At 70.3% G+C, this 54,843-nt stretch carries 63 protein-coding genes and 1 riboswitch (2 of these 64 running past the window's edge); of the genes, 29 read left to right on the plus strand and 34 right to left on the minus strand.

From position 1 onward, the window contains the following. The 6 genes from QIS96_RS19720 to QIS96_RS19745 form a co-directional block, all read right to left on the minus strand. Positions 1-409, minus strand: partial view of an ABC transporter permease gene (locus QIS96_RS19720; protein ID WP_408907220.1) — the start only. Its footprint begins 1,223 nt before the window's first position; the window shows 409 of its 1,632 coding nt (coding positions 1-409); the start codon lies at positions 407-409; the stop codon falls past the left edge of the window. Between the two features lie 41 nt (positions 410-450). Next, complete coding sequence (locus QIS96_RS19725; RefSeq protein ID WP_282543970.1) at positions 451-1,539, minus strand: thiamine ABC transporter substrate-binding protein; 1,089 nt, start codon at positions 1,537-1,539, stop codon at positions 451-453. Then, positions 1,536-1,643, minus strand: a riboswitch (TPP riboswitch). Its footprint overlaps the gene before it by 4 nt. A 75-nt stretch (positions 1,644-1,718) precedes the next feature. Continuing rightward, positions 1,719-2,825 carry a 23S rRNA (adenine(2503)-C(2))-methyltransferase RlmN gene (rlmN, locus tag QIS96_RS19730; RefSeq protein ID WP_282543971.1) on the minus strand — a complete coding sequence of 369 codons (1,107 nt, stop codon included), beginning with the start codon at positions 2,823-2,825 and terminating at the stop codon, positions 1,719-1,721. 201 nt (positions 2,826-3,026) lie between these two features. Then, entirely contained in the window at positions 3,027-3,734 is a 708-nt protein-coding gene (locus QIS96_RS19735; protein WP_282543972.1) for a creatininase family protein, read from the minus strand. A 20-nt stretch (positions 3,735-3,754) separates the two neighbouring features. Then, entirely contained in the window at positions 3,755-4,939 is a 1,185-nt protein-coding gene (locus QIS96_RS19740; RefSeq protein WP_282543973.1) for a helix-turn-helix domain-containing protein, read from the minus strand. Positions 4,940-5,066: 127 nt separating this feature from the next. Beyond that, positions 5,067-5,444, minus strand: coding sequence for a GntR family transcriptional regulator (locus QIS96_RS19745; protein WP_282543974.1), 378 nt, complete (start codon positions 5,442-5,444; stop codon positions 5,067-5,069). 464 nt (positions 5,445-5,908) lie between these two features. On the opposite strand from QIS96_RS19745, the gene QIS96_RS19750 reads away from it, so the two are divergent. From QIS96_RS19750 to QIS96_RS19855, 22 genes are all read left to right on the plus strand, one after another. Next, a complete protein-coding gene (locus tag QIS96_RS19750) occupies positions 5,909-6,106 on the plus strand; it encodes a hypothetical protein (protein WP_282543975.1) in 198 nt (65 codons plus the stop codon). 41 nt (positions 6,107-6,147) lie between these two features. Beyond that, entirely contained in the window at positions 6,148-6,546 is a 399-nt protein-coding gene (locus tag QIS96_RS19755; RefSeq protein ID WP_282543976.1) for a DUF3307 domain-containing protein, read from the plus strand. 125 nt (positions 6,547-6,671) lie between these two features. Next, positions 6,672-6,824, plus strand: a complete 153-nt coding sequence (locus QIS96_RS19760) for a hypothetical protein (protein ID WP_282543977.1) — start codon at positions 6,672-6,674, stop codon at positions 6,822-6,824. Positions 6,825-6,917: 93 nt separating this feature from the next. Continuing rightward, complete coding sequence (locus QIS96_RS19765) at positions 6,918-7,277, plus strand: HIT family protein (RefSeq protein ID WP_282543978.1); 360 nt, start codon at positions 6,918-6,920, stop codon at positions 7,275-7,277. A 74-nt stretch (positions 7,278-7,351) separates the two neighbouring features. After that, the gene (locus QIS96_RS19770; RefSeq protein ID WP_282543979.1) at positions 7,352-7,660 is read left to right on the plus strand and encodes a hypothetical protein; all 309 of its coding nucleotides are present in this window, start codon (positions 7,352-7,354) and stop codon (positions 7,658-7,660) included. A gap of 193 nt (positions 7,661-7,853) precedes the next feature. Further along, a complete protein-coding gene (locus QIS96_RS19775) occupies positions 7,854-8,153 on the plus strand; it encodes a hypothetical protein (protein WP_282543980.1) in 300 nt (99 codons plus the stop codon). Further along, entirely contained in the window at positions 8,153-8,749 is a 597-nt protein-coding gene (locus QIS96_RS19780; RefSeq protein ID WP_282543981.1) for a hypothetical protein, read from the plus strand. Before QIS96_RS19775 ends, QIS96_RS19780 begins: the two co-directional genes overlap by 1 nt. Continuing rightward, positions 8,746-9,282 carry a hypothetical protein gene (locus tag QIS96_RS19785; RefSeq protein WP_282543982.1) on the plus strand — a complete coding sequence of 179 codons (537 nt, stop codon included), beginning with the start codon at positions 8,746-8,748 and terminating at the stop codon, positions 9,280-9,282. Before QIS96_RS19780 ends, QIS96_RS19785 begins: the two co-directional genes overlap by 4 nt. Then, positions 9,279-10,322 (plus strand): DUF2637 domain-containing protein, encoded by a 1,044-nt coding sequence (locus QIS96_RS19790; RefSeq protein WP_282543983.1) that lies wholly within the window; start codon positions 9,279-9,281, stop codon positions 10,320-10,322. Before QIS96_RS19785 ends, QIS96_RS19790 begins: the two co-directional genes overlap by 4 nt. Beyond that, a complete protein-coding gene (locus QIS96_RS19795) occupies positions 10,322-10,711 on the plus strand; it encodes an RRQRL motif-containing zinc-binding protein (RefSeq protein ID WP_282543984.1) in 390 nt (129 codons plus the stop codon). The genes QIS96_RS19790 and QIS96_RS19795 overlap by 1 nt, the downstream gene beginning before the upstream one ends. A gap of 83 nt (positions 10,712-10,794) precedes the next feature. After that, complete coding sequence (locus tag QIS96_RS19800) at positions 10,795-13,029, plus strand: cell division protein FtsK (protein WP_282543985.1); 2,235 nt, start codon at positions 10,795-10,797, stop codon at positions 13,027-13,029. A gap of 141 nt (positions 13,030-13,170) precedes the next feature. After that, positions 13,171-13,422 (plus strand): hypothetical protein, encoded by a 252-nt coding sequence (locus QIS96_RS19805; protein ID WP_282543986.1) that lies wholly within the window; start codon positions 13,171-13,173, stop codon positions 13,420-13,422. Further along, on the plus strand, positions 13,422-13,559 hold the full coding sequence (locus QIS96_RS19810) for a hypothetical protein (RefSeq protein WP_282543987.1): 138 nt from the start codon (positions 13,422-13,424) through the stop codon (positions 13,557-13,559). The genes QIS96_RS19805 and QIS96_RS19810 overlap by 1 nt, the downstream gene beginning before the upstream one ends. Further along, the gene (locus QIS96_RS19815; protein WP_282543988.1) at positions 13,550-13,735 is read left to right on the plus strand and encodes a hypothetical protein; all 186 of its coding nucleotides are present in this window, start codon (positions 13,550-13,552) and stop codon (positions 13,733-13,735) included. The genes QIS96_RS19810 and QIS96_RS19815 overlap by 10 nt, the downstream gene beginning before the upstream one ends. Positions 13,736-13,751: 16 nt before the next feature. Beyond that, a complete protein-coding gene (locus tag QIS96_RS19820) occupies positions 13,752-13,946 on the plus strand; it encodes a hypothetical protein (RefSeq protein WP_282543989.1) in 195 nt (64 codons plus the stop codon). A 13-nt stretch (positions 13,947-13,959) separates the two neighbouring features. Next, positions 13,960-14,565, plus strand: a complete 606-nt coding sequence (locus tag QIS96_RS19825; protein WP_282543990.1) for a hypothetical protein — start codon at positions 13,960-13,962, stop codon at positions 14,563-14,565. A 3-nt stretch (positions 14,566-14,568) separates the two neighbouring features. Next, a complete protein-coding gene (locus QIS96_RS19830) occupies positions 14,569-14,706 on the plus strand; it encodes a hypothetical protein (protein ID WP_282543991.1) in 138 nt (45 codons plus the stop codon). 26 nt (positions 14,707-14,732) lie between these two features. Further along, positions 14,733-15,113 carry a hypothetical protein gene (locus QIS96_RS19835; protein ID WP_282543992.1) on the plus strand — a complete coding sequence of 127 codons (381 nt, stop codon included), beginning with the start codon at positions 14,733-14,735 and terminating at the stop codon, positions 15,111-15,113. An 86-nt stretch (positions 15,114-15,199) separates the two neighbouring features. Next, entirely contained in the window at positions 15,200-16,078 is an 879-nt protein-coding gene (locus QIS96_RS19840; RefSeq protein WP_282543993.1) for a bifunctional DNA primase/polymerase, read from the plus strand. A gap of 2 nt (positions 16,079-16,080) precedes the next feature. After that, entirely contained in the window at positions 16,081-17,556 is a 1,476-nt protein-coding gene (locus tag QIS96_RS19845) for an ATP-binding protein (protein ID WP_282543994.1), read from the plus strand. Between the two features lie 438 nt (positions 17,557-17,994). Next, complete coding sequence (locus QIS96_RS19850; RefSeq protein ID WP_282543995.1) at positions 17,995-18,240, plus strand: helix-turn-helix transcriptional regulator; 246 nt, start codon at positions 17,995-17,997, stop codon at positions 18,238-18,240. Between the two features lie 87 nt (positions 18,241-18,327). Beyond that, complete coding sequence (locus QIS96_RS19855) at positions 18,328-19,587, plus strand: tyrosine-type recombinase/integrase (protein WP_282543996.1); 1,260 nt, start codon at positions 18,328-18,330, stop codon at positions 19,585-19,587. Positions 19,588-19,768: 181 nt separating this feature from the next. Here QIS96_RS19855 and QIS96_RS19860 read toward each other — a convergent pair whose 3' ends face one another. The 5 genes from QIS96_RS19860 to rpsB form a co-directional block, all read right to left on the minus strand. Next, complete coding sequence (locus QIS96_RS19860) at positions 19,769-20,875, minus strand: phosphatidate cytidylyltransferase (protein ID WP_282543997.1); 1,107 nt, start codon at positions 20,873-20,875, stop codon at positions 19,769-19,771. Further along, positions 20,875-21,432, minus strand: coding sequence for a ribosome recycling factor (gene frr / locus QIS96_RS19865; protein ID WP_161702561.1), 558 nt, complete (start codon positions 21,430-21,432; stop codon positions 20,875-20,877). The genes QIS96_RS19860 and frr overlap by 1 nt, the downstream gene beginning before the upstream one ends. Positions 21,433-21,586: 154 nt before the next feature. Further along, the gene (gene pyrH, locus QIS96_RS19870) at positions 21,587-22,342 is read right to left on the minus strand and encodes a UMP kinase (RefSeq protein ID WP_282543998.1); all 756 of its coding nucleotides are present in this window, start codon (positions 22,340-22,342) and stop codon (positions 21,587-21,589) included. Positions 22,343-22,533: 191 nt separating this feature from the next. After that, positions 22,534-23,370: a translation elongation factor Ts gene (gene tsf, locus QIS96_RS19875; RefSeq protein ID WP_282543999.1), complete on the minus strand. Its 837-nt coding sequence runs from the start codon at positions 23,368-23,370 to the stop codon at positions 22,534-22,536. Positions 23,371-23,522: 152 nt separating this feature from the next. Further along, positions 23,523-24,389 (minus strand): 30S ribosomal protein S2, encoded by an 867-nt coding sequence (gene rpsB, locus QIS96_RS19880; RefSeq protein WP_282544000.1) that lies wholly within the window; start codon positions 24,387-24,389, stop codon positions 23,523-23,525. Positions 24,390-24,660: 271 nt separating this feature from the next. On the opposite strand from rpsB, the gene QIS96_RS19885 reads away from it, so the two are divergent. Next, positions 24,661-25,389, plus strand: a complete 729-nt coding sequence (locus QIS96_RS19885) for a murein hydrolase activator EnvC family protein (RefSeq protein ID WP_282544001.1) — start codon at positions 24,661-24,663, stop codon at positions 25,387-25,389. Between the two features lie 66 nt (positions 25,390-25,455). On the opposite strand, the gene QIS96_RS19890 is transcribed toward QIS96_RS19885, so the two are convergent. The 18 genes from QIS96_RS19890 to ftsH form a co-directional block, all read right to left on the minus strand. Continuing rightward, positions 25,456-26,013, minus strand: a complete 558-nt coding sequence (locus QIS96_RS19890; RefSeq protein WP_282544063.1) for a TetR/AcrR family transcriptional regulator — start codon at positions 26,011-26,013, stop codon at positions 25,456-25,458. 224 nt (positions 26,014-26,237) lie between these two features. Next, positions 26,238-27,077: an RNA polymerase sigma factor WhiG gene (gene whiG, locus QIS96_RS19895; RefSeq protein WP_282544002.1), complete on the minus strand. Its 840-nt coding sequence runs from the start codon at positions 27,075-27,077 to the stop codon at positions 26,238-26,240. Positions 27,078-27,319: 242 nt separating this feature from the next. Then, entirely contained in the window at positions 27,320-28,519 is a 1,200-nt protein-coding gene (dprA, locus tag QIS96_RS19900) for a DNA-processing protein DprA (protein ID WP_282544003.1), read from the minus strand. Between the two features lie 73 nt (positions 28,520-28,592). Further along, a complete protein-coding gene (locus QIS96_RS19905) occupies positions 28,593-30,197 on the minus strand; it encodes a YifB family Mg chelatase-like AAA ATPase (protein ID WP_282544004.1) in 1,605 nt (534 codons plus the stop codon). Further along, entirely contained in the window at positions 30,197-30,583 is a 387-nt protein-coding gene (locus tag QIS96_RS19910; protein ID WP_282544005.1) for a YraN family protein, read from the minus strand. The genes QIS96_RS19905 and QIS96_RS19910 overlap by 1 nt, the downstream gene beginning before the upstream one ends. Before the next feature lie 117 nt (positions 30,584-30,700). Further along, positions 30,701-31,009 carry a DUF2469 domain-containing protein gene (locus QIS96_RS19915; protein WP_005311352.1) on the minus strand — a complete coding sequence of 103 codons (309 nt, stop codon included), beginning with the start codon at positions 31,007-31,009 and terminating at the stop codon, positions 30,701-30,703. 55 nt (positions 31,010-31,064) lie between these two features. After that, positions 31,065-31,604, minus strand: coding sequence for an NUDIX hydrolase (locus QIS96_RS19920; RefSeq protein WP_282544006.1), 540 nt, complete (start codon positions 31,602-31,604; stop codon positions 31,065-31,067). Further along, complete coding sequence (gene lepB, locus QIS96_RS19925) at positions 31,594-32,343, minus strand: signal peptidase I (RefSeq protein WP_282544007.1); 750 nt, start codon at positions 32,341-32,343, stop codon at positions 31,594-31,596. Before lepB (QIS96_RS19925) ends, QIS96_RS19920 begins: the two co-directional genes overlap by 11 nt. Positions 32,344-32,437: 94 nt before the next feature. After that, positions 32,438-33,475, minus strand: coding sequence for a signal peptidase I (gene lepB, locus QIS96_RS19930; protein WP_282544008.1), 1,038 nt, complete (start codon positions 33,473-33,475; stop codon positions 32,438-32,440). Continuing rightward, entirely contained in the window at positions 33,423-34,526 is a 1,104-nt protein-coding gene (gene lepB / locus QIS96_RS19935) for a signal peptidase I (RefSeq protein WP_282544009.1), read from the minus strand. Before lepB (QIS96_RS19935) ends, lepB (QIS96_RS19930) begins: the two co-directional genes overlap by 53 nt. Then, positions 34,519-35,217 carry a signal peptidase I gene (gene lepB / locus QIS96_RS19940; protein ID WP_282544010.1) on the minus strand — a complete coding sequence of 233 codons (699 nt, stop codon included), beginning with the start codon at positions 35,215-35,217 and terminating at the stop codon, positions 34,519-34,521. The genes lepB (QIS96_RS19935) and lepB (QIS96_RS19940) overlap by 8 nt, the downstream gene beginning before the upstream one ends. Positions 35,218-35,282: 65 nt before the next feature. Further along, complete coding sequence (gene rplS / locus QIS96_RS19945) at positions 35,283-35,633, minus strand: 50S ribosomal protein L19 (RefSeq protein WP_282544011.1); 351 nt, start codon at positions 35,631-35,633, stop codon at positions 35,283-35,285. Positions 35,634-35,764: 131 nt separating this feature from the next. Further along, entirely contained in the window at positions 35,765-36,586 is an 822-nt protein-coding gene (gene trmD / locus QIS96_RS19950; protein WP_282544012.1) for a tRNA (guanosine(37)-N1)-methyltransferase TrmD, read from the minus strand. After that, positions 36,586-37,176 (minus strand): ribosome maturation factor RimM, encoded by a 591-nt coding sequence (gene rimM / locus QIS96_RS19955; protein ID WP_282544013.1) that lies wholly within the window; start codon positions 37,174-37,176, stop codon positions 36,586-36,588. Before rimM ends, trmD begins: the two co-directional genes overlap by 1 nt. 79 nt (positions 37,177-37,255) lie before the next feature. After that, positions 37,256-37,495, minus strand: coding sequence for an RNA-binding protein (locus QIS96_RS19960; RefSeq protein WP_282544014.1), 240 nt, complete (start codon positions 37,493-37,495; stop codon positions 37,256-37,258). Positions 37,496-37,497: 2 nt separating this feature from the next. Beyond that, positions 37,498-37,923: a 30S ribosomal protein S16 gene (rpsP, locus tag QIS96_RS19965; RefSeq protein WP_282536720.1), complete on the minus strand. Its 426-nt coding sequence runs from the start codon at positions 37,921-37,923 to the stop codon at positions 37,498-37,500. Between the two features lie 330 nt (positions 37,924-38,253). Beyond that, positions 38,254-38,844: a hypothetical protein gene (locus tag QIS96_RS19970; RefSeq protein ID WP_282544015.1), complete on the minus strand. Its 591-nt coding sequence runs from the start codon at positions 38,842-38,844 to the stop codon at positions 38,254-38,256. Between the two features lie 237 nt (positions 38,845-39,081). Then, a complete protein-coding gene (gene ftsH, locus QIS96_RS19975; protein WP_282544016.1) occupies positions 39,082-41,004 on the minus strand; it encodes an ATP-dependent zinc metalloprotease FtsH in 1,923 nt (640 codons plus the stop codon). A gap of 139 nt (positions 41,005-41,143) precedes the next feature. Here ftsH and QIS96_RS19980 point away from each other — a divergent pair, with 139 nt between their 5' ends. The 6 genes from QIS96_RS19980 (at position 41,144) to QIS96_RS20005 (ending at position 46,733) form a co-directional block, all read left to right on the plus strand. Next, positions 41,144-41,518, plus strand: coding sequence for a PRD domain-containing protein (locus QIS96_RS19980; RefSeq protein WP_282544017.1), 375 nt, complete (start codon positions 41,144-41,146; stop codon positions 41,516-41,518). Positions 41,519-41,553: 35 nt separating this feature from the next. Continuing rightward, entirely contained in the window at positions 41,554-41,913 is a 360-nt protein-coding gene (locus QIS96_RS19985; protein WP_282544018.1) for a DUF2620 domain-containing protein, read from the plus strand. 114 nt (positions 41,914-42,027) lie between these two features. Beyond that, a complete protein-coding gene (locus QIS96_RS19990; protein ID WP_282544064.1) occupies positions 42,028-43,392 on the plus strand; it encodes a YhfT family protein in 1,365 nt (454 codons plus the stop codon). Positions 43,393-43,402: 10 nt separating this feature from the next. Then, positions 43,403-44,377: a phosphotriesterase family protein gene (locus tag QIS96_RS19995; RefSeq protein ID WP_282544019.1), complete on the plus strand. Its 975-nt coding sequence runs from the start codon at positions 43,403-43,405 to the stop codon at positions 44,375-44,377. Further along, positions 44,374-45,516: an aminotransferase class V-fold PLP-dependent enzyme gene (locus tag QIS96_RS20000; RefSeq protein ID WP_282544020.1), complete on the plus strand. Its 1,143-nt coding sequence runs from the start codon at positions 44,374-44,376 to the stop codon at positions 45,514-45,516. The genes QIS96_RS19995 and QIS96_RS20000 overlap by 4 nt, the downstream gene beginning before the upstream one ends. Continuing rightward, positions 45,507-46,733 (plus strand): alanine racemase, encoded by a 1,227-nt coding sequence (locus QIS96_RS20005; RefSeq protein WP_282544021.1) that lies wholly within the window; start codon positions 45,507-45,509, stop codon positions 46,731-46,733. Before QIS96_RS20000 ends, QIS96_RS20005 begins: the two co-directional genes overlap by 10 nt. A 37-nt stretch (positions 46,734-46,770) precedes the next feature. Here the strand turns inward: QIS96_RS20005 and ffh are convergent, their stop codons facing one another. The 5 genes from ffh to nsdA all read right to left on the minus strand — a co-directional run. Further along, complete coding sequence (gene ffh / locus QIS96_RS20010) at positions 46,771-48,321, minus strand: signal recognition particle protein (protein WP_282544022.1); 1,551 nt, start codon at positions 48,319-48,321, stop codon at positions 46,771-46,773. 597 nt (positions 48,322-48,918) lie between these two features. Beyond that, positions 48,919-51,396, minus strand: a complete 2,478-nt coding sequence (locus QIS96_RS20015; RefSeq protein ID WP_282544023.1) for a [protein-PII] uridylyltransferase — start codon at positions 51,394-51,396, stop codon at positions 48,919-48,921. 26 nt (positions 51,397-51,422) lie between these two features. Then, positions 51,423-51,761 carry a P-II family nitrogen regulator gene (locus tag QIS96_RS20020; protein WP_282544024.1) on the minus strand — a complete coding sequence of 113 codons (339 nt, stop codon included), beginning with the start codon at positions 51,759-51,761 and terminating at the stop codon, positions 51,423-51,425. Then, complete coding sequence (locus tag QIS96_RS20025) at positions 51,758-53,125, minus strand: ammonium transporter (RefSeq protein WP_282544025.1); 1,368 nt, start codon at positions 53,123-53,125, stop codon at positions 51,758-51,760. Before QIS96_RS20025 ends, QIS96_RS20020 begins: the two co-directional genes overlap by 4 nt. Before the next feature lie 304 nt (positions 53,126-53,429). Beyond that, on the minus strand, positions 53,430-54,843 hold the 3' portion of the coding sequence (nsdA, locus tag QIS96_RS20030; protein WP_408907221.1) for a transcriptional repressor NsdA. It continues 80 nt past the right edge of the window; 1,414 of the gene's 1,494 nt are visible here — the last part of the coding sequence; its start codon lies off the right edge, out of view; it ends in the stop codon at positions 53,430-53,432.

The following is a 54,843-nucleotide window of genomic DNA, read 5'->3' on the forward strand; positions in this document are numbered from 1 at the left end:
GGATCGCCCACACGCTGGTGTCGAGCCGCAGCCCCCACAGCTCGTCGAGGACGCCGCCGCGCCCGAGCAGCGCCAGGAACGCGGTGCCGACGACGACGGTGGGCAGCACGAACGGCACGGTGACGACCGCCCGCAGCAGCTGCTTGCCGGGGAAGTCGAAGCGCGCGAAGACATACGCGCCGGGCAGCGCGATCAGCAGGGTGAGCCCGGTGGAGGCGAGGGCCTGCCAGCTGGTGAACCACAGGACGTGCTGGATGTCGGGGTCGGTGAGGACGTCCCTGAGCCGCCCGATCTGCCAACTGCCGCCCGCCCGGCGGTCCTTCAGGCCGCGCGCGACGATCGCGGCGACCGGGTAGGCGAAGAACACCGCGAAGAACGCGACGGGCAGGGCCATCAGGCCGAGCCGCACCGCGCTCCCGCGGACGTCCCTTTGGGGGCGGGCCCCGGTGGTTACTTCAGGACCAGCGACTGCCACGACTTGACCCAGTCCTCACGGTTCTCCGTGATCTTCTTCGGGTCCATGGTCTTCGGGTTCTCGACCTCGACGCCGAACTCCGTGAACAGCTCGGGCAGTTGGGTGCCCTCACGGACCGGGTTCACGAACATCTGCAGCGGCATGTCCGCCTGGAACTCCTTGGAGATCAGGAAGTCCAGGAGCGCCTTGCCGCCCTTCTCGTTCTTCGCCCCGTCGAGCAGCCCGGCGAACTCGGTCTGCCGGAAGCACGTCTCGGTGGCGACGCCGGTCGGCGCCTCCTTCGGCTGCGGCTTCGCGTACAGCACCTCGGCGGGCGGGCTGGAGGCGTACGACACGACGAGCGGCCGGTCCGCCTTGGCCTTCTTGCCGCCGGCGGAGCCGGAGAACTCCTCGTTGTACGCCTGCTCCCAGCCGTCGACGACCTTGACGCCGTTGGCCTTCAGCTTCTTCCAGTAGTCCTGCCAGCCCTTGTCGCCGTACTCGGCGGCGGTGCCGAGGAGGAAGCCGAGGCCGGGCGAGGAGGTCGCGGCGTCCTCGGTGACGAGGAGGTTCTTGTACGCGGGCTTGACCAGGTCGTCGAGGGTCTTCGGCGGGGCCAGCTTCTTGTCCGCGAAGTACTTCTTGTCGTAGTTGACGCAGATGTCGCCGCTGTCGACGGGCGTGACGTGGTGCTTCTCGTCCACCCGGTACTCGGGCATGACCTGGTCCAGGCCCTTCGCCTCGTACGGCGTGAACAGGTCGTTGTCGACGGCGCGGGACAGCAGGGTGTTGTCGACGCCGAAGAGGACGTCGCCCTGCGGGTTGCCCTTGGAGAGGACGGCCTTGTTGACGACCTCGCCGGCGTCGCCGCCCTTGAGGACCTTGACCTTGTACCCGGACTTCTTCTCGAACTCCTTCAGCACGTCGGGCGAGACGTTGAAGGACGAGTGCGTGACGAGCGTGACGGTCTTGCCGCCGTCGCCGGAGGCCTCGGAGCCGTCCGAGCCGCCGCAGGCGGCGAGGGCGCCGACGCCGAGCGCCCCACAGAGAACTGCCGTGCAGGCACGCCGAACATTGATCTTCATGACTGGTGCTGACTCCCTACGCCGGTATGACCCGGATCAGGTCCGAGGGTCTGCGGCGGTGCCGCACTCTCAGCGCCCTTGGTGGCGCTCCCCTGTCGGAATTCATTTTTCGAAATTCATTCGTACGAACGCACGATACTGCACGGCACCCGTGCCGGTCTCCCGGCACGGGTGCTCGCTCAACGCTCGGCGGCGGCGAGCTGCCCGCAGGCCCCGTCGATCTCCTGGCCGCGGGTGTCCCGGATGGTGACGGGCACGCCGTGCGCCGCGATGGCCTCGACGAACGCCTTCTCGTCCTCGGGCCGCGAGGCCGTCCACTTCGAGCCGGGCGTCGGGTTCAGCGGGATCAGGTTGACGTGCACCCGCTTGCCCTTGAGGAGCCGCCCGAGCCGGTCACCGCGCCACGCCTGGTCGTTGATGTCCCGGATCAGCGCGTACTCGATGGAGATGCGGCGGCCCGACTTGTCCGCGTACTCCCAGGCGGCGTCGAGGACTTCGCGGACCTTCCAGCGGGTGTTGACGGGCACGAGGGTGTCGCGCAGCTCGTCGTCCGGCGCGTGCAGCGAGACCGCGAGGCGGCACTTGAAGCCCTCGTCGGCGAACCGCAGCATCGCGGGCACCAGGCCGACCGTGGACACGGTGATGCCGCGCTGCGAGATGCCGAGGCCGTCCGGCTCCGGGTCGGTCAACCGGCGGATGGCGCCGACCACGCGGTTGTAGTTGGCGAGCGGCTCGCCCATGCCCATGAACACGATGTTCGACAGGCGCGCGGGACCGCCCGGAACCTCACCGTCCCTGAGCGCCCGCATGCCGTCCACGATCTGGTGCACGATCTCCGCGGTCGACAGGTTCCGGTCGAGCCCGGCCTGCCCCGTCGCGCAGAACGGGCAGTTCATACCGCAGCCGGCCTGCGAGGAGATGCACATGGTGACCCGGTCCGGGTACCGCATCAGGACGGACTCGACGAGCGTCCCGTCATGCAGCTTCCACAGCGTCTTACGGGTCGTGTCGTCGTCACAGCTGATGTGCCGCACGACCGACATCAGGTCGGGCAGCAGCGCTTCCTGCAGCTTGCCGCGGGCGGCGGCCGGAATGTCCGTCCACTGCTCGGGGTCGTGCGCGTACCGCGCGAAGTAGTGCTGCGACAGCTGTTTGGCGCGGAACGGCTTCTCGCCGATCGCGGCCACCGCTTCCTTGCGCTCGGCGGGCGTGAGGTCGGCGAGATGCCGCGGCGGCTTCTTGGCTCCGCGGGGCGCGACGAAAGTGAGTTCTCCAGGCTTAGGCATGACCTATCCAGTGTGGCAGATCCACTTCCGCTGACCTGCTGCTCCACCTACGAACGGTGGTCGTAGCCGGTCGTCGTTGGTCGTCTTGGGCCGCCCCTTGACGGCCCACAGACGGCCCCGCGCTGAGCCGCCGAACACCCGAAAGTGCTGGTAGCTACCCGTCGAGGCCGCGGTGCTTCGCTCCTGGAGTTCCCCACGCCGTCACTCCCCCAGGGCCCGTAGATGGGCCGCGAAGTCCTCAGTGAGGCTCTCCAGGACAGCCTTCCCTTTGTCCGCCGTGGCGTACGACGGGAAGCCGATGACTCCGGACTCGGTGTAGGCCTTCATCCCCTCCACGAGAAGGAACGGGCGGTCTCCGCCGTCGTGGTCGGCGGTCTCGTACCCAGGGCGCACAAGGTCCGGCTCCGCGTGAAGCAGGATGGAGGTCTCGATCTCTCCGGCGTGCATGTCTGCGTGCCTGCTGCTGACCATCCCTGCATGATCGCGAGCCCGGTCCCACTCAGGGCCCTGGGGGAAGAGGCTCATCCGGGGCTCGGTCAGGTTGGCCTCCTGGACGATGTTCGACAGCACGTAGTTGCCGCCGTGCGCGTTCACCAGGACCAGCTTCCGGATGCCGGACGCCTCCAGGGACTCCGCGATGTCGGTGATCACGGCATGCAGCGTCCGGGCGCTGATGCTGACCGTCCCCGGCCACGTGCCGTGCTCATGGCTGCACGCAATGGAGACGGGCGGCAGAGAGAGAACCGGGTACGCCGCCGCCAGCTCTCGGGTGATGATGCAGGCGATAGCCGTGTCAGTGACCAGCGGCAGGTACGCCCCGTGCTGCTCGAACGAGCCGACTGGCAGTACAGCAACCTGCGGTGACTGAGCCTGGACGTCGGTCGTGGTGATGGTGGGCAGCAGGTTCACGTCTCTCCTTCGATTCCGGGTCAGCTCCCCTTCATAGTGCCCAATTGGCGGTTGAACTCTGCGATCTCGACCAGCTTGCTCCAGCGCGAAAGCAGGTCCTGTACTCGTCCCAGTTCGGCCAGGATGCGCGCCGAACCTGTGCTCTGGGCGATGGCGATCGCCTGCGCGCCCGCGTTGTAGGCGGCCTCCACGTCCTCAAGCTGCGCGTAGGCCGTAGCCAGCCTGGCGAGGCAGAGGCCGCGGTCACGCTCCTGTTCCGCCGGCCATTGGGTCAGGCTCGCCTCCAGCGTGCGCACGGCCTCCTCGGGCCGCTGGAAGCGCAGCGCGGAGTTCGCCGCCTCCATGTCGATGTACGACGCCGAGCAGTACGGCGCGAGGCTACCCGGTTCAACGGAAGCCGCCTCCGCGAGCGACCGGGCTTCGTCGAAGGTCCGGGCCGCGTCGTCGGCTTGCCCAAGCAGTGCCTCGGAGTTGGCGCGGGCTCGCAGGGCCACAGCGCGCACTTCGCCGGGGAGCTTGCGGTCGTCTCGCAGAGCCGCCTTCGCCAGACCGATGGCATATCCGGCCTGCCCGGCCTCGGCCGCGATGTTGCTTCGCCTCTGGAAGATGTACGAGCTGAGTGCCGGGTCCCCCAGCTCGAAGGCGTAGTCGAGCGCGCGGTTCGTCCACAGCATCGCCTCCCGGGAGTCCCCCGTGTCCTGGTGAAGCCACCCCAGGAATTCGGCGTACCGCGCTCCCACGCGGAGGACGTCTTCCCGTACGTCGCCCCGCGCTTCCTTGCACAGCTCCTCAATGAGGGGGACCTGACTCTGCACGGGAGGCACCAGGAATCGCGGTCCCACAAGGGGCTCGGCCTGAGTGTGCTGGACGAACACCGACTTGAGGTACCCAAGGATCTCGGGGTTGGCCTTCGGTGTGGGAAGGCGAGGGCTGGGCAGTGAGGGCAGGCTGTCGAGCTGCGATGGAGCCGTTTCAAGTTCCAGACCGAGTTCGACCCGAGTCGCCTGGTAGACCTCGGAGAAGAGGGCCTGGTAGTCCGCTCCAGGAGCGCGCCGGCCGTTCTCGAACATGGAGATCTGCGTCTTGAGGCTTGACCGTGACGGCAGTTCGATCCCGAGCCGTTCGGCCGCGTCCTCCAGGGCATCCATCAACTCGACCTGTGACCACCCGCGAGCGATCCGGGCCGCCTGCAACTTCGTCTTCATCGCGCCCCCGCACGTCAGGCGATGCTTGGTCTCTCATCATGGCAATACATCGCCTGACGTGGGGAGTTAACAGGTAACAGCAGTTGACTGTTAACCCTGTCCACTGTGGATCGGCGCGAAATCCGGCCTACTGGTTCTCGACAGCGCGAGGGTGTTCGGCTTCCAGCCGCTCAACCCGCTCGCGGAGTTCCGAGAGTTCGGAGGTGACGTGCATCAGACGGTTCTGCAGGTCGCGCATGCTGGCCGCCGCGTCTTGAGCGGTGGGGTCGCCCTTCTTCGGGTCGAGGACGTACGTCCCGCTGCCCTGGCGACCCTGGACGAGCCCGTCCTCAGCCAGCTCCTTGTACGCGCTCTGCACCGTCATCAAGGCGACCTTGAGGTGCTTGGCGAGGTCCTTGGCGCCCGGGAGCTTCTGCCCTGGGCCGTACTTGCCCACAGCGATCTCGTTACGGAAGCGGGATGCGATCTCCTTGGCCGACGGGGGCTTCTTCGGGGTCCAGTCCATGCCATAGAGCGTATCTGACCTAGGTCATTTCCTTCTGCTGCCTTCGGAGGCTTGACACCCCCGAAGCGACCTAGGTAACTTCATCTCATCGAACTTACCTAGGTAACTCGCTCGGCCGGGTCCTGCGTTCCTGGGACCTCCGAGAACTGCTTGACCTGCAAGAACGCCTGTTTGGCCCCGTAATTCGGGATCTCCAGGCGCACACAACTCCACAGAGGACGGGGCTGAAGGCGAAAGCCGAGCGATGAGCCCTACGGCAGGACCAGGGAGACGGAAGGTCCTTAAAGGCCGCGCACCTACAGGGAGAGATCCCGCCCAACTGCGCTAACCACGAGCCGCCGAGAACGCAGACGCACCACAGAAAGACCCAAGGAGCCGCCGTAGGGGATGGCTCCTGCCCACCACCCGGTGGGTTCACCTCGGCGCGACCGTCGCGCCGGGATGTTCATACCGGGAGGAACACCATGGCCAAGCTCTTCAACTCGCTCCGTGAAGCCTTCGAGGCCGGAGCCTTCGACGACGAGCCCACCCCCAGCACGCCCAGCAAGCCGACCGTCATCCACAACGAGAACACCGGCTCCACCACCGTCATCAACGGCGAGCACATCGGCATCTGCGGCGGCACCCACTACGGCGACCTGACCTTCAACTTCGACCGCTGACCGCACGCCTCACCAACCACTCCGTAGCCCCGGGAGAGACCGTGTTCGCTTCGCTGTTCGTCCTGCTCTACGTCGCTCACCTCCTGTCCGACTACCCGCTGCAGACGGACCACCAGGCCAAGCACAAGGCCGGTGCCGGCACCTGCGGTTGGCGAGCGAACGCGGCCCACGCCGCCACTCACGTGGCTGTCACCACGGCCGCCCTCGCGGCTGGGATCGCGGTCCTCGGACTCGACGTGAATCTGGCGGCCGCCGCTGGCGCGGTGCTCTGGATCGGCGTCACGCACTCGGTCATCGACCGGCGCTGGCCGGTGGCCCGCTGGATGGCCTTCGCCCGCCAGGCCCGATTCGCACAGCACGGCGGCGCCGCCCACGTAGACCAGACCGCGCACCTGACCGCGCTGGCCATCGCGGCGCTCGCGATCGCCGGTCTCTCCTAGCTCCGCAGCCCCGATGGTCGTAGGCCGGGTTCGACTCCCGGCCGGGGCACCGCCCTCGCCGCTGCCGCGGCGTGAGGGCAGCACGACACCTTCCACGCTCATTCACCGATCAAGGGAGTTTCCCCGTGCCTACCTGGCGTCAGGACAGCAACGGCGACGTGACCGGCGACATCACCACGGTCGTGATCAGCGGCAACACCGGCGGCATGGTCCACCTCGGTAACGGCGACCAGATCGTCCACGTCCACAACGACGACGACACCTCGGACGACGACTGACCCTCGCGCACCGGCCGGGCAGGCCGCCTCTCACCACAAGACCACGGCCTGCCCGGCCCCACTTCTCGTCCCTCCAACTCAAGGGAGCGTCCCGTGAGTTCATCCTGCGTGTTCTGCTCCATCGCGGCCGGGCAGGCACCGGCCACCGTCGTCCGCGAGTGGGACGACGTGATCGCGATCCGCCCGCTCGGCCCGGTCACGCCGGGGCATGTGCTGGTCATCCCGCGCCGGCACGTCGCCGACGTCGGCGAGGACCCGCAGGTCTCCGCGCGGGCCATGGTCTGCGCGGCGGAACTGGCCGGGGAACTTCCCGCGGCGAACGTCATCACGTCCAAGGGCTCCGCCGCCACGCAGACGGTCTTCCACCTGCACATCCACGTGGTCCCGCGCATCGAGGGCGACGCGCTGCCGCTGCCCTGGACGCCGCAGCAGGCCGGGCACACGGCGAGCTGACACGGACCACCCCGCCTAGCTCCCGCCCCTCCACCAACGAATCCGCCGCATACGGCACTTGAGGAGAACTCGCCATGTTCGGACGCAACAAGAAGATCACCAACGACGCCGAGGCCCGCGAGGTCGAGCGCCGCCAGGCCGACGACATCCGCGCCGCGCACCGCGCCACGAAGTGGGGCCTGAGGTCCGCCGCGGACTTCCGCAAGAAGGTCACCGACGCCGACCAGCAGCTGTCGGACTGGAGCGCCGAGAAGCGCAAGCAGCAGAAGGCCGAGCGGGAACAGCAGCGGCTCGCCCAGTGGTGTGCCGACGAGGACCGGCGCCTGCGGGAATGGGTGGCCGCCGACACCTACGAGGCACGCAAGCAAGCCCGGCGGTGGTGACGCTCCCTCACGCCGTTCCTTCCCAGCACCAGCTGCCCTGATGGTCGCAGGCCGGGTTCGACTCCCGGCCAGGGCACCGCCCCGCCGCTCTGCGGCACGGGGTTCTCCTGCCGGGCCTGTCGCCTCTCACCAACTTCTCGACCGCGACCGGCCCGGCCTTCCTTCCTCGTCCCTCCAACACCAGGAGTTCGTCATGCGCGCGTACATCAGCGGCCACCGGGCCGTGAACGACACCGACCTCGTGGAACTGGCCCTCGGCACCCCAGTCGACCTGTGGCTCGGGGTGGAGGGCGAGAGCGAGATGGAGCGTGAGGCGCGGCTGGACGCGGCCCGCGACATCCTCGCCGAGAACTCGAACCTGCCCGACGACGCGCTCCGCGTCGCGGCCGAGACCATCGACGAGCACGCGGCGGAGCTGTTCAACGTCGTGTCGCTGCCCCACGTCTCCCGGCTCACCGACCGCCGTGCGGGCCGTAAGGCGGTGGCCGCGTGATGACCACGACCCCCAGCCCCGAAGCCCTCCTGGACCACGCGGGCAATCCCCGGCAGAGCCGGGCGACGTACCTCACCTACGAACAGTCCCGCCTCGGCATGGCGTTCCACGAGGCCGGTCACGCCGTCCTGGCCCTGGCGTACGGGCTGCACGTCGAGTCCAGCGAGGTCATCGCATGGACCGATGACAGCAGCTGGCGGGTCACCGGCAAGACGTTCTCTGACGCACCGACAATCCACGTCTGGCGTTTCGCGGCGATGTGCGCGGCCGGTCAGGTCACGCAGGTCAACTACCTGATGGCCTACGGCCTGTGGACTCCGGAACGGGCACTGGCCTGCACCGCTGAGCACGACCGCGAGATGGCCATCGACGTGCTGGCCCCGGAAGGCTTCCGCATCGGCCGCGAGCACGTCCCCGCGGGCGGTAAGTCGTGGTCGATGGTGCGCGGGATGGCCCGCCGCAAGGTCGAGCACCTGTGGCGCGAGATTCGCACCGTGGCCCACGCCATGGACGAGAACACGATCCTGACCGGCGACCAGATCGCGGAGATGACCGGCCTGGTCAACCCCGTGTTCGAAGCGGAGGTAGCGGCATGATCCGCATCGTCACCAAGAAGCGTCTCGCGCTCCTGGAAGCCGACCGGGTGGCCGCGTTCGAGCGGGCCCGCCGGGCGGCCGAGGCCGCGGAGGCGGAGTCCGGCCGGCACGCGGATGAGCTGTCCACGATCACCGGCCGCGCAAAGCGCGCCGAGGCCGAGGCGGAAGACAACTGGAGGCTGCTGCAGGACAAGCGGGCCGATCTGGCGGAGGCGAGGGAGGCCCTGGAGGCCGCTCGCGCAGAGACTCAGGTGCTCGGGTCGAAGCTGGGCGAGCTGCGGGAGCAGGCGTCGGTCAAGGGCCGGGAGAGGGCGCTGCTGTTGCACTACGGCGAGCCCCACACGATCTACGGCTCCTACGAGGAGGCACTGGCCGACACCGACACGCATGGTGTTCATGCGTGGAGTCGGGGCGGTGAACGTCCTGCGGCCGAGGCCGAGTGGCGCGTGGAGGCGTTCACGCGCGACGTCGAGTCGGGTGGATTCCGCCGTGCGTGGAAGCCCTCTCCGGAGCAGGTTCGGGGGGCGGCGTGAACAGTGTTCAGACGCGTTCAGCGGAGAAGGCACTGTCGGGCGGCACGTGGCTGATCGTGTGCGGCGCGATGCTCTACTCCATCCTCACGGTGACCCCGTTGATGGCGAAGCACACGGCGGATGAGTGGGACTGGACGGCACCGATCCTTCCCCTCGTGGTGGACGCCGCGGTCGTCATCGTGGTCAAACTCGACGACGTCCTGGCCCGCCTCGGCGGAGACGGCGGCCGCTGGCCGGTCGCGCTGCGATGGATGACCGGCCTCATGACGCTCGCCCTCAACACGGCCGACTCCGCGCTGAAGAAGGACCCGGTGGGCGTGGCTGTCCACTCGGTGGCACCGCTCCTGCTGATCGTCACTGCAGAGACCAGCCTCGCCTACCGGCGGGCCATCGCGGCCGCCCAGATGGCGCTGGCGGCAGAGCAGAAGGCCGAGCATGAGAAGGCCGCCCAGGCGGCCCAGGAGCGCGCCGAGCGGGCCGAACGCAAGGCCCGTGAGGAGCGCGAACAGGCGCGGCAAGAGGCCCGCGAAGAGCGCGAGCACGCCGAGAAGCTGGCGCGTGAACAGCGTGAGCACGAAGCTGCGTTGGCCCGTGAGAAGACCGAGCGGGAAGAGCGCCGGCTGCGCCAGGAGCGTGAGGACCGGGAGCGGGCCGAGGCTGCTGAACGTGAGGCCCGTGAACGCCGTGAACGCGAGCGTGAACAGCGTGAACAAGAGCGGCTGCGCCTTGAACGCGAGGCCGCGGAGCGGGCCGAGGCCGAGCAGCTTCGGCGCGCTGAAGCTGCTGCTCGTGAACAGCGGGAGCGGGCCGAGCGGGTCGAGCGTGAACGCGCCGCCCTGCTTGAGCGCGGCCCGGTCGAGGACAAGCTGCCCGAGGGCGAGGCCCGCCAGGTCGTCGCCGCTGCGTTCGCCGCAGGGCTGACGGTCCGGCAGGCCGCCGAACGGTGCGGCTGGTCGACGGGCTGGGTCAATGGCCTCTACTCCGAGCACCGCAAGGCCGCCGCTCCGGCCGGTGCTGAACTCGCGCTGGCAGGTCAGTGATGGCCACCGCGTACGGCAAGTGCTACGACCCCACCGGTGCCCGCCACGGACTCCCCACCTATCCGTGGCGGTACGCCCCGGACGGCTACGCCACCCGCCGGCAGCTCCGTGAGCGGGGCTTACGGCCGGGCGGTCAGCCGATAGCGGCCCAGCTCATGCGCACCTCGCGCCGCCGCAAGGCGGGCGTCGCCGTGGCCTACCTGTACCGCGTCGACCGCGCGAAGCCGGTCCGTCCGATGACCTCGCGGAAGTGGGGCGCGCTCGCGCTGGCGATGCTCGCCCGCCGCACCTGCCCCGTCTGCCGCCTCACCTACAGCTACTGCCTGCCGACCTCGCTCGGCATGTGCCTGAACTGCCACCAGATCGAGGAACAGCGCCCCGCCGCCTGACCGCATTCGCCGGGTCCGGCCGACTCGCCTCCTACAGCCGTCGGCCGGACCCCTGGTCCCTCCCCTGAGAGAAGGAATCGCCAGTGAACCACGACGACGAGAACGAACTCTTCAGCCGACTGGAGAAGGAGATCAGCGCCGACTCGTCGCCCGACTCGGGCGGGGAGGTAGTCGACCTCGACAAGGCCCGATCCGCTCGCGCCCAGTCGGCCGACTCCCGCGCCGCCGAGTCGCCCGACTCCACTCGGGCCGGATCGGGCGACTCCGAGGACACTGAGTCGGCCGACCCGGACAAGACTGTGTTGGTCGACCGACCGGCCCCCGCGTCGGCCGGTCCCGGCTACCTGGGTCGGCTGCGCTCCGCCCGACGCCGCGACGTCGTGCCGGTGTGGCTGCGCTCGGTCTCGGAGTTGAAGACTGCCACTGCCTGGGTGGCGCGGCACTACACCCACAGCGCCGGGTACCACGCACTGCGCTCCCCCGTCTACGCCGCCCGACTCACCCTCCAAGCCCCCGTCGGGGCCGCGAAGTTCATCGGCTCCACCCTGCGGTGGGTGACCGACGCGGAGGGCGCGCCGGTCCGCGCGGCAGCGGTGCGTCGGGAGGACGCGGGCGAGTACCTGGCCCTGTCGCGCAAGCGTGACGGTCGGGTCCGACTGCGCAGCATCATCACGGTGCTCGCGATGTTCTTCGGTATCGGCACCGCGCTTGCCATCTACGTGCTCGCGCCTGGCTGGCTCCAGGCGATCTCGGTCGGGGCGCTCGTGGCGGCGCTCGGCTTCAACGGCCGGCGCGCTGACGCCCCGGTCATCAACCGGGCCGTGGAGATGCCCAAGGCCACCAAGCTCACCTCTGACATCGTGCTCCGCGCGCTCGGCGCGCTCGGCATCGCACCGATCAACCAGGCCCAGGCCAAGGGCCGGGACGGGTTCGAGTTCACCGCCCCGATCACCCGCGACGGCCCCGGCTGGCGCGCCGAGGGCAACCTGCCCTACGGCGTCACCGTCACGGACGTCATCGAGCGGCGCGACAAGCTCGCCTCCGGCCTGCGCCGCCCGCTCGGCTGCGTCTGGCCCGAGGCCGTGCCGGACGAGCACACCGGCCGCCTGGTCCTCTGGGTCGGAGACCAGGACATGTCGAGCACGAAGAAGCCCAAGTGGCCGCTGCTCACCTCGGGTTCGGTCGACCTGTTCAAGCCCGTCCCGTACGGCACTGACCAGCGCGGACGCTGGGTCAACGTCACCCTGATGTACATCGCCGGGGTGATCGGTGCCATCCCGCGCATGGGCAAGACGTTCCTGCTCCGCCTGCTGCTCCTCATGGCCGCGCTCGATGCGCGGGCTGAACTGCACACGTACGACATGAAGGGCACCGGCGACCTCGACCCAGTCGGCAACGCCGTCTCACACCGGCACGCCGCGGGTGACGACGACGAGTCGATCCAGTACGCGTTGAACGACTTCCGTGCCCTGCGCGAGGAGCTGCGACGTCGCACGAAGGTGATCCGCTCGCTGCCGAGGGACATCTGCCCGGAGTCCAAGGTCACGTCCGCGCTGGCGGACAAGCGGTCGCTCGGGCTGCACCCGATCGTGATCGGGGTGGACGAGTGCCAGGTGCTCTTCGAGCACCCCGACTACGGCAAGGAGTTCGAGGAAATCGCCACTGACCTGGTCAAACGAGGCCCGGCCACCGGCATCGTGCTCCTGCTCGCCACACAGCGCCCGGACGCCAAGGCCCTGCCGACCGGCATCTCGGCGAACGCCTCGGCCCGCTGGTGCCTGAAGGTCATGGGCCAGCTGGAGAACGACATGGTCCTCGGCACCTCCGCCTACAAGCGCGGCGTGCGGGCCACGATGTTCTCCTGGGGCGACAAGGGCATCCACTACTTCGTCGGCGAAGGCTCGGACGCCCGCATCGTCGGCTCCGTCTACGTCGACGGCCCCACCGCCGACGCCATCGGCGCCCGAGCCCGCAAGGCCCGCGAGAAGGCCGGTCTCCTGTCCGGCTACGCCCTCGGCGAGGAGCCGCAGACGGCTGAGACCAGCTACGACCTGCTCGCCGACATCCTCGCCGTGGTCCCCGCCAAGGAGGCCAAGGCGTGGTCGGAGACGGTCGTGGCTCGACTCGCCGAGCTGCGGCCCGACACCTACGAGGGCTGGGAGCCTGACGGGCTCGCCGCCGCGCTCAAGCCGCACGGCATCAGCACCATCCAGGTCGGCCGGCGCGTGGACGGCAAGGTCGTCAACCGCCGCGGCATCGCCCGTACCGACATCACGACCGCGATTGCGGAGTGTGACGGAAAGCGGGACGCGAGCTGACCTTCCGGGGCCGCTAGCGATAGCGGCACCCCCCGCTAACGTTAGCGGCCCCGCTAGCACCCCAAACCGCCTGTGATCAGGCCGCTAGCGGATAGCGGCCCACCTGCGGAAACCCCTGAAAACCGCCTGGAAAGGCCCTTCATGACCCTCACGCTCCTCGCTATCGCCTGCCTGTTCGCCGTCACACTGTGTTACTGGCTTCTGTGTGTGGTCAGCCCGTTCGGGAACTGCCGCAAGTGCCGCGGCCTCGGCATGAAGACCCGCGTCACCCGCAGCGGCAAGGTCAAGGCCGGGAAGGTCTGCCGACGCTGCCACGGCGAAGGCCGCCGCATACGCGTCGGCTGGTGGCTCTCGAACCGGGCCAGCAGCATCCACCGCGACGGCACCCGCTGATGCCCCGCCCGCGCACCCTGCTCGCCCTCATCGCGCTCGGCGTCGCCATCGGCTCCTGCCACCGCGACCCCGCCCCGCACCACCACACCCACTCTCACCGTCCCAACTCGCTTCAGGAGATGCCGTCATGGCGCTGACCAACAAGGACCCGCACAACGCCCGCGAGATGGCCCGAGTCCTCTACCTGTCCGGCAAGGCGATGCGCCGCCAGTCCCGCGGCAAGTCCATCAAGGCCATCGAGAACGAGATCGACGCCATCCGCGAGACGGCCCAGGAGCGCGAGAACGCCAAGCTCCGCGGCCGCCGCCGCTGACCCGGGAGACGACCTGATGACACTCACGATCTCCCTCGCCCTGCTCTTCGGCGTCGGCGCGTTCGTCCTGATCCGCTTCAAGGCGGTCGGGCTCGTCGCCGCCGTGATCCTCGTGCTGTTCGGCTTCTACCTCGCCAGCACCGACGCCCGCACCACCATCAACGACCTCGTCTCGGGCGCACTCAGCATCGTCCGCAGCATCGACACCTAGGAGGGCAGCAGTCGTGAACGAACCCCTCGTCGCCAAGCACTGGCTCGCCCTCGCCGCCCCCAAGGCGGGCCCAGCCGTGGCCACGTCCACAGTGCTCATCCTGGGGCGGATCTGGAACGCCAACGGAGCCGAACACTCCATCGGGGATGCGGTGTTGCTGGGCGGCCTCGCAGCGAGCTGTGCGGCCGCCGGCGTCGTCTGCGCCAGCCGCCTCGGCAACACCACGGCGACCGCGACCGCGTTCACCGCCTCCGCCGCCCTCGCCCTCGCCGGGGTGGCCGGATACTCCGACGGCATCTCGCTCCCGCTGCTGCTGTGGGCCATCGCCACCGGCATCAGCTACGGCCTCGCCGCCCGCCTCTGGCGCAACGACCACAAGGAACAGACCCTCCACGACCGGCAGATAAGCGTGCGCCGCGAGGAACACGCCCACGTCGAACGCGTGGAGGCCATCCGCGCCGGAGCCCAGATCGAAACCGCCCGCGCGGGCGCCGCGTACGCCGAACAACTCGCCACGGCGCTGCTGACCCGCGCGAGCCTGCCCGGCTACAACCCGACCGCCCTCGCCGAGGCCGGACTGCCCCAACTCACCACCACCCAGCTCGAAAAGGAGCACTGACCGATGGACGAGACCTACGACGACGAGTTCTACGACTGCCCCCAGTGCGAGGAGGAGCAGGACAGCGGAGTCGTCTCCCCGCACTGCTGCGGCTGCGGCGCCGACGGGTCCGGCGAACGCCCCGACTGCACCTGCCAGTAACCACCGCCGAGAAAGGACTGACCCCCATGAACGACACCACGCCCGCTGAACTCGCCGAACAGGCCGCCCAAGCGATCCGGAACCTCAACCACGCCACCCTGCCCGGCAAGGACCAGCTCGCCTACCCGGGCGACGCGTACGAGACCGTCGGGCCGCTCGCCCGGCTCGCCCACCGGCTGCCGCAGAGCCTCGACCAGCTCACCGAGTTCCTGCGCAAGCTCACCGAGTCCGGCGCGGTGACCGCCGACTACGGCTCCGCCGAGGAGCAGCTGCTCGAAGCGCGCTCCGCGCTCGCGTCCAGCGCGCTGATCGCCCTGACCCTCGCCGAGCACCTCGACCGCGCCCACGAGGCCCTCGCCCCGCTCGGCTACGACGAGCGCGCGGCCGCGGCACCGAGCGGCCTCTGAACACGCCCGAGCGGGCCGCCTCTCACCACAAGACCGCGGCCCGCTCGGCTTCCTCGTCCCTCCAAGAGAGCAAGGAGAACCCCAGCATGACCCATACCGGCACCATCCGGCGAGACCGTCTCAGGCCAACCCCGGCCGGGCCGCTGGCCACGGCGTTGGCGCTCGCGGCCGGAGGCGTGCCCGTGCTGCCGCTCCGCAAGGGCAAGGTGCCCTTCGCGAACTGCCCCGCATGCCTCTACAGCAGGTGCGGCGGCCGGCCGAACATGAAGGACCCCGGTCCCTGCACCTGCGCGTCCCCCTGCCACGGCTGGGCCGCCACCACCACCGACCCGAGCATCATCAACTCCCCGGCGTGGGAGATGGCATGGCGCGAGGGAGTAGCCGTGGCTTACCACCCCGGCGGTGCCGGGCTCACCGTCGTCGACTTGGACGATGCCGAGGCCATCGCGTGGGCCCGTGCGTCTCTGCCGCCGACCCGGACCGTGGCCACCACGCGGGGAGAGCACTGGATCTACCAGGGCACCATGCGCTCCGTGAACGGCGTCCGTGACGGTGTGGACATCAAGTCGACGATGTCCTACGTCCGTTGGCTTGGCCCTGGCACCGGCTCTGTGGCTCCCCTGCCAGCAGCGGTGCGAGCGCTAGCTGCGAAGGAGCCCACGACAGCCCGACCGATGCCCCAGGGCCTCGCCATGCCCGAGCAGACCGGAGAGTGCCGTCACCGCACGCCCGCCTACCTGGAACGCGGCATCGCCATGGCCGAGCAGCGCATCGCCGACGCCCCGAGCACGGTCCACAACACCGTCTACGCCACGTTCCTCGCTGTGCTGTCCACCCACGGACGCTGCGGCTGCCTCACCGAAGCGCACGCCGAGCGGCTGTTCACGGCGGCGCAGGCCAAGGGCGAGTCGCTCCGGCACTGCTCGGACGCGTGGGCCAACGCCCGTACGAAGTTGGGACTGTAGCGATGTCCGAGGACGAGAAGACTCCGGCCCGCGAGGTCATCGCGGACTACGCCCAGCAGCACTTCCGGTACTTCCGCACCGCCGACGGCACCGTGTACGCGCAGAAGAACGGCCACCCGGTGGCCCGTCCGATCCGCTCTCAGGGCACCTCGGGCAGCCACCGGCAGGAACTCATGGTCGGCCTGTTCAACGACGGGCTCGGCGTATTCAACGGGACCAGCCTCAAGGAGGCGTTGGACTTGATCGAGGCACTCGCGATGAGCCAGCCCGTACAGCAGGTCCACATCCGCGTCGCGCCGGGATTCGACGGCGCGACCTGGCTCGACCTGGGCCGCACCGACGGCAAGTCCGTCCGCATCCACCCCACCGGCTGGGACATCCTCACCCCCGACCCCGCCGAGGTGTGCTGGCGACGTACGCAGCTCACCGGCGAACTGCCCTTGCCCGTCAAGGACACCGACGGCAAGGGCATCGACCTGCTGCTGCGGCTGTGCAACTTCGCCACGGCGGAAACCGAGTGCCTGGCCATCGCCTGGCTGATCGGCTGCCTCGGCCCGTCCGTGCCCGTGCCCGCCCCGTTCCTCACCGGCCCCCAGGGCGCGGGCAAGTCCACCGGCGGGCGGATGCTCGTGCGGGTCATCGAGGGCATGAGCGGCGACCTGCGCCGTGCCCCGAAGGACGAGGAGAACCTGATCACGGCCGTCGCCGCCGGATGGGTCACCGCCCTGGACAACCTCTCCCACATGGCTCCGGACCTCTCCGACGCCATGTGCTGCATCGTCACCGGTGCAGAGACCGTCAAGCGCGCCCTGCATACCGACGGCGACGTCTACCGCGCCCGCTACCGCCGCCCGCTGCTGCTGACCGGCATCGACGTCGGCGTCATCCGGCCCGACCTCGCCGAACGACTCCTGCCACTCCGCCTGGAGCGGCCCGGGGTCCGCCGCACAGAGGCGGAACTGTGGGGGGAGTTCGCGGAGATCCTGCCCATCGTGCTCGGCTCGCTCCTCGACCTCACGGTCAAGGTCCGCGCCGCCGAGGCCAACATCCCCACGGATCTGCGGATGGCGGACTTCGCGCACCTGTGCGCTCAGCTCGACGCGGCGACCGGCTGGGGCGCGCTCAACGCCTACCGGGCCAGCCTCGACGACCTCAACGACGACGTCATCGAAGGCGACTTGCTCGCGCAGACGGTCCTGCAGCACGCCGCCGACATCGCGCCGGGGTCCGAGCAGCGGATGACGTCCACCGAATGGCTCCACTGCCTCACCCGCCTCTACTCGGGCGAGGACTGCCGTCCCCTGCCCAAGGGGTGGCCGACCACCGGCAAGGTCCTCTCCGACCGCCTCAAGCGCCTCCAGCCCACCCTGGCCGCCCGCGGCGTCCTCATCGACTCGGGCCGCACCAAGGAGGGCCGCTACATCGAGATGGCCCGTCCGACGGCCCCACCTCCGCACCAGCAGGAGGCCATGGTCTAACCGGCGCACAAGCAAGAAGAGCACCACGCGCCAGACCCCGGTGCTCTTCTTGCTGTTCGGCGGCTCGCCGCCGCCCGATGGTCGCGCCGCGAAGCGGCTCCCTCTTCAAGCCCCTGAGCCGCACACAACAACAGACACCCACCCTCTCTTTTTCCTAAGAGAAGAACGCTGCGTCACCTGCGTCACCCACGCCCCGAAAACGCCCCGCGACCTGCGGCAACGGCGGTGACGCAGACGGCCGATTCTGCGTCACCTCGCGTCATCTGCGTCACCCGCGATGACGCAGACGCAAGCCGGTGACGCACACCCCAATCCCTGCGTCACCACAAAGGTCCAGGTCAGAGCGGTACATGACGCAGATGACGCGGTGACGCAGAAATCCCCACCTCGGACACACGCGGCCCCGAGCCGCCCGAGCCGACTCCCTCCGAGGACCTCATGAGCCGAACCAGTTCCGCTCACCCCGACCCCACCGCCGCCCTCCGAGGCGGCCTCCCCGACCGCTACCTCACCCCCGAGGACATCGCCGCGATGTTCGGCGTGCCCCTGGAGACCGTCTACCAGTGGCGCAAGAAGCGCACTGGCCCGCCCGGATTCCGGATCGGCAGGCACGTCCGCTACGACCCCGTCGACGTACGCGCCTACGTCGACGCGCTCCGTACCGCTGACGCAGAAGTCGCCTGACGCACAGCCGTACGAACCCTCAACTCCCGTGGGGCAGGCCCGTCCTGGGCCTGCCCCACAGCCATTCCCAGAAGGGCCCGGCCACAGATGGCAGGACACATCCAAGACCGCTGGTTCAAGACCGAAACCGACCCCGACGGCAAGACCCGACGCGTCAAGACCGACCGCCACGGAAAGGGCATGCGCTACCGCGCGCGCTACATCGGCCCTGATGGGTCCGAGACGAGCAAGAGCTTCCCCGACGGGCAGAAGCGCCTCGCCGAGAAGTGGCTCACGAACATTGCGGCCGACATGTCTCGCGGCCAGTACATCGATCCGCGTGCAGCTCGAATCACCTTCAAGAGCTACGCCGCGAAGTGGCTCAGGGATCACACCGCGGACCTGTCGAGCCGGATCGTCGCGGAACAGCGGCTACGCCTGCACGCGTTTCCGGTACTCGGCTCACGCCCGCTGGACTCTTTCCGCCCCGAACACATCCGCGAACTCGTGAGCGTCCTGGAGAAGGACGCCGCGGTGAGTGGCGCTTATGCGCGCAATATCTACGGCGACGTGCGAGCGGTACTCAGCGCGGCCGTGGACGACGGGCTCCTGCCACGCAATCCCTGCACGGCGAAGTCCGTACGCCCACCGGCCGTCGAACGGCGACGGATCACGCCGTGGCTGGCCACTCAGGTCTTCGCGGTCCGCGAGGCGCTTCCTGAGCGCTACCGGGCCATGGTGGATACGGGAGCGGGATGCGGACTCCGGCAAGGAGAGATCGTCGGTCTCGCCGAGGATGCGATCGACTTCGAGGGCGGCATCCTCAGGGTCGTCCGCCAGGTGAAGCTCATCCGTGGCAAGGCCGTATTCGCCCCGCCCAAGTGCAGCAAGGAACGTGACGTGCCGCTGCCGTCGTCGGTGGCGGAAGCCCTGCGTGTCCACATGGACGCCCACAAACCCGTGGAGACCACACTGCCGTGGCGAAGGCCCGACGGTCCGAAGGTGACAGCGCGGCTTCTCTTCACGAACTCCGCGAACGGAGTCGTGTGGCGCAGCAACTTCAATATCCAGGAGTGGAAGCCCGCCCTCTCGGCGGCCGGCCTCATTCCGGAGGCCGACACCGACGGCAAGTACGTGTCTGCCCGCGAACACGGAATGCACGCCCTCAGGCACTTCTACGCGTCGCTTCTCCTGGACGCCGGTGAAAGCATCAAGGCTGTCAGTCAGTACCTCGGGCACACCGACCCGGCCCTGACTCTGCGCGTGTACGCCCATCTCATGCCGTCGAGCCAGGAGCGGACCCGTAAGGCGGTCAACAACGCGTTCCTAGTTCCCAAGATCACGGCCCGACGACGGCCCAGGAGGTAAACGACGGCCCCCTATCGGCACCAAACGCGCAGGTAGGGGGCATGATCCGCTCGAACTCAGGCAAGTTCTCCAGGCTTAGGCATGACCACTCAAGTGTCGCAGACATACGACGACGGGCCCGCCGCCCTGTGGACAACGAGCCCGCCACCGTAGAAAACGCAGGTCAGAGCAGTAATACGGGTCAGCCGGAGCCGACGAAGAGCACCAGGAGCAGCCAGACGACGGGCGCCGTCGGCAGCAGCGAGTCCAGGCGGTCCATGATCCCGCCGTGCCCCGGAAGCAGCGTGCCCATGTCCTTGATGCCGAGATCCCGCTTGATCATCGACTCACCGAGGTCGCCGAGCGTCGCGCTCGCCGCGACGGCGAAACCGAGCAGCAGCCCCTGCCACCAGGAGCCCCCGTCGATCAGGAACTCCATGCACAGCGCGCCCGCCACCATCGCGAACGACACCGCACCGAGCAGCCCCTCACGGGTCTTGCCGGGACTGATCCGCGGCGCCAGCTTGTGCTTCCCGAACCGCCAGCCCACCGCGTACGCACCGGTGTCGCTGACGACCGTCAGGACCAGGAACGTCAGCACCCGCCAGGCACCGTCGTCCGCGGTCAGCATCATCGACACGAACGTCGCGAGGAACGGCACGTAGAACGCGGCGAACACCCCGGCCGTGACGTCCCGCAGATAGCCCTCGGGCGGTTCCGTCATCCGCCACACCAGCACCGCGAGCGCGGTCAGCGCCATCGCCACCCACGCGCCCTCGGCCCCGCGCACATACCCGGCGACGACCATCGCCGCGCCGCCCACCGCGAGCGGCACGAGCGGCGCCTTGATGTCCTTGCGCTCCTGCAGACGCGACGTCAGCTCCCACAGCCCGACGACCACGGCGACCGCTATCACACCGACGAACACGGCCTTGACGACGAACAACGACGCCACGATCACCGCGCCGAGCCCGACACCGACCCCTATGGCCGCCCGCAGATCGCGGCCCGCACGCTTCTTCTGAGGCGGCTGCGGCACCTGAGGTGTGGGGCTGGCCATGGGCTCCTGCGGCATCTCGTCGCGGAACAAGGGGCCACTCACCAGAGCGGCCCCCGCCTCGCTGTCGAACCGGTGTGCAGCGCCTGCGCCGCTGTCGGGCACTTCGGGCACGGTCGGCATGGGCCGAGTCTGCTGCGCGTCGGCCTCATCGTAGGCAGGACCCGCCGGGGGGCGCCCCTGGGCGGGGCCCGTCTCGGGCGGACCCCAGTGACCGGCCTGCGCCGGAGCCCCCCACGAAGAGTCGTTCATCAGACCTCGAGCAGCTCGGCTTCCTTGTGCTTCAGCAGCTCGTCCACCTGCGCGACGTACTTCGCGGTGGTGTCGTCGAGCTCCTTCTCCGCACGACGGCCCTCGTCCTCGCCGACCTCGCCGTCCTTGACGGCCTTGTCGATGGTGTCCTTGGCCTTACGACGCACCGAGCGGATCGAGACCTTGGAGTCCTCGGCCTTGGTCTTGGCGACCTTGATGTACTCCCGGCGGCGCTCCTCGGTGAGCTCCGGGAACGTCACACGGATGATGTGGCCGTCGTTGCTCGGGTTGACGCCCAGGTCCGAGTCGCGGATGGCCTGCTCGATGTTGCGCAGCGCGCTCTTGTCGAACGGCGTCACCACGGCCATGCGCGGCTCCGGCACGGAGAACGAGGCCAGCTGGTTGATCGGCGTCAGCGCACCGTAGTAGTCCGCCACGATCTTGTTGAACATCGCCGGGTGCGCACGCCCCGTACGAATCGCGGCGAAGTCCTCCTTGGCGACCACGACGGCCTTCTCCATCTTCTCCTCGGCCTCGAGGAGGGTCTCTTCGATCACCACTTGCTCCTGCGTGTCTTGAGTGGGCTGGGGGCGCCCCGCGTATCCCGTCTCCGGGTACGGCAAGGGCACCGGCTGCGTCGCGTCTCTTCCTGCACGGTGTCCGACCGGCAGGACATTGTCCATCCCCCGGGCCACGCCCGGGAGATGAGGGTCAGGACCGGGTGCCCTGGTCGCTCACGAGAGTGCCGATCTTCTCACCCTTGACGGCCCGAGCGATATTGCCCGCCGCCAGCAACTCGAAGACCAGGATGGGCAGTCGGTTGTCCCGGCACAGCGTGATGGCCGTCATGTCGGCCACCTTCAGGTCACGCGTGATGACCTCGCCGTACTCCAGGGCATCGAACTTCACCGCGTCGGGGTTCTTCTTCGGGTCCGAGTCGTACACCCCGTCGACGCCGTTCTTGCCCATCAGCATCGCCTCGGCGTCGATCTCCAGGGCGCGCTGCGCGGCAGTGGTGTCGGTGGAGAAGTACGGCATGCCCATACCGGCGCCGAAGATCACGACGCGGCCCTTCTCCAGGTGCCGCACCGCACGCAGCGGAATGTACGGCTCGGCGACCTGCCCCATCGTGATGGCGGTCTGCACCCGGCTGTCGATGCCTTCCTTCTCCAGGAAGTCCTGCAGCGCAAGGCAGTTCATGACCGTGCCGAGCATGCCCATGTAGTCCGAGCGGGCCCGGTCCATGCCACGCTGCTGCAGCTCCGCACCGCGGAAGAAGTTGCCGCCGCCGATGACGACGGCGATCTGTGCGCCGTCCCGGACCACAGCCGCGATCTCACGCGCGATGGCGTGCACCACGTCAGGGTCGACGCCAAGGCCTCCGCCGCCGGCGAACGCCTCGCCGGAGAGCTTCAGCAGAAATCGGCCGGTCGTTTTCCCGTCACCGCTGTTGTCGGCCTTGGTCATGGGGAGATCTCGCTCTCTTGCGTGGCACACATACAAGAAGGCCATTGCCGGGGGTACTTGCGTCCCACTGCGGCAATGGCCTCCTCGTCAGATCTGCGGTCGTCCGCCGCCCGCGGCACTCCGCGGGCACATCCTGTCCCGGACGACTGCTGTCGACCCTAGCGGGGTCTTGAGTCGAACGCGGTACGGACTCAGATGCCGACCTTGATGCGCGAGAAGCGCTTCAGGCTGACACCGGCCTCCTTGAGGACCTGCTCGACGGACTTCTTGGCGTCCAGGGCGTACGGCTGGCCGAGCAGCGTCGCGTCCTTGAAGAACGCGTTGACGCGACCCTCGACGATCTTCGGGAGCGCGGCCTCCGGCTTGCCCTCGGCGCGCGTGGTCTCCTCGGCGACACGACGCTCGGACTCCACGACCTCGGCCGGGACGTCCTCACGGGTCAGGTACTTCGGAGCGAACGCGGCGATGTGCTGCGCAACACCCTTGGCGAGGTCCGCGTCGGCCTTGTCCAGCTCGACGAGAACACCGATCTGCGGCGGCAGGTCGGGCATCGTGCGGTGCATGTACGCCGAGACGTAGGCACCCTCGAACTGGGCGAAGCGGTCCAGGACGATCTTCTCGCCCAGGAGGGCGTTGGCCTCGTCCACGTACGCCTGCACGGTCTTGCCGGCCTCGATCTCGGACGCGAGCAGCGCCTCGAGGTCCGCGGGCTTGGTGGCGGCGACGTGCGCGGCGAGCGCGTTCGCGACGGCCTGGAACTTCTCGCCCTTGGCGACGAAGTCCGTCTCGCACTTCAGCTCGACGATGACACCCGAGGTGTTGTCGTCGGCGATCAGGGAGACCACGGCACCGTTCTCGGCGGAACGGCCCTCGCGCTTGGCGACGCCCTTCTGGCCCTTGATACGAAGCGCCTCGACGGCCTTGTCGACGTTGCCGTCGGCCTCGTCGAGCGCCTTCTTGCAGTCCATCATGCCGACGCCGGTGAGCTCCCGGAGCTTCTTGACGTCGGCGGCGGTGTAGTTCGCCATGATTCAGTGAATCTTTCTCGAAGTCTGTGACGGCCGCCGGGCTCGAACACGGGCGACCAGAGATCTACGGATCTACGGTGACGGGTCGACGGCGGGGGCACCACGACCCCCGCCGTCACCTACCGACCTGTGACCCTGTGACCTGTGAAAGGTCAGGCCTGCTCGGCGGCCGGGGCGTCAGCCTCAGCCGGCTTCTCCGCCTCGGCGGCCTTCTCGGCCTCGGCCGGCTTGTCAGCCTCGGCCTTCTTCTCACCCTCGAGCAGGTCGCGCTCCCACTCGGCGAGCGGCTCGCCGGCGGCCTTCTCGCCCTTGCCCTCACCGGCACCACCGGAGCGGGCGATGAGGCCCTCGGCGACGGCGTCGGCGATCACACGGGTGAGCAGCGTGACGGAGCGGATCGCGTCGTCGTTGCCGGGGATCTTGTAGTCGACCTCGTCGGGGTCGCAGTTCGTGTCGAGGATCGCGACGACCGGAATGTTCAGCTTCCGGGCCTCGCCGACCGCGATGTGCTCCTTCTTGGTGTCCACGATCCAGACGGCGCTCGGCACCTTCTGCATCTCGCGGATACCACCGAGGGTCTTCTCCAGCTTGGCCTTCTCACGCGAGAGGACCAGGAGCTCCTTCTTGGTGAGGCCCGACGCGGCCACATCCTCGAAGTCGATCTGCTCGAGCTCCTTCAGGCGCTGCAGGCGCTTGTAGACGGTCGAGAAGTTGGTGAGCATGCCGCCCAGCCAGCGCTGGTTCACGAAGGGCATGCCGACGCGGGTCGCCTGCTCGGCGATCGCCTCCTGCGCCTGCTTCTTCGTACCCACGAACATGACCGTGCCGCCGTGGGCGACGGTCTCCTTGACGAACTCGTAGGCGCGGTCGATGTACGACAGCGACTGGAGCAGGTCGATGATGTAGATGCCGTTGCGCTCCGTGAAGATGAAACGCTTCATCTTCGGGTTCCAACGACGGGTCTGGTGACCGAAGTGGACGCCGCTCTCCAGCAGCTCCCGCATCGTGACGACGGCCATGGCCGTACTCCTTGATTTTCTCGGTTGTGTCCTGACACCCCGGCGCGCGCCATGCCACGTACCTGCGTACGGGACCGAGGGGCGCTGACACCTTCCGGGCTCTTCAGCCAGGTGTCGGGGCGTGCGAAGTCGACCCGGTGGCCCGGATCGCCACAAGAAGTGTACGGGACCCGCGACGTACCGGGTGACGCCGATATCCACAACCGGCCAGTACTCCACAGATCCACACCAAGATCACCCCCACCCACCCCCTCCACGGCAGACTCCAGACATGCACCTCACACCCCGAAAACCCCGGAAACCAGGCCACCTTCAGCGCCCTCACCGCGCCCGACACCCGCGCACACCACGACGCCCGCGAACACTCCGACCAACCCTGAGCCTGGCCCTCGCAGCACCGGCAGCGATCGCCGCAGCAACCGGCGGCGGCCTGAGCGACACCCCGGCAGGGCACACCACCGCCCGCCCGGCCACAGTCGCGGCAGCCCCGTCAACCGTCCCGAACGTCCCGCGCGACGACGACCAGGCACGCACTTGGCCCGTACGCGGAACCACCGGCACCGGACCACCCATCCTCCGCGGCTGGCACCCACCCACCACGCCCTACGGCCCCGGCCACCGCGGCATCGACCTCGCCGCACCACCCGGCACCCACATCCACGCACCAGCCCCCGGCCGCATCTCCTACACCGGACGCATCGCACACCGAGGAGTCCTCACCATCGACCACCACACCACCGGCGACCCACCCCTGCGCACCACATACGAACCCGTACACGCCCTCGTCGACAAGGGCGACGAAGTAGCCACAGGGGACGTCATCGGAACCGTGGAGCCGCAAGAAAAAGCCAAGGCCAAGGCCCACTGCACGCAGCCCTGCCTGCACTGGGGGCTACGCCGCGGCACGACCTACCTCAACCCACTCACACTGCTGCCCACGTCACTCGTCGACCGGGGGCCGTCACGACTACTGCCGGTTTGGGGGTGTGAGGGGGGCTGAGGGTGGGGTGGAGGGGGCAAGAGGTGGAGGGGAGGGAGGGGGGCGGGGGGGGAGGGCCCCGGTACGTCAGCCTCGTACGCCCCGAAGCGCCATCCCCACCGCAGCCTCCGTGATCACCTCAGGGTCCTCGGCGGCGCCGAGTTCGATGCGGCGTACGGCGGCGTCGACGATGCCTTGGAGGAGCATCGCCGCCAGGCGGGGTTGTTCGTGGCCGAGGGCTTCGAGTGCTTCGCCGATCATGGCGACGAGGCCGCCGTGTGCGGCGCGGATCTTCTCGCGGGCGCCGGCGTCGAGTTCGCTGGAGGAGATGGCGACGACGGCTCGGTGGCGGCGGTCGCCGACGAGGGCGAGCTGGGCCCGCACGTATGCCTCGACGGTGTCCTCGGGGCCTTCCGCGGCCTGCATCGCGGTTTCGACTTCGGCGGCCCAGACGGGGAAGTCGACTTCGCAGAGCTCCTCGACGACGGCTGCGCGGGAGCGGAAGTACTCGTAGACGGAGGATCTGGCCAGCCCTGTGCGTTCGGCGAGCGCGGGGAAGGTCAGCGCCTCCGTTCCGCCCTCGGACAGCAGGGACCGGGCGGCGTCAAGGAGGGCGCCGCGCTGCATCGACCGGTGCTCGGCCACTGAGGCCGCTCGAATCCTTGGCACGTACCCCACTGTACGGAGCAGACGTGCTGTGCGGGAGTCGGCTCGTGCGGGCGTCGACCGGATGCCGGGTGGTCGTGGGCGCGTTGTCCGGGTGTGCGGCGTTCGTGCGCCGCGTCCGCGCGTCGTGCCTGCTGGTGTCGGCGTTGATCTGATCGCCGGCTGCGGGCGTTGTTGTGCGTGGTCGTGGGGGCAGGACCGATTCAGCGTCCGAAGCCGGCGAGCTTGGCGCGGAGCTGCAGGACGGACTTGGTGTGGATCTGGCTGACGCGGCTCTCGGTGACGCCGAGGACGTTGCCGATCTCGGCGAGGGTGAGTCCTTCGTAGTAGTAGAGCGTGACCACGGTCTTCTCGCGTTCCGGCAGGGTGTTGATGGCGCGGGCGAGGAGTCGGCGGAGTTCGCGGTCCTCGGCGATCTCCACGGGGTTCTCGGCGGCGGTGTCCTCGAGGGTGTCCATGAGGCTGAGCCTGTCGCCGTTCTCGCCGCCGACGTGGAGGAGTTCTTCGAGGGCGACGACGTTGGCGAGGGACAACTGGCTGAAGACCGAGTGGAGTTCTTCGAGTGCGATGCCCATCTCCGCGGCGACTTCGCTTTCGGAGGGTGTGCGGCGGAGTTGGGCTTCGAGGGTGGCGTAGGCGCGTTCGACGTTGCGTGCTTTTTGGCGTACGGAGCGTGGGATCCAGTCGAGGGCGCGGAGTTCGTCGATCATGGCGCCGCGGATGCGGGTGATGGCGTACGTCTCGAATTTGATTTCGCGGTCGATGTCGAACTTCTCGATGGCGTCGATGAGTCCGAATACGCCGGAGGAGACGAAGTCTGCTTGTTCGACGTTGGGGGGCAGGCCGACGCTGACGCGGCCTGCGACGTATTTCACCAGGGGCGAGTAGTGGAGGATCAGTTGTTCGCGCAGTCGTCCGTCGCCCGTCGCCTTGTACGACCTCCAGAGTTCGTCGAGCGACGAGGGTGCGGGGGGCCGCGCGCCGTCGCGGGCGGCGGGGGGATTGGCCGCTGCCCGGTCGGACCCGGAGGTGTGCTGGGGCATTCGTTGCCTTGAGCCGTTCTGCTGTGGATCGAGTACGTGCGCGTCGAAGTCGGAAGCTTTGTGAGCGTAGCGTGACTGGAGTGTCGCAGTGTGCGAAGAGTAGGGGATCTCTTCGCTGCCGGTTGTTCAGTCGGGGTTGTCGTACCTCGTTCTCGGCGGGTGTGCGAGTGGGGGCTCGGGGGTCGAAATCACAGAATCTGCCAAGGTCATCGGGGATCGTCCGGACGGCGCAACGTGACGCTTCAGGTGTCTTCGCGTTTGTCTTCGCGTCGCGGAAAGTCGCTTCGGGTGGTCTGGCGTGTCAACTTCCAGTTGTCGCCGTGTCGTTCGACGAATCCGAGTGATTGGAGTTCGTACAGGCTGGCGATGGTGTCGTCGGGGGTGGTGGCGGCGTCGGTGGCGATGGTGGCGGCGGGTGTGGGGCGGCCGGCGGGAAGTGCGGCGAGTACGCGGGTGGCGAGGGGTTTGAGGAGGTCTCTGGGGATGACGGGGCCGCGTTGTTCGGGTGCGAGTTGGCCCATCTCGCCGATGAGTTCGATGACTTCGGCGGCGTCGGTGACGAGGGTGGCTTCGCCGCGCAGGAGTTGGTGGACGCCGGCGGACTGGCTGCTGGTGGCGGGGCCGGGGACGCCCATGGTGTGGCGGCCGAGGCGTGCTGCGTTGCGTGCGGTGACGAGTGCGCCGCTGCGGTGGGCGGCTTCGATGACGAGGGTGCCGCGGGTGAGGGCGGCGATGATGCGGTTGCGTTGGATGAACCGGTAGGCGGTGGGGTGGGCTCCTGGGGGTAACTCGGCGATGAGCAGGCCTTGTTCGGCGATGCGTTGGAGGAGTCCGGTGTGCCCGCGGGGGTAGGCGGTGTCAACTCCGTTGGCGAGGATGGCGGCGGTTGCGCCGCCTGCGGCGAGGGTGGCGCGGTGGGCTGCTCCGTCGATGCCGTAGGCGCCGCCGGAGACGACGACCCAGCCGTGTTCGGCGAGGCCTGCGGCGAGTTTGGCGGCCATGTGTGCGCCGTATTCGGTGCAGGCGCGGGCGCCTACGAGGGCGACGGAGCGGAGGGCCCATATGCGGAGGTCGGCGTTGCCGCGGACCCAGAGGCCGACGGGTTGGGCGTCGCCGAGGTCGCGGAGTTGGCTTGGCCATTCGGGGTCGGTGGGGATGAGGAAGCGGGCTCCGGTGGTGTGTGCGGTGTGGAGGTCGGTTTCGGGGTGGGTGGTGGTGGCGCGGTTGCGTAGTCCTGCGAGGCGTTGGGGGGTGATGCCTGGGAGGGGTGTGTCTTCGTGGGTGAGGTGGTGGAGGAGGCGGGTGGCGCCGTAGGTGCGGAGCCAGCGGCCGGTGTTGTCGTCGCCGGGTTCGAGGATGCGGGTGAGGGTGATGCGTGCGCGGCGTTCGTCGTCGGGTCCGTGGTGCGGGTCCGGGGTGGGCGGCGGGTGGGTCGTGGGCATGGGTGGGCCTCGTGCGGCTTGAAGGCTTGCGGGTGTGGGGAGTTGAGGGTCCGGCGTTGGAGGTGGGCGGCGGTCAGGGGGCGATGGCCATGGGGGCGCCTCGGGGGATGCCGGTGCGGAGTTGGATGGCGAGGGTGACGTCGCGGGCGTCGGGGCGGTCGCGGCCGCCGAGGTCGGCGATGGTCCAGGCGATGCGGAGTACGCGGTCGAGGCCGCGGGCGGTGAGGAGTCCGCGTTCCAGGTCGCGTTCGGCTTCGTGGAGGGCGCCGGGGGCGGGGTGCCAGCGGGTGCGGAGTTCGTGTCCGGGGATGTGGCTGTTGGTGGTCCAGGGCGTGCCGGTGAGGCGTGCGGCGGCGCGTTGGCGGGCTTGGCGTACGCGGTCGGCGACCTGGTGGGTGGATTCGCCGCGTTGGACGGTGGCGGTGAGGTCGGCGCGGGTGACGGGTTCGACGTCGACTTTGAGGTCGACGCGGTCGAGGAGGGGCCCGGAGAGTCGGCTCTGGTAGCGGCGGATGGCTCCGGGTGTGCAGGTGCCGTCCTCGCCGCGGCCGCTGCAGCGGCCGCAGGGGCAGGGGTTGGCGGCGAGGATCATCTGGAAGCGGGCGGGGAGTTGGACGACTCCGGCGGCGCGGGCGACGACGACGTGCCCGGATTCGAGGGGTTGGCGTAGGGCGTCGAGGGCTTTGGCGCTGAACTCGGGGGCCTCGTCGAGGAAGAGGACGCCTCGGTGGGCGAGGGAGACGGCGCCGGGGCGTGGGAGTCCTGGGCCGCCGCCGACGAGGGACTGCATGGTGGCGGAGTGGTGGGGTGCGCAGTAGGGCGGGGCTTCGACGAGGGGTCGGCCGGGTGGGAGGGTGCCGGCGACGGAGTGGACGGCGGTGACTTCGAGGGATTCCTTCTGGGTGAGGGGCGGCATGATCGAGGGGAGGCGTTCGGCGAGCATGGTTTTGCCTGCGCCTGGGGGGCCTTGGAGGAAGAGGTGGTGGCCGCCGGCTGCGGCGACTTCGAGGGCGGTGCGGGCGGCGATCTGGCCGACGACTTCGGCGAGGTCGTGGTGGGCGGCGGTGGCGTCGGGGGTGCCGATGGTGGCGAGTGTTCCGGCGAGGCCGACGGGGGTGTGGGTGGCGCGGTTGGTGTCGGTGTCGGGGTCTTCTTCGGGTACGGGTTCGTCGGTGAGCAGGGCGATGAGTTGGCGCAGGCTGCGGACGCCGAGGACGGTGATGCCAGGGACGAGGGCGGCTTCGGCGGCGGCGTGTTCGGGGACGACGACCTGTTCGTAGCCGGCGTCGGCGGCGGCGAGGACGGCGGGCAGGACGCCGCGTACGGGGAGGACGCGTCCGTCGAGGCCGAGTTCGCCGATCATGACGACGTCGGCGAGGGTGCGGGGGTCGAGGCGTTCGGCGGCGCCGAGGACGGCGCAGGCGACTGCGAGGTCGAATCCGCTGCCGCCTTTGGGTACGGAGGCGGGGCTGAGGCCGACGGTGAGTTTTTTCTGGGGCCAGGCGTTGCCGGAGTTGACGACGGCGGCGCGGACTCGGTCGCGGCTTTCGGTGAGGCTCTTGTCGGGGAGTCCGACGAGGGTGAAGGCGGCGACGCCGGGTTCGAGGTCGGCCTGGACTTCGACGACGACGCCTTCGACGCCGACGAGGGCGACGGAGCAGGTGCGGGCGAAGGCCATCAGGCCACCCCCTGCACGTGTTCGACGACGGGGGCGCCGCGGCTGGGCAGGAGGATGCCGATGAGGTCGATGCGGACGCCGCCGGGTGGTGGGCCTCCGTGTTGGTGGAGCCAGCGTCCGGCGAGGGTGCGCAGGCGGTCGGCCTTGGCGGGGGTGATGGCCGCCATGGGGTGTTGGAAGGGCTGGTGGGTGTGGGTGGGGTCGGGGTGTCCTCGGCGGGTTTTGACTTCGCAGAGGACGAGGGTGTCGTGGTCGAGGGCGACGATGTCGATCTCGCCGCCGGGTCCTGAGCGCCAGTTGCGGTCGAGGATCTTCATTCCTGCGGCGACGAGTTGTCGCGCGGCGAGGTTCTCGCCGTACTTTCCGAGTGCTCCGCGTGCGTTCATGGGGCACCACCTCCGGGTTCGAAGGTGGCGTATCAGCGCCGCGGTTGTGGATCTTGGTGGATAACCGGCCGGTTGTGGATAACTTCGTCACCCACAGGGGTCACTCCCCCACCAGGTCTAGCTTCCCGGCAGTTCGAGGTCGCTCTTGTTGAGCTCCTCGATGTTCACGTCCTTGAAGGTGAGGACGCGGACCTGCTTGACGAAGCGGGCGGGCCGGTACATGTCCCAGACCCAGGCGTCGGCCATGGAGACCTCGAAGAAGACCTCGCCCTGGACCGAGTGCACCTGCATCTCGTAGTCGTTGGTGAGGTAGAAGCGCCGCTCGGTCTCGATCACGTATTTGAACAGCCCGACGACGTCGCGGTACTCCCGGTAGAGCTTCAGCTCCATCTCGGTCTCGTACTTCTCGAGGTCCTCGGCGCTCATGGCATGTTCCCCTTCAGCCGTGCGTCCCCCTATTGTGCGCCAGTCCGAGCCGCCGTCAGACGATTTCCGTGTCGAGAGCGGTGGGACTGGCCGGAGGTCCTTCGTCGAGCAGCGTCCTCAGCAGCCCGGCGAGCTTGGTCGGATACACCGTCTCATGGGTGGCGGAGAGTTCTTCACAGGTCCACCACCGCATTCCGGACACACTGCGTTGTTCCAGCTCGGTGAGGCCGGGCATGTCCGCGGCGGTACGTGCGGTGGGGGCGAGTTGTCTCGTACGGGCGAGGAAGTACTGCTCGTCCTGGTTCCAGCGGGTGCCGGCGAACGGGAAGGAGCAGGTTCGCCGCCACAGGACGGGGCCGAGTTCGGCGTCGGTGATGCCGGTCTCCTCGGCGAGTTCGCGCAGGGCGGCCTGTTCATGGGTCTCGTCGCCTTCGAGGCCTCCGCCGGGGGTGAACCACCAGGTGTCGCCGGAGGCGTCGGGGTCGTCGGGTTCGTGCCCGTACAGGAGCAGGATGCGGTCCTCGGGGTCGAGCAGGACGACGCGGGCGACCTTGCGCAGCTCGTCCGCGGCGAACTCGGCGGATTCAGTGGGCACCGGCCGGCTCCCTGCGACGTCCCTGCTGCTTGCGGCTGCCGCGCTTGGCGAAGGAGCCGTACGCGGCGCCGCCGAGGATGAGGAGTGCGCCGGCCCCGATGGCGCCGACGACGAGGCGCAGCGGTCCGGGTTCGGAGAGGCCGCCGGGCAGGTCGGCGAAGCCGGTGGGGCGTTCGAGCATGCCGCCCATGGGCCAGGCGATGGCGTCGACGCGGGCGGCGACGGCGGTGCGGGGCACGGAGCCGTTGCCGGCGTCGTCGAGGTGGACGCTGGAGTCGAGGGAGGTGCTGCGTTCGTCGCCGAGGAGGAAGAGGCGGCCCTTGGGGACGGTGGTCGGCGGGATGCGGCTGTCGGCTGCCTTGGCGTCGGCCGCGAGGTAGGGCTCGTCGATCGCCTTGCCGTTGACGGTGAGGCGGCCCTGGTCGTCGCAGCAGGCGATCTTGTCGCCTCCGATGGCGACGACGCGCTTGACCATGGGCAGGTCGCCCCAGGACTCCTGGTTGAAGACGACGACGTCGCCGCGGTGGACCTCGCTGCCGTCGATGCGTTCGGCGAGGACGCGGTCGCCGGCGGCGATGGTCGGCGTCATCGACTCGGTCGGCACGGTGTAGGGCTGGTAGAGGAGTGCGCCCCAGGCGAAGCCGCCGAGGAAGAGCACACAGCCGAGGGCCACGGCCAGGTTCGACAGTCTGCTGCCTAGCCCGCCGCGACCCTCGTCCGTACGTCGTGTTCTGCTCATCCCAGCCCCACCTCGGTGACTCGACCCGGTGCGGACCGGTCACGTTCGGGCGTGACCGGTCGCACTCGGAAGATCGGTGATCTGGGACGGCACCCTATCGGGCGGTACTGCCGCCAGAAACCCCGGAGTTGTCGCCGTCGGAAGCCCTGGTCGCAGCGCCGGCTACCGGAACCGACACCGGAGCCGAAACCGGGACAGAGACCGGGATCGAGAGCCTGCGCCGCCGCCACAGCACCACCGGCACCGCGCCCGCGAGCCCCAGCGCGCCCGGAGCGGCGGCCGCGGCGGTGTTGGCTGCGGCGCTGCTCAGGCCCGGCTGGTCGAAGGTGTCGGGAACGGGCAGCGTGCCCCAGCGGTTGATGGGCCAGGCCTTGACGAAGGCGCGCCCCACGACGTTGTCGACGGGCACGAAGCCGCCGCCGGGGTCCTGCTGGTGGTAGCGGGAGTCGAGGGAGTTCTGGCGGTTGTCGCCCATGACCCAGATCTTGCCCTCGGGCACGGTGACCTTGAACTGGCCGCCCTGGTCGTCGTCGCTGCAGGGCGTGGCCCTGATCTCGCCGAAGCTGTGGCTGACGTAGTCGCGCTCGTTGAGCGCCTTGCCGTTGACCTTCAGGGGGCCGGTGCCGTTGCACTCGACGGTGTCTCCGGCGACGCCGACGACACGCTTGATCAGGTCCTTCTCCTCGGCGGACGGCATGAGGCCGATGAAGCTGAGGGCCTGCTGCAGAACATTCGGCTTGGGGGTGGGCTCGCCCTTGAGCCAGTTGCCCGGGTCGTGGAAGACGACGACTTCGCCGCGCTCGGGCTCGGAGCCGAACCAGGGGGTCAGCTTGTCCACGAGGACCCGGTCGCCCTGCTGCAGGGTGTCCTGCATGGAGTCCGAGGGGATGGAGAACGCCTGCACCAGGAACGTCTTGATCAACAGGGCGAGGAGCAGCGCGATGCCGATGAGGAGCGGCAGTTCCTTCCAGAAGGAGCGGTGCCCGCTCCGGTCCGAGCCGGAGTTCTCCTCCGAGCCGTCCTCGGGGTCCGTCGCGCCTGGGTCGGTGCCTCCCGAGCCGCCGTTGATCACGTCGCGTTCATCCTCGGGTTCGTCGTGTCCGGATCGTGCGCCGACGGCCAAATCCCCCACATCCACTCCTCGTTCCGTGCCGCCGCCTGTTTCGTACGCGATGTCGTACGCGATGCAGGCCTACCACTCCCATAACGAGCGGGAGTTCCGCAGGGGTCGGGAGGGGGGCTTCCGCGTTCAGATTCTCCGTGTCCACCCTATGCGACGTGCTCGGTGAGGCGTCCGAGCCGCCGCTGGCGTTCGCCGCGTCTGGCACGGAGGCGTACGTCTCGCGTTGCTCCAGTTCGCTCCAGTGGTCGAAGGGCCAGGCGATGACCTTGGCGGTGCCGACGACCTCGTCCTCGGAGACGGTGCCCTGGTAAGGGCTGTCGAGGTGGTAGCGGGAGTCGGCGGAGTCGGAGCGGTGGTCGCCCATCACGAAGTAGCGGCCTTCGGGGACGGTGACGTCGAAGGTCCGCTGGGAGGGCTTGTTGATGTCGTCGGGGTGCAGGTAGGGCTCGTTGATGGCGACGCCGTTGACGGTGACCCGGCCGTCCTTGCCGCAGCACTTGACGCGGTCCCCGCCGACGGCGACGACGCGTTTGATGAGGTCCTGCTCGTCGGCGGAGGGCAGCAGTCCGATGAAGGTGAGGACCTGCTTGAACTGTTTGACGCCGACGGGGTCGTCCTCTTTCTCGGTCTGCTGCTCGGCGCGCAGCCAGCCGCCGGGGTCCTTGAACACGACGACGTCACCGCGCTGGGGTTCGGCGCCGAACCAGGGGGTGAGCTTGTCGACGAGGACGCGGTCGCCGATCTTGATCGTCTGCTCCATGGAGCCGGACGGGATGACGAAGGCCTGGACGAGGAAGGTCTTGAGGACGAGGGCGATGAGGACGGCGACGCCCAGGAGGAGGGGTATCTCCTGGATCGCGGAGCGCCTCCTGCGGCGTTTGACCTTACGGGCCAGCTTGCGGCGCTCGGCCCGGCCGGGGCGTGCGGGGGCGTCGGGCTCGTCGGCGCGGCCTGCGTCGGAGGTTCGGGTGCCGGGGATGCGGAAGTCGAGGGTGCGGCCGTCGTCGGACCGGCCGGGGTCGGCGCGGTGGCCGCCTTTCGGTTTGCCGCGGCTACCCATGGGCGCCGCCCGGCTTCGGCACCTTGGCGAAGGCGTCGGGCCGGTCGAGGGAGCCGGACCGGTCCAGGGGCAGGCCGATCCAGTCGGCGCGGCCGATCACGGTGTCGACGGGGACCATGCCGCCGCCGGGTGAGCCGAGGTGGTCGCGGGAGTCGCTGGAGTCGCTGCGGTGGTCGCCGAGCACGAACAGCGTGCCGTCGGGCACCACCACGTCGAACGGCACGGTGGACGGTGCGTCCCCCGGATACAGATATGGCTCGTCCACCGGCTCCCCGTTCACCGTGATCTGACCCTGCTCGCCGTCCTGCACGCCGCGGGAGGCCACCCGGTCACCGCCGACGCCGACGACGCGCTTGATGTAGTCGGAGTCGCCGAAGTAACCACTGCCGTCGAAGACGACGACATCCCCGCGCTGCGGCTCGGCACCGAAACGGTACGCCAACTTGTTCACCAGGACACGGTCCCCGGTGCTCAGGGTGGGCTCCATGGAGCGGCTCGGGATGAGGAAGGGCTGCAGCACGAAGGTGCTGACGAGGAGCAGGAACACCAGGCACAGCGCCACGAGCACGCCGGCCCGTCGCCAGCGGCGGCCGGGAACGGCCGCGGAGCGCGACCCCTCCTCCTCCCGCTCGGTGTCGGCGGGTTCGGAGGAGCGATCGCGCTCCGCGTGCTGTGCTGCTTCGGTGTCCATCGGGGTCAGAGCCTATCCGGCCCGCCCCGAGGCTCCGGATCCGCGTTCGGATCCGGGGCGCGAGATCAGTTCTCGCGCTTCTCCTTGATCTTCGCGGCCTTGCCGCGCAGCTCACGGAGGTAGTACAGCTTGGCGCGACGCACGTCGCCCTTCGTGACGAGCTCGATCTTCTCGACGATCGGGGTGTGCACGGGGAAGGTGCGCTCGACGCCGACGGAGAACGAGACCTTGCGGACCGTGAAGGTCTCGCTGACGCCCGCGCCCTGGCGGCGGATGACTACGCCCTTGAACTGCTGCACACGGGAGCGGTTGCCCTCGATGACGCGGACGTGGACGTTGACGGTGTCACCCGGGCGGAAGGCCGGGACGTCGGTGCGCAGCGAGGCGGCGTCGACGGAGGCGAGCAGGTTGCTCATGTTCGTCTGCTTTCTTCGCCGATGCCACAGGTCATCGGCGGGAGGTATGCGATGAGTTTCGGTAGCTGATCGCGTCGGGCCGGCGTCTTTCCCCCTGTGGCAGGGGCGCAGGCTGGACGTACAGCAGCGGCTTATTGTTCCACGGCGTCGGGCGTTGGCCCAAATCGTCCGTCGGGGCCGGGCTTCCAGCCCAGGATCGAGAGCATTTCGCGGTCCTTCTTGTCGAAGGCGGCGGGGTCGGTGCGCTCGATGAGGTCGGGGCGGTTGCGCACGGTGCGGCGCAGCGCCTCGTCGCGGCGCCAGCGGGCGATCTTGCCGTGGTGCCCGCTGAGCAGCACGTCGGGGATGTCCCGGCCGCGCCACTCGGGGGGCTTGGTGTAGACGGGCCCTTCGAGGAGGTTGGCCATGGCGCCGGGCGCGAAGGAGTCGTCCTGGTGCGATGCGGCGTTGCCGAGGACGCCGGGCAGCAGTCGGGCGACGGCCTCGGTGATGACGAGGACGGCGGCCTCTCCGCCGGCGAGGACGTAGTCGCCGATGGAGACCTCGTAGACGGGCATGCGGGTCGCGTACTCGTCCATGACGCGGCGGTCGATGCCTTCGTAGCGGGCGGGCGTGAAGATCAGCCAGGGCCGCTCGGAGAGCTCGACGGCGAGTTCCTGGGTGAAGGGCCGGCCGCTGGGGGTGGGCACGACGAGGGCGGGGCCGTGGGCGCCGCCCTCATAGCCGTCGGCGAGCGCGTCGTCGAGGGCGTCGCCCCAGGGTTCGGTCTTCATGACCATGCCGGGTCCGCCGCCGTACGGGGTGTCGTCGACGGTGTTGTGCCGGTCGTACGTCCACTGCCTCAAGTCGCGTACGTGAACGTCGAGTTGGCCGCGGGCGCGGGCCTTGCCGACGAGGGAGACGTTCAGCGGTTCGAGGTACTCGGGGAAGATCGTGACGACGTCGAGGCGCATTACAAGTCCTCGCCGGAGGCTTCGCCGGACGCGTCGTCGGAGGCTTCGTCGGCTGCGTCGCGCGCGGAGGCGATCTCGGCGCGGTCGTCGATGAGGCCGGGCGGCGGGTCGATGGTGGCGCGCTGCTCCTCGAGGTCGATGTCGGTGACGATCTCCTCGACGAACGGGATCATGACCTCGGTGCCGTCGGGCCGTTCCACGATGAACAGGTCCTGCGAGGCGAGGTGGGAGATCTCCGTGATGCGGCCGACCTCCTGGCCGTCGACGGTCACCACGTCCAGGTCCATGAGCTGGTGGTCGTAGTACTCGTCGTCGCCCTCGGGGAGTTCCTCGGGGTCGACGTCGGCGATGAGCAGGGTGTTGCGGAGGGCCTCGGCGGCGTTGCGGTCGCGAACGCCTTCGAAGCGAAGCAGCAGGCGTCCGCTGTGCACACGGCCGGCGGCGATGGTGAGGGGCCCGGTCGCGGCCGGGTCGGTGGCGAGTACGGCGCCGGGGGCGAGGCGCAGCTCGGGTTCGTCGGTGCGGACCTCGACGGTGACCTCGCCCTTGATGCCGTGGGCGCGGCCGATGCGTCCCACTACCAACTGCACGTTGCGTTCTCCTTCGTACGACGACGGGCCGGGGCGGGCCAGAAGCCCTCCCCGGCCCGTGCCGGTATTGCCTTGCGGTTCAGCGAACCTGGTCGACGTCGACGAGGTCGACGCGGACACCACGGCCGCCGATGGCCCCTACGACGGTACGCAGGGCGCGAGCGGTGCGGCCGTTGCGGCCGATCACCTTGCCGAGGTCGTCGGGGTGGACCCGGACCTCGAGGACGCGCCCGCGGCGCAGGTTGCGGGAGGCGACCTGCACGTCTTCGGGGTTGTCGACGATGCCCTTCACGAGGTGCTCGAGAGCCTCCTCGAGCATGCTCAGGCCTCGGTCGACTCGGCCGCGGACTCAGCCGGAGCGTCGTCCTTCTTCTCGGCCTTCTTCTTCTGCGTGATGGCCTCGCCCTTGGGCTCGTCCTCGGCGCCGACGGCCTCGAAGGTCGGGCGCGCGGCCTTCGGCTCCGGCTGCAGCAGCGGGGCCGGGGCGGGCTCGCCCTTGAACTTCTGCCAGTCGCCGGTCTTCTTCAGGATGGCGAGCACGGGCTCGGTCGGCTGCGCGCCGACACCCAGCCAGTACGCGACACGCTCGGCGTCGACCTCCATGCGGGAGGGGTTCTGCACCGGGTGGTACAGGCCGATCTCCTCGATGGCCCGGCCGTCACGGCGGGTACGGGAGTCGGCGACGATGATGCGGTAGTGAGGCGAACGGATCTTGCCCAGACGCTTCAGCTTGATCTTGACTGCCACGGGAGTGGTGTCTCCTGGTCTTGACGTGGGTGGGCACAACGAAGATGCCGCGTGGGGTTGCGGTACTCGAGTGCCCGATGGACGCGTCAGCCGGAGGAGAGAGGGGTCCTGTGCGGCTGTCGAGTACAGCTGGCCATTCTGCCATACCTCGCGGGGGCGGGGTTCCTCGGGCCTGATCCCCCGACTACGAGTGGCCGTCGACCCGGCCGAGGACACGGGGGCCAGCCCCCGGAACCCCCGCTCCTCAAACGCCGGAGGGGCTGATTTTGGCGGGCGAGGGCTGGATTTTACGGGCGAGGGCTGACCTTTGCAGCGAGGTCTGGCTTTACCTCACGCCGCGCCCACGACCTCCGGGATGCGGAAAGGCTTGCCGCAGCCGCCGCAGACGATGGGGGCCTGGGCGAGGACCGAGGGGACCACGCGGACGTTGCGGCCGCAGTCGCAGACCGCCTTGACGCGGACGCCGCCGCCGGACGAGCCGTGCCGCGCGGCGGGGCCGCGGAAGCTGCGGGCGGTGTCGTGCGACGTGGCCGCGGTGTGGGCCTTGAGGGCGCTCTTGAGGCGTTCGATCGTCGCGCGGTACCGCTTTCTCGCCTCCGGGTTGAGCGTGACCAGGGAGAAGCCGCTGCTCGGGTGCGGCTCCTCGGGGTGGTCGAGGCCCAGCTCCTCGGCGATCGCGAGGAAGCGGCGGTTGTGGTAGCGGCCGGCGCGCGAGGTGTCGCGGACGCCGCGGGCGGCGGCGATGCCGTGGACTGCCTCGTGCAGCAGTCGCTCGAAGGAGAGCTCGGCGCCGCAGGCGGACGAGGACTCTCCGATCAGGGACTCGGGCGCGGCAAGGCTCGGCAGCTCGGGGTGGTGCCGTTGAATGTCGGCCCACGCCTGCGCCAGCTCTGCGGCGAGTACAGGTGGTGTCGTGCTCACGTCGTGACAACGAGCCGGGGGCCCTCGGTGTTCCTATTACGGGGCATCCCAAATAATTTGCACGTACCAGTCAGTTGCGGCTGATGCGTCGCGACGCGGGCGGGTGCGTCGATCTGCGCTGATCTGCGGTGGAACACACAGCAAGGCACACAGCTCACGCCAAGGTGATACGTAGCGGCATGTACGCCGCATGAGGGTGGTGCCGTACGCACGTGGCACGACGGCGACCGTACAACGTCAGTCTGTGTCCTTGGTGAGGCGGGTGACGCCGGCCGCCCGGTAGGCGTCGGCCTCCTCCAGGGTCTCGTTGGCGAGCAGCGCCTCGGCGAGGGCGTCCAACTTGTCGCGGTTCTCGCGGAGTTGGCGGCAGGCGCTCTCGTAGCACTCGTCGACGATGCGGCGCATCTCGCCGTCGATGGTGTCGAGGGTGCCGGGTGCGGCGGCGAGTCCGTACGCCTGTTGGGCGTCGCCGGGGAGCGCGGAGAGGCGGCCGACGCGTTCGCTCATGCCCCAGCGGCCGACCATGCCGCGGACGATGTTGGTGACCTGTTCGAGGTCGTTCTCGGCACCGGTGGTGATGACGCCGAACACGACGTGCTCCGCCGCCATGCCGCCGAGCGCGCCGATGATCCGGCCGCGCAGATAGTCCTCCGTGTACGCGTACCGGTCGGCGTCCGGCGTGGACAGGGTGACGCCGAGGGCGCGGCCGCGCGGCACGATGGTGATCTTGCGGACCGGGTCGGCGCCGGGCTGCAGCATGCCGAGCAGGGCGTGCCCGGACTCGTGGTAGGCGGTGCGGCGGCGTTCCTCGTCGGGCATCACCAGGGGCCGTTCAGCGCCGAGTTGGACCTTTTCCAGGGCGTCGGAGAGGTCGGAGCCGGTGACCTGGGGCTGTTTGCGTTTGACGGCGAGGAGGGCGGCCTCGTTGGCGAGGTTGGCGAGTTCGGCGCCGGTCATGCCGGGGGTGGTGCGGGCGACCTGGGCGAGGTCGACGTCGCCGGCGAGCGGGATCTCCCGGGTGTGGATCTTCAGGATGGCCTCGCGGCCCTTGCGGTCGGGTGGGCTGACCATGACGGTGCGGTCGAAGCGGCCGGGGCGGGTGAGGGCGGGGTCGAGGACGTCGGCGCGGTTGGTGGCGGCGATGACGACGACGCCTTCGGAGCCGGTGAAGCCGTCCATCTCGGTGAGGATCTGGTTGAGGGTCTGTTCGCGTTCGTCGTGGCCGCCCATGGCGGAGCCGCCGCCGCGGGCCCGGCCGATGGTGTCGATCTCGTCGATGAAGATGATGGCCGGGGCCACCTTGCGGGCCTCGGCGAAGAGTTCCCGTACGCGGGAGGCGCCGACGCCGACGATCATCTCGATGAACTCCGAGGCGGAGGCCGAGAAGAACGGCACTCCGGCCTCGCCCGCGACAGCTCGCGCGAGCAGCGTCTTGCCGGTGCCGGGCGGGCCGGCGAGGAGGACGCCGCCGGGCATGCGGGCGCCCATCTTCCGGTAGCTGTCGGGGTTCTTGAGGAAGTCGACGACGTCGTTGAGCTCACCCTCGACCTCGTCGATGCCCGCGACGTCGGCGAACGTGGTGCGTTTGTGCGCCGCCAACTCGACCGGTTTCGGGGGCTGTTTGCGGCCGAGCATGCCGCCCGCGCCGCCGCCCATGCCCGCCGCCATCCGCCGGGCCATGAACACCCAGAGGCCGACGAGGAGCAGCATCGGCAGGAGGGAGATCAGCAGGTTGGCGAGGAGGCTGGGCTCCTTGTAGACGGGCTCGGCGGTGACGGTGACCTTCGCCTTGGTCAGCTCGGCCCACAGCTGGTCGTCGGCGAAGCTCGGCCGCTGGGTGGCGAACTTGTCGTAGGTGCCCTTGTCGCCCTCGGGCTTGTTCACGGCCTTCTTCAGGTCGCCCTGGATCTGGTCGCCCTTGGCGTAGATCTTGGCGACGTTGCCCGCGGTGACCTGCTTGCTGAACTCGGTGTACGAGATCCTGGTGGGCTCCGGTTCGCCGAAGAAGGTGAGCAGCAGGTTGGTGAGGACATAGACGAGGAGTGCGGTCCAGATGAGGCCGCGCCAGCTCACCTTTTTCTTGGGTGGCGGGGGCGGCGGCGCACCCTCCGAGCGCCACGGCTGGTCGGTCCGGTCGCGGGGAGGCACGGGGCTGGTCACGCTCGCCATTATTGGCGGACGGGACTTACCGAGCATTTCGACCAGGGGTGCGGGCGCGGCCGGGCCCCTTTGTCCACAGCCGTTGGCAGTGCCCGGAATCCTGGTTACTGTCCGCTTCTCGAAGTGCGATGGGAGGACCGTGGACGAGCGGCTTGCGATACGGGTTCGGTTGTTCCGTGAGGGGGGTCAAGTGCGGCCCGAGGTCGTCGAGTTCGTGGTCGCCGAGCTGGCCGCGCTCGACGCCGAGGGGGCCCTCGTCACCGATGCGAGCGCGGGGCTGCTGACCAGCCATCTGATGTTCGCCCTGAGCCGGCTCGTGGACGGCGAGCCGATCACGGAGTACGGCACCGACGCGCAGGTCGCGGCCGAGCTGGCGGACCACCCCGAGGCGGTGCGGCGGGCGCGCGCCGTCGCCGCGCGGGCGCGGGAGCGGCTCGGGGCGGCGCTGCCCGAGTCGGAGGTGAACTTCCTGGGGCTGCATCTGGCCGTGCTCGCCCGCCACGGCGCCCACTGACCGAGCGCCCACCGACCGAGCGAAGGGGAAGCGGCATGGCGAAGATCCTCACCGGCGGCGTCGGGAAGGTCGAGGTGGCCGAGGCGGTGCGGCGGCTCGGCCTGGCCGGCGTGGACGTGGCCGTCTCCAGCGACCTGGACGCCGCGATGCTGCTGCGCGCCGGTCGCGCCGACTACTACCTGGGCACCTGTCACACCGGCGCCGGCGCCTCCCTCGGCGTGCTGGTCGGACTGATGGGGCGGCCGGCCTGCCACACGTTCGGGCGGGGCGTGCCGAGCGCGGACGAGGCGGCGGCGCTGCTCGGCGACGGCAAGCGGGTCTTCGGCTTCGCCCTCGACCGGGCCGAGGCGGTCGCTCCGGTCCTGGCCCGCGCGATCTCCGTACGAGCGGAGTGAGCCGTGGACGCCCTGGCCTCGGCGGGTGACGCGGTGGGCTTAGCCTCGGCGGGTGACGCGGTGGGCTTAGCCTCGGCGGGTGACGCGGTGGGCTTAGCCTCGGCGGGTGACGCGGTGGGCTCAGCCGCGCGGGCGGGGCTCGACCTGGCGCTGCCGCAGCAGCTCACGGTCATCGCGCTGTGTGCCCTGACCGCGTTCGTCTCGCATCTGGCCCTCGCCGTGTTCAACGACGGCGTACGGCCGTTCATGCTCGATTTCGTCCAGGGCCGCAGCACCCGCGCCGCGACCGCGGCGGTGTCGTTCGGCCTGTCGGCGGGGTTCGTGTTCGGGCTCGGGGCTCCGATGGCGTTGGCGTCCGGGGTGCTCAACCCGTGGCTGCTGTTCCTGCCCACCGATGTGCTCGGGCTGCTCGCGCCGCGGAAGTGGCTGGCGCCGCTGCTCGGCGCGGGCTGGGGCGCCCTGGTGGTGTTCGGCCTGGGCGGGGCGAACGAACTGGCGCACGATCTGCCGGTCGACTTCCTGACCGCGATGCAGCAGATGTCGACGCCGATCCTCTTCCTGTTCACGCTGTTCCCCGTGCTCGCCGTGGTCCGGCAGTTCGGACCGCTGCGCGGCGCCGTGGTCGGGGTGGTCGAACTCGCCCTGGTCGTACTGACGTTGAAGCTGTGGCCGAACATGTTCGCCGGGGCGCTCGCGATGGCCGTGGGCGTGCTGATGCTGATCGGCTTCGCCGTCACCGCGGACGTACGACGGCGAAAGGCGGAGCGGGCGGAACGGGCGGAACGGGCGGAGCGGGCGGAGCGCTCGGACTCCGATCCGGTCGAGGCGGACGCCGATGACCCGATGGCCTCGCTGTTCAGTGCGAGCGCGGCGCGGCTGCGCCGCCATCTGCCGCTGTTCATGCTGCTCGGTGCCGGGATCTGCGTGCTCGCGCAGCTGAAGGTGTTCGGCGGTGGCGAGGCGACGAGTTTCCTGATCGCCAAGGGCCAGTACGCGGAGGCCGCGCAGGTCGACTTCTACCGGATGTTCGGCTTCCTGCCGCTGATCGCGACGACGGCGCTCGCCTCCGGCGCGTACGGCATCGTCGGGTTCACGCTCGCGTACCCGATCGGCTATCTGCTGCCGAACCCGCTGCTCGCGGCGGTCGCGGGGGCCGCGGTGTTCGCCGTCGAGGTGCTCGCCCTGTCGTCGATCGGGCGGGTGCTGGGGCGGCTGCCCAGCGTGCGGGACTCCTCGGAGCATCTGCGCGCCGCGATCGGGGAGGCGCTGGGCCTCGCGATCCTCTTCGGTTCGCTGCTTGCCGCGAACCAGATGGGCGGCGGGCTCGCCATCCTGATCTGCGGCGGCCTCTATCTGCTCAACGAGGCGACGGGCCGCCCGGTGGTACGGATGGCGGCGGCGCCGGCCGCGGTGCTCGTCGGCGGCGTCGTGCTCAATCTCCTGTACTGGCTGGACCTGTTCGCCCCGGTCAAGGGCTGAGGGGGGCGTGATGCGGCACCCTGCGCGCCCGGTTCTGCGGACCGTTCTCGGTCCCCTCTCCCCCGCCGCCGTACGCGGGCCCGTCCTGCCCCACGAGCATCTCGTCCTCGACCTGGACCGCGCGGGCGACCGCGCCGCCGTCCTCGACCCGGCGGCGCACGGCCCGTACGTGACCGCCGAACTGGCCGCGCTGCGCGCCGAGTTCGGGCTCGGACTGGTCGTGGAGCTGAGCTGCCGCGGCATGGGCCGGGACCCGCGCGCCCTCGCCCGGATCTCGGCCGCCGCGCAGGTCCCGGTGGTCGCGGCCACCGGCTGGTACTACGAGCCGTTCCACCCGGCGGAGGTCGCGGGCAGCGGCGTCGAACAGCTCACCCGGGTCCTGCTGCACGAGATCGACGCGGGGGTGGGCTCATGTACCGACGGGACTCGGATCCACCCGGGCGTCATCGGCGAGGTCGGCAGCCACGGCGACCGGCCGAGCCCGGCCGAGGCCCGCTGTCTGCGCGCCGCCGCCGCGGCCGCCCGAGCACGGGGCCTGTCCGTGGCGACCCACGCCCGGTCGGGGCGCGGCGGCCTCGCCCAGCTCGACCTGCTCACCGGCGCGGGACTCGCCCCGCACCGTGTCGCGATCGGGCACCAGGACCTGCTCGACGAGCCGTCCGTGCACCGGGAGTTGGCGGCGGCGGGGGCGTACGTCGCGTTCGACACCGTCGGCAAGGAGCACTACCGCAGCGACGCGGACCGGCTGCGGCTGCTGCTCGACCTGCTCGACGCCGGGCACGCCGACCGGGCCCTGCTCAGCTGCGACATCTCCCGGCACGCCTACCTGGAGTCGGCCGGCGGGCACGGCTACGGGCGGCTGTTCCGGTCCTTCCTCGGCCGGCTGCGGGCGGCGGGCGTGGGCGAGGAGCTGATCGACCTGATGACCCGGCGCAACCCGCTGCGCTTCCTGACCGGCGGGGAGGGTGGGTCGAATTTTCGATGACACACTGTGACATCAATTTTTCGAAGGCCCCCCGCCTCCCGGCCACACACCCCCTCCCCACGGTCCCCCTGGAGGACGCGGTCGCCCGCCAGTTCCGCCTCCTGGAGTGCACGGCCGCGCACTTCGACGGCCGGGAGCTGTTCGCGTCCGACGTCGGGGTCGTACCGGAGTTGGGGCGTCCGCGTACGACCGCGCGGGTGGAGGCGGTGCTCGCGGACTTCCTCGGCGCCGAGGACGCGGCGCTTGTGCAGGGCGCGGGCACCGGGGCGATCCGCGCCGCCCTCGGGCAGGTCAGCGGGCCGCTGCTCATCCACGACGCGCCGGTCTACCGCACCACCGAGGCGACGCTGCGCGGCCTCGCCGTGGAGCCGGAGCGGGTCGACCTCAACGACCCGTCCGCGCTGCAACTCGCCCTGTCCGAGGGCCGGTTCGGCTGGGCGTACGTGCAGCACACCCGGCAGCGGCTCACCGACTCGTACGATCCGGGCGCGGTGCTCGCGGCGTGCCGGGCGGCCGGGGTGCGGACGGTCGTGGACGACAACTACGCCGTCCTCCGGGTGCCCCGCTGCGGGGTCGAGCTCGGCGCCGACGCGTCCTGCTTCTCGCTGTTCAAGCTGCACGGGCCGGAGGGCGTGGGGGTGGTGGCGGGCGCGCGCGACCTGGTCGGGAAGGTGCGGCGGGACAACTACTCGGGCGGCGGCCAGGTCCAGGGCCACCAGGCGCTCGACGCGCTGCGGGCCCTCACGCACGTGCCGGTGATGTGGGCGCTGCAGTCGCGGGTGGGCGCGGAGGTGGCGGAGCGGCTCGCGGCGGGCGAGGTCGAGGGGGTGGCCGAGGTGCGGATCGCGAACGCACAGGACCGCTGCGTCCTCGTCCGGCTCAGCGCGCCGGTGGCCCGCGCGCTGCCGGAGGCCGCGGCCCGGCACGGCGCGGCACCGCACCCGGTGGGCGCCAACTCCCGTTACGAGATCGCCCCGTTGTTCTACCGCCTGTCCGGCTCGTCCCTGGCCGACGCCCCGGAGCTCGCGGACTGGGCGGTGCGCATCAACCCGATGCGGGCCGGCGCGGACCTCGTCGTGGACATCCTGCGCCGCGCCCTCGCCGACCTGCGCACGCCCGGGAGCCGCCCGTGTTCCTGAGCACCGTGCTCGCCCGCAACCCGGCCCTCGTCGACGCCGCGGCGGAGCTGCACCGCGCGGGCGCGATCCCGCCGGACACGTATGTCGTCGACCTGGACGCGGTCGAGGCGAACGCCGCGCTGCTCGCCGCCGAGGCCGGGCGGCTCGGCCTCGGCCTGTGGTTCGTGGTCAAGCAGATCGGCCGCAACCCCGAGCTGATCAGGGCGATCGTCCGGCACCTCCCCCGGTACGCGGCGATCGACCGGCCTGAGGCGGAGGCGCTGCACGCGGCGGGCGGCCGTGCGGGCAACCTCGGCCATCTGGCGCAGATCCCGCGCCGCGCGCTGCCCGCGCTGCTCGCCCGGCGGCCGGAGGCGGTCACGGTCTTCGACGTGGACAACGCCCGCGCTGTCTCCGACACGGCAAGCGAACTCGGCTTCGTACAGGACGTGTTGGTACGGGTCGAGGGTGCGGCGGACGCGACGTTCCCCGGTCAGGAGGGCGGGGTGCCGCTCGCCGGCCTGGAGGCGTTCGCGGGCGCGGTGGAGCGGATGGACGGGGTGCAGATCGCGGGCGTCACAGCCTTCCCGTGCCTGCGCTGCGACCCGGCGACGGGACTGCCGGAGCCCACGCCCAACCTCCGACTCGCCCTGCAGGCACGGACGTTGCTCTCCGACCGAGGCCACGGGCACCGGGACGAACACGGGCATGGGCGTGGGCATGCGCCGCTCAAGCTGAGCGCCCCCGGCGTGACCTGCGCGGCCACGCTCCCCCTGCTCGCCGCGCACGGCGTCACGCACGGCGAGCCCGGCCACGCCCTGACCGGCACGACCCCGCTGCACGCCGCCGACCTGCGGCAGCCGGAACGACCGGCGTACGTGTACGTCACGGAGGTCGCCCACACGCTCGTGGACGGCCGGCCCGCCCTGTTCGGCGGCGGTTTCTACCCGCGCGGCGGCGTCGAGTCGGCGCTCCTTCCCCGTACCGGGGAACGCCTCGCGGTCCTGGCCGCGCCGCCCGGCCACATCGACTACTACCGCCTGCTCGCGCCGCCCGTCGGGCCCCGCCCCCGCCCCGGCGACACGGCGCTCCTCGCGTTCCGCACGCAGATGTTCGTCACCCGCAGCACGGTCGCGGTCGTCGCGGGCCTGTCCCGCGCCGCGCCCCGCCTCGTCGGCCTGTACGACTCCCACGGGCGCCCGGACCCGTACGTACGACAGAGTCCGGGCCGCCCGTGAAGGCGACCCGGACCCGGGACCGTGCGTACAGCAGGACTCAGCTCATGAACTTCTTGAACTCGTCGGGCAGTTCGAAGTTCTGACCGTCCTGGCCGGCCGGCAGGCCGAACGCGCCGCCGCCCTGCTGCGCCTGCTCGCGCCGGGCCGCGGCCTCCTGCTCCTCCTGCTTGCGCTTCATCGGGTTGCCGGACTTCCGCTTGCCCTTGGCCACCTTCTGCTTCTTCTTCTGCCGGCCGGGGCCGCCGCCCATGCCCGGCACGCCCGGCATCCCCGGCATGCCGCCGCCCTGGGCCATCTTCGACATCATCTTGCGGGCCTCGAAGAACCGCTCCACGAGGTTCTTCACCGCGCTGACCTCGACACCCGAACCACGCGCGATACGGGCGCGGCGCGAGCCGTTGATGATCGTCGGCTCGGAGCGCTCGGCCGGGGTCATCGACTTGATGATCGCGGCCGTGCGGTCGACGTCGCGCTCGTCGATGTTGTTGATCTGGTCCTTGATCTGGCCCATGCCGGGCATCATGCCGAGCAGCTTGGAGATGGAGCCCATCTTCCTGACCTGCTCCATCTGGGCCAGGAAGTCGTCGAGCGTGAACTCCTTCGGGCCCTTCTGCAGCTTGGCCGCCATCTTCTCGGCCTCGGCCTGGCTGAAGGTCTGCTCGGCCTTCTCGATCAGCGTGAGCATGTCGCCCATGCCGAGGATGCGGGACGCCATGCGGTCCGGGTGGAACGCGTCGAAGTCGTCCAGCTTCTCGCCGTTGGAGGCGAACATGATCTGCTTGCCGGTGACGTGCGCGATCGACAGGGCCGCACCGCCGCGGGCGTCGCCGTCGAGCTTGGAGAGCACCACGCCGTCGAAGCCGACGCCGTCGCGGAAGGCCTCCGCGGTGTTCACCGCGTCCTGACCGATCATCGCGTCGACGACGAAGAGGACCTCGTCGGGCTTGACCGCGTCGCGGATGTCCGCGGCCTGCTGCATCAGCTCCTGGTCGATACCGAGGCGGCCGGCGGTGTCGACGATGACGACGTCGTGCACCTTCTGCTTGGCGTACTCGACGGAGTCCTGCGCGACCTTGACCGGGTCGCCGACGCCGTTGCCCGGCTCCGGGGCGTAGATCCCGACGCCGGCGCGCTCGGCGACGACGCTCAGCTGGTTCACGGCGTTGGGGCGCTGCAGGTCACAGGCGACGAGCAGCGGCGAGTGGCCCTGGCTCTTCAGCCAGAGGCCGAGCTTTCCGGCGAGCGTGGTCTTACCGGCGCCCTGCAGACCCGCGAGCATGATCACGGTCGGCGGGTTCTTGGCGAAGCGGAGGCGGCGGGTCTCGCCGCCGAGGATGCCGATGAGCTCCTCGTTGACGATCTTGATGACCTGCTGGGCGGGGTTCAGGGCCTGGGAGACCTCGGCCCCGGTGGCCCGCTCCTTGACCTGCTTGATGAACGCGCGCACGACGGGCAGTGCGACATCGGCCTCGAGGAGGGCGATACGGATTTCCCGCGCCGTGGCGTCGATGTCCGCCTCGGAGAGACGCCCCTTGCCGCGGAGGTTCTTGAAAGTCGCTGCGAGGCGATCGGAGAGAGTGTCGAACACGGCGGTCGCAGATCCTCAGGGTCGGGGGCGAAGACAGTCGCTCTCCAGGGTATCGGGCTCGGCAAACTGCTCCGGCGGGCGACTGCGTTTTCCCCTCCCCGCCCCTTCCCGAAAGCTTGCAGCAGCCTCGGGGGCTGCGCCCCCGGCCCCCTCCCCGCTTCGTCGTTCGGCTGCCGCGCCACCGTGGCTGATCGCGCAGTTCCCCGCGCCCCTATCGGGGCACGTGAATCCAGCCCCTCCGGCGTTTGAGGAGCGGGGGTCCGGGGGCTGGCCCCCGAGCGGGGTCAGGGGCGGAGCCCCGAAGCGGGGTCGGGGGCGGAGCCCCAAGGCGGGGTCCAGGGGCGGCAGCCCCGGGCGGGGGAATGGGGGCGGCAGCCCCGAAGCGGGGGAATGGGGGCGGCAGCCCCGAAGCGGGGTCCAGGGGCGGCAGCCCCGGGCGGGGGAATGGGGGCGGCAGCCCCGGGCGGGGGAATGGGGGCGGCAGCCCCGAAGCGGGGTCCAGGGGCGGCAGCCCCGGGCGGGGGGCCGGGGGCGCAGCCCCCGGGGCTGTCCGTTGAGGACTTTCGGGAAGGGGCGGGGTGGGGAAAGAGCAGGGCCTCAGGCTCGCAGTGCCTCCTCCACCCCCCGGGCCAGCTCCAGCGCCGACCGCGCGGCCAACGGCTCCCCCTCCCCGTCCGTGACATAGAACGCATCGACCGCGTTCGACCCGAGCGTCGAGGCGTGCGCACTCCGCACCCGTACGCCCGAGGCCTCCAGCGCACGGCCGATCCGGTGCAGGAGGCCCGGGGCGTCCTGGGCGCGGACCTCGATGACGGTGGCAAGCCGGGAGCCCGCGGCGGCGACCGTGACCCGGGGCGGCGGCGCGGGCGCACCCCGCCTGCGCGGGTAGGCGGCGTCGCGCTCGGCGAGGCGGCCGGGGATGTCGAGGGAGCCGTCGAGGGCGCGCACGAGGTCGGCGCGGAGCCGGGTGGCCTGCGGCAGGGCGCCGAACTCGGTGGCGACCCGCCAGTCGAGGAAGAGCACGGAGCCCTCGGCGGGCACCCCGTCGGGCAGGTCGAGGACGCTGACCTCGGCGGTGCGGACGGTGAGCCGGTGCAGGGCGAGCACCCCGGCCACGGCGGGCAGCACGCCCGGCTGGTCGGGCACGGCGATCTGCAGCTCGACGCCGAGGGGTTCGTCGGCCGAGTCCGGCCCCGGCTCCTCGGTCTGCGCGCGCAGCGCGAGCACAGGGCCGCCCGACCGGTACGCCTCGACGGCCAGACGTTCCTGCTCGGCGGTGGTGGGCGCGGCCGCCGGCTGCGGTGGCGGATCCCCGGCCAGCACGGCGTCGACCCGGGCGACCAGGTCCGCGACGAGCGAGGCACGCCACGCGGACCAGGCGGCGGGCCCGGTGGCGAGGGCGTCCGCCTCGGTCAGGGCGTGCAGCAGCTCAAGGGCGGACGCGGTGCCGACGGCCGCGGCGACGGACTCGACCGTCGCCGGGTCGTCCAGGTCCCGCCGCGTCGCCGTCTCGACGAGCAGCAGGTGGTGGCGGACGAGCCGGGCGAGGACCGCGACGTCGTCGGCGTCGAAGCCGATGCGCGCGGCCACGTCCTTGGCGATGACCTCGCCCGCCACGGAGTGGTCGCCGGGCCAGCCCTTGCCGATGTCGTGCAGGAGCGCGGCGACGAGCAGCAGGTCGGGCCGGCCGACGCGGCGGGTGAGGGCGGCGGCGCGTACGGCGGTCTCGACGAGGTGGCGGTCGACGGTCCAGGTGTGCACGGGGTTGCGCTGTGGCCGGCAGCGGACGCGTTCCCAGTCGGGCAGGAGACGGCTGATCAGGCCTTCGGCCTCAAGCGCTGCCCAGACGTCGACGGTGCCGGGGCCCGCGCCGAGCAGGGTGACGAGTTGTTCGCGGGCCTCGGCGGGCCAGGGCGCGGGCAGCGGTTTCCCGGCGCCGGCGAGGCGGCGTACGGCGTGCGGGGAGAGCGGGAGTCCGGCCTGGGCGGCGGCCGCGGCGGCGCGCAGGGCGAGCACCGGGTCGCGGTCGGGCCGGGCGGCGCGGGCGAGGACGACCTCGCCGTCCTGTTCGACGACGCCCTCGGCGAGCGGGGTGCGCTCGGGCTCGGGCTTGCCGCCCCCGCGTCCGCCGAGCCCGCCCCGCCCGCCGAGCAGCGAGCGCAGGCGCGGCTTCGCGGACCGGGCCCGCAGCACCCGTCCGACCTCGCGCCACGTCACGTCGGAGGCGTACGACAAGGTCCGGGCGGCCTCGTACACCTGCCGGAGCAGCGCATCGGAGTCCAACAGGCCGAGTTCTTCGGCGACTTGGGTCTGTTCCTGGAGGGCGAGCCGGTCGGTGGCGCGGCCGGTGGCGAGGTGGAGGGCGTCGCGTACGTCGAGGAGGGTGCGGCGGGCCTCGGCGAGGCCGGCGCGGGGGGCGTCGGCGAGCCAGGAGGCGGCGACGGCGCGCAGGGCGGTGGCGTCGCGGAGGCCGCCGCGGGCCTCCTTGAGGTCGGGTTCGAGGAGGAACTGCAACTCGCCCTGGCGCTCGGCCCGTTCCTCGCAGAGTTCGCGGAGTTGGGGCAGGCGTTTCGGGGCCTGGTTGCGCCAGTCGGCGAGGACGGTGGTGCGCAGCGAGGCGGTGAGGCCGAGGTCGCCCGCGACGTGCCGGGCGTCGAGCAGGCCGAGCTGGACTTTCAGGTCGTCGGCGGCGGTCTTGCGGGCTTCGGCGGGGGTGCGGACGGAGTGGTCCAGGGCGAGGCCGAGGTCCCAGACCGGGTACCAGAGGCGGTCGGCGAGGGCGGCGACGGTGTCCGGGTCCGCGCTGCCGTCGTGCAGCAGGAGCAGGTCGAGGTCGCTGCGCGGGGAGAGTTCACCGCGCCCGTACCCGCCGACGGCGACGAGGGACACCCCGCGCATTCCGCCTGCCGCCGGGGCGAAGAGGCCGGTGAGCCATTCGTCGGTCAGCTCGGCGAGGGCGGCACGGCGCGGCGGCCCGGACCGCGCCTCCCCGCTCTGGAGGAGGTGCAGCCGGGCCGCCGCGTAGCCGCTGGGCTCGGGGTCTTCCGCTTGCGTGATCACATCGACACTCGTCACCCAACAGCTCCTAGCTAAAAGGCACTTCAGAGCGCGTCGGGCCCGCGCTCGCCGGTGCGGACCCGTACGGCGGTGTCGACGGGGACGCTCCAGACCTTGCCGTCGCCGATCTTTCCGGTGCGGGCGGCCTTCACGACGACCTCGACGAGCTGTTCGGCGTCGTCGTCCTCGACCAGGACCTCGATGCGGATCTTGGGGACGAGGTCGACGGTGTACTCGGCGCCGCGGTACACCTCGGTGTGCCCGCGCTGCCGGCCGTAGCCGCTGGCCTCGGTGACGGTGAGTCCGTGTACCCCGAAGGCCTGCAGGGCCTCCTTGATCTCGTCGAGCCGGTGCGGCTTGACGACCGCGGTGATGAGCTTCATGCGTCCACCTTCTTGTTCTGCGTCGCCGTGGCCGCGGCCTCGGCGGTCCTCGCGGGGGGTGCGGCCTGCACGGTACGGGGGAGGCTGCCGCCGCCCGCGCCGCTGAAGTCGTAGGCGGTCTCGGCGTGTTCGAGCTGGTCGATGCCGGAGACCTCGTCGTCCTCGCTGACGCGCATGCCGATGGTCTTGTGGATGACCCAGGCGAGGAGGGCGGAGACGATCAGGGAGTACGCGAAGGTCACGACGACGCCGAGGGCCTGCTTGCCGAGCTGGTCGAGGCCGCCGCCGTAGAAGAGGCCCTTGGCGTCGGACTGGACGCCGCCGGTGGCGAAGAAGCCGACGAGCAGGGAGCCGATGACACCGCCGACGAGGTGGACGCCGATCACGTCGAGGGAGTCGTCGTAGCCGAACTTGAACTTGAGGCCGACGGCCATGGCGCAGAGGACACCGGCGAGGGCGCCGACGGCGATCGCGCCGAGCGGGGAGACGGAGCCGCCGGCCGGGGTGATGGCGACGAGGCCCGCGACGGCGCCGGAGGCGGCGCCGAGGGTGGTGAACGCGCCGTGCCGGATCTTCTCGTACGCGAGCCAGGCGAGCATGGCGGCGGCGGTGGCGACCTGGGTGTTGACGAACATCACGGCGCCGACGCCGTCGTTGTTGCCGAGCCAGGAGCCGGCGTTGAAGCCGAACCAGCCGAACCAGAGGAGCCCGGCGCCGAGCATGACGAGCGGCAGGGAGTGCGGCCGCATCGGGTCCTTCTTGAAGCCGACGCGCTTGCCGATGACGAGGATCACGCCGAGGGCGGCGGCGCCCGCGTTGATGTGTACGGCGGTGCCGCCGGCGAAGTCGATGACGCCGAGCTCGAAGGCCCAGCCGCCCTCGCCCCACACCCAGTGCGCGACGGGGAAGTACACGATGGTGGCCCAGAGCGCGATGAACAGCGCCCAGGCGGTGAACTTCACGCGGTCGGCGAGGGCGCCGCTGATCAGCGCCGGGGTGAGCACGGCGAACATCAGCTGGAAGACGGCGAAGACGTAGACGGGGATGTCGTACGAGCCCCACAGTTCGTTCAGGCCGATGCCGCTGAGGCCGACGAAGTCGGGGTCCCAGCCGATGACGGAGCCGGTGTCGGTGCCGAAGGCGACGCTGAAGCCGTAGAGCACCCACAGGATCGTGACGATCCCGAGGCTGATGAAGCTCATCATCAGCATGTTGAGGGTGGACTTGACTCGGACCATGCCTCCGTAGAAGAAGGCCAGTGCCGGAGTCATCAGCATCACCAGGGCGGAGCAGATGAGCATGAATCCGGTGTTGGCGGCAGAGAGCTGCGGGGCTTCTGCGGCGATCGTGATGCCTGGAGGCATCGGCGTCTCCTCGTCGTGAGCGGCCCGTGCGGGCGGAGCCTGTGCGGTCATGAGGGGTGGGCCGGTTATGCGCCACGAGATTGGCGCAGCGCGGTTTCCGTCGATGCCCCTCGTTGTTTCGCCGCAGTGACGAAGACGTCGTGCGTGTTACGCGTGCATGAACTGCCGGACCTCGCGCACGGCGGGGTCCGGACAGGAGCCGGCCGCGGCGGGCCATCCGGCTGACCTGGCATGGGGGAGCCGAGTCGGGCAGTCGTGGATGGTCCGGCCGCGGCCGGGGTTCAGGGGGTGCGGTGGGCCGTGGTCAGACCGCCTCCGCGGATTCGGGCAGCTGGGCGGCGAGCTCGTCGGTGAGCCGGGCGACCTCGCTGACCTCGCCGAACGTCCGCATCGCGGTGTCGACGGTCTTGCGCAGCCGGTTGTTGACCCGCTCGGAGCGCACCTTCTTGGCGATGTCGAGGGCCTGCCCGGCGAGTACGCAGCCCTGCTCGGGCTCCTTCTGCATCAGGTGCACGGTGGCCATCCCGATGAGGTTCAGCGCGTACGACCGCTGGTGTTCGGCGTCCTTGGCGAACAGTTCCACGGCGCGCTCCATCACGGGCTGGGAGAGCGAGGCGTACGTGGGGCTTCGGCCGGCCACGTACGCCAGGTCGCGGTAGGAGTGGGCGTTCTCCCCGTTGAGCTCGGCATCGGAGAAGAAGCGGATCCAGTCGGGCTCGCGCTCCTCGATGTCGTCGACGTCGGCGAAGGTGTCCTCGGCCATCCGCACGGCCCGCTTGGTCTTGCTGGGCTGGCCCATGTTGGCGTACGCGCGGGCCTCCATCGCATACAGCATGGACTGGGTGCGCGGGGTGGCGCAGTCCCGGCTGCCGTACTGCGCGAGGTGGATGAGTTCCAGGGCGTCCTCGGGCCGCCCGAGGTGGATCATCTGCCGGCTCATGCCGGAGAGGATGTACGAGCCGAGGGGTTTGTCGCCGGCTTCCTTGGCGGCGTGCAGGGCGAGGACGAAGTACTTCTGCGCGGTGGGCTGGAGCCCGACGTCGTAGCTCATCCAGCCGGCGAGCTCGGCCAGTTCGGCGGCGATCTTGAACAACCGGCGTTCGGTGGCGGGGGGTTGGGGCTCCTGCAGCAGGTCGGTGACTTCGTGCAGCTGGCCGACGACGGCCTTGCGGCGGAGGCCGCCGCCGCACTGGGCGTCCCACTGCCGGAACATCGCGGTGGTCGCTTCGAGGAGGTCGAGCTCGGGCTTGGAGAGCCGGGTGGCGCGGCGGATCGACGCCACCGGCTCGGCGGCCTCGGGGGCGGCGCCGGGGCTGGGCACCAGCCAGCGCTGCATGGGCTCGATCAGGGAGGGCCCGGCGGCGAGGGCGAGCGAGGTGCCGAGGAAGCCGCGGCGGGCGAGCATCAGGTCGCTGCGCGAGAACTCGCTGATCATGTCGACGGTCTGGGTGCCCGTCCACGGCAGGTCGACCCCGGAGAGGGAGGCCGACTGGTGGGCGGTGCGGAGCCCGAGGTCCTCGATGGCGACGACGGCGCCGAAGCGTTCGGAGAACAACTCGGAGAGGATCCGCGGGATCGGCTCGCGCGGCTGTTCGCCGTCGAGCCAGCGGCGCACCCGGGAGGTGTCGGTGGAGATGTGGTTGGCGCCGAGCTGCCGCGCCCTGCGGTTCACCTGGCGGGCGAGCTCACCCTTGGACCAACCACTGCGTACGAACCAC

The sequence above is a fragment of the Streptomyces cavernicola genome (genome assembly GCF_029968035.1).
GTDB lineage: Bacteria > Actinomycetota > Actinomycetes > Streptomycetales > Streptomycetaceae > Streptomyces > Streptomyces cavernicola.

Bases quoted from the DNA above. Each gene is read 5' to 3' on its own strand.
- QIS96_RS19725 (WP_282543970.1), bottom strand. From the start codon at position 1,539: ATGAAGATCAATGTTCGGCGTGCCTGCACGGCAGTTCTCTGTGGGGCG.
- rlmN (WP_282543971.1), bottom strand. From the start codon at position 2,825: ATGCCTAAGCCTGGAGAACTCACTTTCGTCGCGCCCCGCGGAGCCAAG.
- QIS96_RS19740 (WP_282543973.1), bottom strand. From the start codon at position 4,939: ATGAAGACGAAGTTGCAGGCGGCCCGGATCGCTCGCGGGTGGTCACAG.
- QIS96_RS19745 (WP_282543974.1), bottom strand. From the start codon at position 5,444: ATGGACTGGACCCCGAAGAAGCCCCCGTCGGCCAAGGAGATCGCATCC.
- QIS96_RS19750 (WP_282543975.1), top strand. From the start codon at position 5,909: ATGGCCAAGCTCTTCAACTCGCTCCGTGAAGCCTTCGAGGCCGGAGCC.
- QIS96_RS19770 (WP_282543979.1), top strand. From the start codon at position 7,352: ATGTTCGGACGCAACAAGAAGATCACCAACGACGCCGAGGCCCGCGAG.
- QIS96_RS19775 (WP_282543980.1), top strand. From the start codon at position 7,854: ATGCGCGCGTACATCAGCGGCCACCGGGCCGTGAACGACACCGACCTC.
- QIS96_RS19780 (WP_282543981.1), top strand. From the start codon at position 8,153: ATGACCACGACCCCCAGCCCCGAAGCCCTCCTGGACCACGCGGGCAAT.
- QIS96_RS19785 (WP_282543982.1), top strand. From the start codon at position 8,746: ATGATCCGCATCGTCACCAAGAAGCGTCTCGCGCTCCTGGAAGCCGAC.
- QIS96_RS19795 (WP_282543984.1), top strand. From the start codon at position 10,322: ATGGCCACCGCGTACGGCAAGTGCTACGACCCCACCGGTGCCCGCCAC.
- QIS96_RS19805 (WP_282543986.1), top strand. From the start codon at position 13,171: ATGACCCTCACGCTCCTCGCTATCGCCTGCCTGTTCGCCGTCACACTG.
- QIS96_RS19810 (WP_282543987.1), top strand. From the start codon at position 13,422: ATGCCCCGCCCGCGCACCCTGCTCGCCCTCATCGCGCTCGGCGTCGCC.
- QIS96_RS19815 (WP_282543988.1), top strand. From the start codon at position 13,550: ATGGCGCTGACCAACAAGGACCCGCACAACGCCCGCGAGATGGCCCGA.
- QIS96_RS19820 (WP_282543989.1), top strand. From the start codon at position 13,752: ATGACACTCACGATCTCCCTCGCCCTGCTCTTCGGCGTCGGCGCGTTC.
- QIS96_RS19830 (WP_282543991.1), top strand. From the start codon at position 14,569: ATGGACGAGACCTACGACGACGAGTTCTACGACTGCCCCCAGTGCGAG.
- QIS96_RS19835 (WP_282543992.1), top strand. From the start codon at position 14,733: ATGAACGACACCACGCCCGCTGAACTCGCCGAACAGGCCGCCCAAGCG.
- QIS96_RS19840 (WP_282543993.1), top strand. From the start codon at position 15,200: ATGACCCATACCGGCACCATCCGGCGAGACCGTCTCAGGCCAACCCCG.
- QIS96_RS19845 (WP_282543994.1), top strand. From the start codon at position 16,081: ATGTCCGAGGACGAGAAGACTCCGGCCCGCGAGGTCATCGCGGACTAC.
- QIS96_RS19850 (WP_282543995.1), top strand. From the start codon at position 17,995: ATGAGCCGAACCAGTTCCGCTCACCCCGACCCCACCGCCGCCCTCCGA.
- QIS96_RS19855 (WP_282543996.1), top strand. From the start codon at position 18,328: ATGGCAGGACACATCCAAGACCGCTGGTTCAAGACCGAAACCGACCCC.
- QIS96_RS19860 (WP_282543997.1), bottom strand. From the start codon at position 20,875: ATGAACGACTCTTCGTGGGGGGCTCCGGCGCAGGCCGGTCACTGGGGT.
- pyrH (WP_282543998.1), bottom strand. From the start codon at position 22,342: ATGACCAAGGCCGACAACAGCGGTGACGGGAAAACGACCGGCCGATTT.
- tsf (WP_282543999.1), bottom strand. From the start codon at position 23,370: ATGGCGAACTACACCGCCGCCGACGTCAAGAAGCTCCGGGAGCTCACC.
- rpsB (WP_282544000.1), bottom strand. From the start codon at position 24,389: ATGGCCGTCGTCACGATGCGGGAGCTGCTGGAGAGCGGCGTCCACTTC.
- QIS96_RS19885 (WP_282544001.1), top strand. From the start codon at position 24,661: ATGCACCTCACACCCCGAAAACCCCGGAAACCAGGCCACCTTCAGCGC.
- whiG (WP_282544002.1), bottom strand. From the start codon at position 27,077: ATGCCCCAGCACACCTCCGGGTCCGACCGGGCAGCGGCCAATCCCCCC.
- dprA (WP_282544003.1), bottom strand. From the start codon at position 28,519: ATGCCCACGACCCACCCGCCGCCCACCCCGGACCCGCACCACGGACCC.
- QIS96_RS19905 (WP_282544004.1), bottom strand. From the start codon at position 30,197: ATGGCCTTCGCCCGCACCTGCTCCGTCGCCCTCGTCGGCGTCGAAGGC.
- QIS96_RS19910 (WP_282544005.1), bottom strand. From the start codon at position 30,583: ATGAACGCACGCGGAGCACTCGGAAAGTACGGCGAGAACCTCGCCGCG.
- QIS96_RS19915 (WP_005311352.1), bottom strand. From the start codon at position 31,009: ATGAGCGCCGAGGACCTCGAGAAGTACGAGACCGAGATGGAGCTGAAG.
- lepB (WP_282544007.1), bottom strand. From the start codon at position 32,343: ATGAGCAGAACACGACGTACGGACGAGGGTCGCGGCGGGCTAGGCAGC.
- lepB (WP_282544009.1), bottom strand. From the start codon at position 34,526: ATGGGTAGCCGCGGCAAACCGAAAGGCGGCCACCGCGCCGACCCCGGC.
- lepB (WP_282544010.1), bottom strand. From the start codon at position 35,217: ATGGACACCGAAGCAGCACAGCACGCGGAGCGCGATCGCTCCTCCGAA.
- rplS (WP_282544011.1), bottom strand. From the start codon at position 35,633: ATGAGCAACCTGCTCGCCTCCGTCGACGCCGCCTCGCTGCGCACCGAC.
- trmD (WP_282544012.1), bottom strand. From the start codon at position 36,586: ATGCGCCTCGACGTCGTCACGATCTTCCCCGAGTACCTCGAACCGCTG.
- QIS96_RS19960 (WP_282544014.1), bottom strand. From the start codon at position 37,495: ATGCTCGAGGAGGCTCTCGAGCACCTCGTGAAGGGCATCGTCGACAAC.
- QIS96_RS19985 (WP_282544018.1), top strand. From the start codon at position 41,554: ATGGCGAAGATCCTCACCGGCGGCGTCGGGAAGGTCGAGGTGGCCGAG.
- QIS96_RS19995 (WP_282544019.1), top strand. From the start codon at position 43,403: ATGCGGCACCCTGCGCGCCCGGTTCTGCGGACCGTTCTCGGTCCCCTC.
- QIS96_RS20000 (WP_282544020.1), top strand. From the start codon at position 44,374: ATGACACACTGTGACATCAATTTTTCGAAGGCCCCCCGCCTCCCGGCC.
- QIS96_RS20020 (WP_282544024.1), bottom strand. From the start codon at position 51,761: ATGAAGCTCATCACCGCGGTCGTCAAGCCGCACCGGCTCGACGAGATC.
- QIS96_RS20025 (WP_282544025.1), bottom strand. From the start codon at position 53,125: ATGCCTCCAGGCATCACGATCGCCGCAGAAGCCCCGCAGCTCTCTGCC.